At 59.1% G+C, this 56,827-nt stretch carries 53 protein-coding genes and 1 tRNA gene; 33 read left to right on the top strand and 21 right to left on the bottom strand.

All coding sequences use genetic code 11. The features are described 5' to 3' along the window. Positions 1–268 precede the first annotated feature (268 nt). The 4 genes from G5137_RS17095 to G5137_RS17080 all read left to right on the top strand — a co-directional run bounded on the left by G5137_RS17095 (position 269) and on the right by G5137_RS17080 (position 8,149). Positions 269–472, top strand: a complete 204-nt coding sequence (locus G5137_RS17095) for a hypothetical protein (protein ID WP_245133436.1) — start codon at positions 269–271, stop codon at positions 470–472. 221 nt (positions 473–693) lie between these two features. Beyond that, positions 694–4,944 (top strand): ATP-binding protein, encoded by a 4,251-nt coding sequence (locus G5137_RS17090; RefSeq protein ID WP_421255703.1) that lies wholly within the window; start codon positions 694–696, stop codon positions 4,942–4,944. Then, positions 4,925–6,136, top strand: coding sequence for an EAL domain-containing response regulator (locus G5137_RS17085; RefSeq protein ID WP_216952920.1), 1,212 nt, complete (start codon positions 4,925–4,927; stop codon positions 6,134–6,136). The genes G5137_RS17090 and G5137_RS17085 overlap by 20 nt, the downstream gene beginning before the upstream one ends. Before the next feature lie 39 nt (positions 6,137–6,175). Next, positions 6,176–8,149, top strand: a complete 1,974-nt coding sequence (locus G5137_RS17080) for a HAMP domain-containing methyl-accepting chemotaxis protein (RefSeq protein ID WP_421255702.1) — start codon at positions 6,176–6,178, stop codon at positions 8,147–8,149. A 59-nt stretch (positions 8,150–8,208) separates the two neighbouring features. Here G5137_RS17080 and rfaH read toward each other — a convergent pair whose 3' ends face one another. The 4 genes from rfaH to metN all read right to left on the bottom strand — a co-directional run bounded on the left by rfaH (position 8,209) and on the right by metN (position 11,309). After that, on the bottom strand, positions 8,209–8,709 hold the full coding sequence (rfaH, locus tag G5137_RS17075; protein WP_005341090.1) for a transcription/translation regulatory transformer protein RfaH: 501 nt from the start codon (positions 8,707–8,709) through the stop codon (positions 8,209–8,211). Positions 8,710–8,805: 96 nt separating this feature from the next. Next, a complete protein-coding gene (gene metQ / locus G5137_RS17070) occupies positions 8,806–9,606 on the bottom strand; it encodes a methionine ABC transporter substrate-binding lipoprotein MetQ (RefSeq protein WP_421255701.1) in 801 nt (266 codons plus the stop codon). A 25-nt stretch (positions 9,607–9,631) separates the two neighbouring features. Further along, positions 9,632–10,285 (bottom strand): methionine ABC transporter permease, encoded by a 654-nt coding sequence (locus tag G5137_RS17065; protein WP_005339070.1) that lies wholly within the window; start codon positions 10,283–10,285, stop codon positions 9,632–9,634. Continuing rightward, complete coding sequence (gene metN, locus G5137_RS17060) at positions 10,266–11,309, bottom strand: methionine ABC transporter ATP-binding protein MetN (RefSeq protein WP_421255700.1); 1,044 nt, start codon at positions 11,307–11,309, stop codon at positions 10,266–10,268. Before metN ends, G5137_RS17065 begins: the two co-directional genes overlap by 20 nt. A 505-nt stretch (positions 11,310–11,814) precedes the next feature. On the opposite strand from metN, the gene G5137_RS17055 reads away from it, so the two are divergent. Further along, positions 11,815–12,270 (top strand): hypothetical protein, encoded by a 456-nt coding sequence (locus G5137_RS17055; protein ID WP_043822996.1) that lies wholly within the window; start codon positions 11,815–11,817, stop codon positions 12,268–12,270. Positions 12,271–12,374: 104 nt separating this feature from the next. Here the strand turns inward: G5137_RS17055 and ppgK are convergent, their stop codons facing one another. After that, positions 12,375–13,115 carry a polyphosphate--glucose phosphotransferase gene (gene ppgK / locus G5137_RS17050; RefSeq protein WP_421255699.1) on the bottom strand — a complete coding sequence of 247 codons (741 nt, stop codon included), beginning with the start codon at positions 13,113–13,115 and terminating at the stop codon, positions 12,375–12,377. Positions 13,116–13,224: 109 nt separating this feature from the next. Further along, positions 13,225–14,379 carry a tRNA epoxyqueuosine(34) reductase QueG gene (gene queG / locus G5137_RS17045; RefSeq protein WP_421212543.1) on the bottom strand — a complete coding sequence of 385 codons (1,155 nt, stop codon included), beginning with the start codon at positions 14,377–14,379 and terminating at the stop codon, positions 13,225–13,227. A gap of 60 nt (positions 14,380–14,439) precedes the next feature. On the opposite strand from queG, the gene G5137_RS17040 reads away from it, so the two are divergent. The 11 genes from G5137_RS17040 to G5137_RS16990 all read left to right on the top strand — a co-directional run bounded on the left by G5137_RS17040 (position 14,440) and on the right by G5137_RS16990 (position 25,286). Further along, positions 14,440–15,951 (top strand): NAD(P)H-hydrate dehydratase, encoded by a 1,512-nt coding sequence (locus tag G5137_RS17040; protein WP_421255698.1) that lies wholly within the window; start codon positions 14,440–14,442, stop codon positions 15,949–15,951. 10 nt (positions 15,952–15,961) lie between these two features. Next, on the top strand, positions 15,962–16,435 hold the full coding sequence (gene tsaE, locus G5137_RS17035) for a tRNA (adenosine(37)-N6)-threonylcarbamoyltransferase complex ATPase subunit type 1 TsaE (RefSeq protein WP_005339056.1): 474 nt from the start codon (positions 15,962–15,964) through the stop codon (positions 16,433–16,435). A 23-nt stretch (positions 16,436–16,458) separates the two neighbouring features. After that, entirely contained in the window at positions 16,459–18,150 is a 1,692-nt protein-coding gene (locus tag G5137_RS17030) for an N-acetylmuramoyl-L-alanine amidase (RefSeq protein ID WP_421255720.1), read from the top strand. 13 nt (positions 18,151–18,163) lie between these two features. Continuing rightward, complete coding sequence (locus G5137_RS17025; protein WP_323913175.1) at positions 18,164–18,325, top strand: hypothetical protein; 162 nt, start codon at positions 18,164–18,166, stop codon at positions 18,323–18,325. 108 nt (positions 18,326–18,433) lie between these two features. Further along, entirely contained in the window at positions 18,434–20,302 is a 1,869-nt protein-coding gene (gene mutL / locus G5137_RS17020) for a DNA mismatch repair endonuclease MutL (RefSeq protein ID WP_421255697.1), read from the top strand. After that, positions 20,292–21,221 carry a tRNA (adenosine(37)-N6)-dimethylallyltransferase MiaA gene (gene miaA / locus G5137_RS17015; RefSeq protein ID WP_421206022.1) on the top strand — a complete coding sequence of 310 codons (930 nt, stop codon included), beginning with the start codon at positions 20,292–20,294 and terminating at the stop codon, positions 21,219–21,221. Before mutL ends, miaA begins: the two co-directional genes overlap by 11 nt. 72 nt (positions 21,222–21,293) lie before the next feature. Further along, positions 21,294–21,557, top strand: coding sequence for an RNA chaperone Hfq (hfq, locus tag G5137_RS17010; RefSeq protein ID WP_005339045.1), 264 nt, complete (start codon positions 21,294–21,296; stop codon positions 21,555–21,557). 63 nt (positions 21,558–21,620) lie between these two features. Next, positions 21,621–22,907, top strand: coding sequence for a ribosome rescue GTPase HflX (gene hflX, locus G5137_RS17005; protein WP_421172861.1), 1,287 nt, complete (start codon positions 21,621–21,623; stop codon positions 22,905–22,907). Between the two features lie 48 nt (positions 22,908–22,955). Then, complete coding sequence (hflK, locus tag G5137_RS17000) at positions 22,956–24,104, top strand: FtsH protease activity modulator HflK (RefSeq protein WP_319919773.1); 1,149 nt, start codon at positions 22,956–22,958, stop codon at positions 24,102–24,104. A 3-nt stretch (positions 24,105–24,107) separates the two neighbouring features. Beyond that, entirely contained in the window at positions 24,108–24,992 is an 885-nt protein-coding gene (hflC, locus tag G5137_RS16995) for a protease modulator HflC (RefSeq protein ID WP_319919774.1), read from the top strand. A gap of 105 nt (positions 24,993–25,097) precedes the next feature. Further along, positions 25,098–25,286: a DUF2065 domain-containing protein gene (locus tag G5137_RS16990; RefSeq protein ID WP_005339036.1), complete on the top strand. Its 189-nt coding sequence runs from the start codon at positions 25,098–25,100 to the stop codon at positions 25,284–25,286. 80 nt (positions 25,287–25,366) lie between these two features. Here the strand turns inward: G5137_RS16990 and ispB are convergent, their stop codons facing one another. Continuing rightward, positions 25,367–26,338: an octaprenyl diphosphate synthase gene (gene ispB, locus G5137_RS16985; protein WP_319919775.1), complete on the bottom strand. Its 972-nt coding sequence runs from the start codon at positions 26,336–26,338 to the stop codon at positions 25,367–25,369. 242 nt (positions 26,339–26,580) lie between these two features. Here ispB and rplU point away from each other — a divergent pair, with 242 nt between their 5' ends. The 4 genes from rplU to G5137_RS16965 all read left to right on the top strand — a co-directional run bounded on the left by rplU (position 26,581) and on the right by G5137_RS16965 (position 30,303). Next, complete coding sequence (gene rplU, locus G5137_RS16980) at positions 26,581–26,892, top strand: 50S ribosomal protein L21 (RefSeq protein ID WP_005304210.1); 312 nt, start codon at positions 26,581–26,583, stop codon at positions 26,890–26,892. A 17-nt stretch (positions 26,893–26,909) separates the two neighbouring features. Then, on the top strand, positions 26,910–27,167 hold the full coding sequence (gene rpmA / locus G5137_RS16975) for a 50S ribosomal protein L27 (protein WP_005304202.1): 258 nt from the start codon (positions 26,910–26,912) through the stop codon (positions 27,165–27,167). A gap of 190 nt (positions 27,168–27,357) precedes the next feature. Then, positions 27,358–28,560: an Obg family GTPase CgtA gene (gene cgtA / locus G5137_RS16970; protein WP_216952928.1), complete on the top strand. Its 1,203-nt coding sequence runs from the start codon at positions 27,358–27,360 to the stop codon at positions 28,558–28,560. Between the two features lie 372 nt (positions 28,561–28,932). Continuing rightward, positions 28,933–30,303, top strand: a complete 1,371-nt coding sequence (locus G5137_RS16965) for a YjiH family protein (protein WP_421251600.1) — start codon at positions 28,933–28,935, stop codon at positions 30,301–30,303. An 84-nt stretch (positions 30,304–30,387) separates the two neighbouring features. Here G5137_RS16965 and G5137_RS16960 read toward each other — a convergent pair whose 3' ends face one another. Both G5137_RS16960 and G5137_RS16955 read right to left on the bottom strand, forming a co-directional pair. After that, on the bottom strand, positions 30,388–30,726 hold the full coding sequence (locus tag G5137_RS16960) for a hypothetical protein (protein ID WP_206900447.1): 339 nt from the start codon (positions 30,724–30,726) through the stop codon (positions 30,388–30,390). A 131-nt stretch (positions 30,727–30,857) separates the two neighbouring features. After that, positions 30,858–33,749: an HD domain-containing phosphohydrolase gene (locus tag G5137_RS16955; protein WP_421251598.1), complete on the bottom strand. Its 2,892-nt coding sequence runs from the start codon at positions 33,747–33,749 to the stop codon at positions 30,858–30,860. 210 nt (positions 33,750–33,959) lie between these two features. Here G5137_RS16955 and G5137_RS16950 point away from each other — a divergent pair, with 210 nt between their 5' ends. The 3 genes from G5137_RS16950 to G5137_RS16940 all read left to right on the top strand — a co-directional run bounded on the left by G5137_RS16950 (position 33,960) and on the right by G5137_RS16940 (position 36,023). Further along, positions 33,960–34,949, top strand: coding sequence for a luciferase-like monooxygenase (locus tag G5137_RS16950; RefSeq protein WP_421206018.1), 990 nt, complete (start codon positions 33,960–33,962; stop codon positions 34,947–34,949). Between the two features lie 3 nt (positions 34,950–34,952). Further along, positions 34,953–35,399 carry a VOC family protein gene (locus G5137_RS16945; RefSeq protein ID WP_335844178.1) on the top strand — a complete coding sequence of 149 codons (447 nt, stop codon included), beginning with the start codon at positions 34,953–34,955 and terminating at the stop codon, positions 35,397–35,399. A 123-nt stretch (positions 35,400–35,522) separates the two neighbouring features. Continuing rightward, on the top strand, positions 35,523–36,023 hold the full coding sequence (locus tag G5137_RS16940; protein ID WP_421251597.1) for a 2TM domain-containing protein: 501 nt from the start codon (positions 35,523–35,525) through the stop codon (positions 36,021–36,023). A 119-nt stretch (positions 36,024–36,142) separates the two neighbouring features. Here G5137_RS16940 and G5137_RS16935 read toward each other — a convergent pair whose 3' ends face one another. The 6 genes from G5137_RS16935 to lptD are packed head-to-tail and all read right to left on the bottom strand — an operon-like array spanning position 36,143 to position 42,925. After that, positions 36,143–36,964, bottom strand: a complete 822-nt coding sequence (locus tag G5137_RS16935; RefSeq protein ID WP_201987516.1) for a symmetrical bis(5'-nucleosyl)-tetraphosphatase — start codon at positions 36,962–36,964, stop codon at positions 36,143–36,145. A gap of 6 nt (positions 36,965–36,970) precedes the next feature. Next, complete coding sequence (gene apaG / locus G5137_RS16930) at positions 36,971–37,333, bottom strand: Co2+/Mg2+ efflux protein ApaG (protein WP_201987518.1); 363 nt, start codon at positions 37,331–37,333, stop codon at positions 36,971–36,973. Between the two features lie 4 nt (positions 37,334–37,337). Then, positions 37,338–38,150, bottom strand: a complete 813-nt coding sequence (gene rsmA / locus G5137_RS16925) for a 16S rRNA (adenine(1518)-N(6)/adenine(1519)-N(6))-dimethyltransferase RsmA (protein ID WP_005339016.1) — start codon at positions 38,148–38,150, stop codon at positions 37,338–37,340. Next, positions 38,140–39,135 (bottom strand): 4-hydroxythreonine-4-phosphate dehydrogenase PdxA, encoded by a 996-nt coding sequence (pdxA, locus tag G5137_RS16920; RefSeq protein ID WP_227341997.1) that lies wholly within the window; start codon positions 39,133–39,135, stop codon positions 38,140–38,142. Before pdxA ends, rsmA begins: the two co-directional genes overlap by 11 nt. Beyond that, positions 39,135–40,433, bottom strand: coding sequence for a peptidylprolyl isomerase SurA (gene surA / locus G5137_RS16915; RefSeq protein ID WP_266135378.1), 1,299 nt, complete (start codon positions 40,431–40,433; stop codon positions 39,135–39,137). The genes pdxA and surA overlap by 1 nt, the downstream gene beginning before the upstream one ends. Positions 40,434–40,459: 26 nt before the next feature. Then, positions 40,460–42,925 (bottom strand): LPS assembly protein LptD, encoded by a 2,466-nt coding sequence (gene lptD, locus G5137_RS16910; protein ID WP_227341998.1) that lies wholly within the window; start codon positions 42,923–42,925, stop codon positions 40,460–40,462. 174 nt (positions 42,926–43,099) lie between these two features. Here lptD and G5137_RS16905 point away from each other — a divergent pair, with 174 nt between their 5' ends. From G5137_RS16905 to djlA, 3 genes are read left to right on the top strand one after another with little or no spacing between them, the layout of a single operon-like run. After that, positions 43,100–44,110 carry an aminoglycoside phosphotransferase family protein gene (locus G5137_RS16905; protein ID WP_421255696.1) on the top strand — a complete coding sequence of 337 codons (1,011 nt, stop codon included), beginning with the start codon at positions 43,100–43,102 and terminating at the stop codon, positions 44,108–44,110. Further along, positions 44,107–44,775, top strand: a complete 669-nt coding sequence (gene murU, locus G5137_RS16900) for an N-acetylmuramate alpha-1-phosphate uridylyltransferase MurU (protein WP_421206013.1) — start codon at positions 44,107–44,109, stop codon at positions 44,773–44,775. The genes G5137_RS16905 and murU overlap by 4 nt, the downstream gene beginning before the upstream one ends. 19 nt (positions 44,776–44,794) lie before the next feature. Next, positions 44,795–45,628 (top strand): co-chaperone DjlA, encoded by an 834-nt coding sequence (djlA, locus tag G5137_RS16895; protein ID WP_421206012.1) that lies wholly within the window; start codon positions 44,795–44,797, stop codon positions 45,626–45,628. An 81-nt stretch (positions 45,629–45,709) separates the two neighbouring features. Here the strand turns inward: djlA and G5137_RS16890 are convergent, their stop codons facing one another. After that, the gene (locus G5137_RS16890) at positions 45,710–47,161 is read right to left on the bottom strand and encodes an aminoacyl-histidine dipeptidase (protein WP_219594688.1); all 1,452 of its coding nucleotides are present in this window, start codon (positions 47,159–47,161) and stop codon (positions 45,710–45,712) included. A gap of 947 nt (positions 47,162–48,108) precedes the next feature. Between G5137_RS16890 and gpt the strand changes: the two genes are divergently transcribed. From gpt to G5137_RS16865, 5 genes are all read left to right on the top strand, one after another. Further along, complete coding sequence (gene gpt / locus G5137_RS16885; protein WP_005339007.1) at positions 48,109–48,576, top strand: xanthine phosphoribosyltransferase; 468 nt, start codon at positions 48,109–48,111, stop codon at positions 48,574–48,576. Between the two features lie 172 nt (positions 48,577–48,748). Beyond that, entirely contained in the window at positions 48,749–50,017 is a 1,269-nt protein-coding gene (gene frsA, locus G5137_RS16880) for an esterase FrsA (RefSeq protein WP_216952943.1), read from the top strand. A gap of 59 nt (positions 50,018–50,076) precedes the next feature. Beyond that, on the top strand, positions 50,077–50,469 hold the full coding sequence (gene crl, locus G5137_RS16875) for a sigma factor-binding protein Crl (RefSeq protein ID WP_421255695.1): 393 nt from the start codon (positions 50,077–50,079) through the stop codon (positions 50,467–50,469). A gap of 144 nt (positions 50,470–50,613) precedes the next feature. Beyond that, positions 50,614–51,717, top strand: coding sequence for a glutamate 5-kinase (proB, locus tag G5137_RS16870; RefSeq protein WP_279497509.1), 1,104 nt, complete (start codon positions 50,614–50,616; stop codon positions 51,715–51,717). Positions 51,718–51,751: 34 nt separating this feature from the next. Beyond that, positions 51,752–53,005 carry a glutamate-5-semialdehyde dehydrogenase gene (locus G5137_RS16865; protein WP_421205967.1) on the top strand — a complete coding sequence of 418 codons (1,254 nt, stop codon included), beginning with the start codon at positions 51,752–51,754 and terminating at the stop codon, positions 53,003–53,005. 86 nt (positions 53,006–53,091) lie between these two features. On the opposite strand, the gene G5137_RS16860 is transcribed toward G5137_RS16865, so the two are convergent. Genes G5137_RS16860 through rsgA form a run of 5 tightly spaced genes read right to left on the bottom strand, consistent with a single transcriptional unit; the run spans position 53,092 to position 55,938 of the window. Next, entirely contained in the window at positions 53,092–53,481 is a 390-nt protein-coding gene (locus G5137_RS16860) for a hypothetical protein (RefSeq protein ID WP_216980189.1), read from the bottom strand. Positions 53,482–53,483: 2 nt separating this feature from the next. Beyond that, positions 53,484–53,747, bottom strand: coding sequence for a DUF2960 domain-containing protein (locus G5137_RS16855; protein WP_216980190.1), 264 nt, complete (start codon positions 53,745–53,747; stop codon positions 53,484–53,486). Then, a complete protein-coding gene (locus G5137_RS16850; RefSeq protein ID WP_005349372.1) occupies positions 53,737–54,006 on the bottom strand; it encodes a VF530 family DNA-binding protein in 270 nt (89 codons plus the stop codon). Before G5137_RS16850 ends, G5137_RS16855 begins: the two co-directional genes overlap by 11 nt. Further along, positions 54,003–54,875, bottom strand: a complete 873-nt coding sequence (gene asd, locus G5137_RS16845; protein ID WP_064341070.1) for an archaetidylserine decarboxylase — start codon at positions 54,873–54,875, stop codon at positions 54,003–54,005. Before asd ends, G5137_RS16850 begins: the two co-directional genes overlap by 4 nt. A gap of 28 nt (positions 54,876–54,903) precedes the next feature. Continuing rightward, entirely contained in the window at positions 54,904–55,938 is a 1,035-nt protein-coding gene (rsgA, locus tag G5137_RS16840; RefSeq protein ID WP_204356927.1) for a small ribosomal subunit biogenesis GTPase RsgA, read from the bottom strand. A gap of 91 nt (positions 55,939–56,029) precedes the next feature. Here rsgA and orn point away from each other — a divergent pair, with 91 nt between their 5' ends. Both orn and G5137_RS16830 read left to right on the top strand, forming a co-directional pair. Beyond that, positions 56,030–56,575 carry an oligoribonuclease gene (gene orn, locus G5137_RS16835; RefSeq protein WP_216980192.1) on the top strand — a complete coding sequence of 182 codons (546 nt, stop codon included), beginning with the start codon at positions 56,030–56,032 and terminating at the stop codon, positions 56,573–56,575. 178 nt (positions 56,576–56,753) lie between these two features. After that, positions 56,754–56,826, top strand: a tRNA-Gly gene (locus tag G5137_RS16830). Position 56,827: the final 1 nt, after the last annotated feature.

Below are 56,827 nucleotides of genomic sequence, written 5' to 3'. Positions count from 1 at the left end.
AAAAAGGAGTCGCAAGAGGCTTGTTTTAAATTCGGATATTTTTTAGACTTCTGCAATCTGTTCAACTTTTACCCGGTAAGGAGACGAAAATGCAACATCTGATGCTCAATATTGCATTCTCTCGCGGCACTGCGTGCGGCGTGAAATCTCGTGCTCTTTTACCGCGTGGCGTAAACAGGTAACCCCTGTCTTTTTATCACCCGCGGTTCGTCCCGCAGGGTGATATCCACTTTCTCCGGGAGAACCGCATGTTCAACTGGAGAATGTCATGTCTATCGAACTGGTTTTACTGCGCAGTGTTGAATCCCTGGTCCAGAGAAGGATTGCCCGGGTCGAGCGTCGTCTCGCCGTGGTCAATCTGTCACCTGCCCTGCTGAAAGATATTGGTCTGGAAGGGTTTGAGGGACAGATCGCCCATATCCGCGAAAGCGAGTATCAAACCGGCTTTCGGCTCGGGAATCGAATAACCTGATCCATAGGGGAGGGTAAACGCTCTCCCCGTGGTGACGTGGCAGGCGTAATGCCTGCCATTTTTGTGTTTGCAGGTTGATTTTTTATTCACTTTTCTGTGCCCCGGCACTATCCTCTCTGCCCCGTTTGTGACAGATGCGTATGTTTTCTCGCCTTGTTCCGCCAGGATCGGCAAGATTAGATATGGTGGCCTATCTGTTTTACTCATCAGGACAAGACTTCATGTCACTCTTTCGTCAGCTTTTTCTCCCCCTGTTGCTGCTGTTTTCCGGCCTGCCTGCTGTTGCTGTTCCCCAGTTGGAAAAGGCAGTGGCGGACCACCAGAGTGCGGTTGATGAAGAGTTGGTGGTCGGGGTGCCCCGTGGTGGTTATCCTCCGTTCCTCTATGAACTGCCCAATCAGCGCTATGCCGGTCCGCTCAAGGAGCTGGCCTCGCGTATTGCGGCAGAAATGGGGGTCTCCCTGCGCTATGTCTCCTACAACTCCTATGTGGATGCCCGTGGTGCGCTGAACAGACGCCAAGTTGATGCCTTGATCGGGGTCGAGCTCGATGCGCTCGAGCTGGAGGGGATGAATCATATTGGCTATCTGGGCTCCTACGCCCGCGCCATCTTGATGCGCCATCCGGATCAACGTTTGACCCTGGAACAGGCGCGCAAGCTTCGCTGGGTCTGTATTCGCGGTTTTGGCAGTTGCAATGAGCTGGCGCGACTGGGGATGCCTCATGTGACCGAGCTGGAGAGCCGTGACGAGGCGACCTATATGGTCAAACTGGGGGCGGCCGATGCTTATCTGGCTCTGGGGCCGATCATTGCCATGGAGATGGAGCGGTTGCCTGAGTCGATGGGGATTGTGATCCCGGACTGGATCCCCGGTAGTGCATTGACCATTGCAACCAGTACCCATGACCCGGCGCTGACGGATCGCATCTGGCAGGCCTACCAGCGGATCCCGGTGGCTGATGCCCGGTTGCGGCTGAATCAGGAAGACAGCCGTTTCAAGGCGGGTTTGTTGCTGGAACCAGACGAGGTAGCCTGGTTAAAGAAGAAGAGCAAGGTGGTCAGGTTTGCCGTTGCGCCGTCGTTTGCCGGTATCAGCGAGATTGATGACGAAGGGGTGTTGCACGGCTATGCGGCAGATTTGATGAAGTTGTTGAGTCTGCGCTCGGGGATCCGCTTTGAACTTGAGCCGACCAGCACCTGGCAAGAGTCTCTGGCTCTGCTGAAACAGCACAAGGTGGATCTGATCCCCCTGATGACACCGCTCAGGGATCGCGAGGCATTTGCCTCCTTCAGCTCCTCCTACCTTAAATTCGACAGCTATGTGGTATCCCGGCGCGGCGCGCGCCCGTTGAAGTCGCTGGCGGAGCTGAAAGGGCGCCTGATTGGTGGCGTGACCGGTTCTTATGAAGCTTCTCTTATCAGCGCCCATGGTGGCAACGTCATTGAAGTGGGCAAGGATACCGAGCTGCTTACCCTGCTTGATACGGGGAAAGCCGAGTATGTGCTGTTGACCATGACCAATCTGGGGCAGCAGGCCATGAAGGGCTTCAACGAAAAGTATCAGGTGGTGCTGAGCTCCCCCGAGTTTTCCGTGCCCATCAGCATGGCCGTTGATATCAGGCAGCCCGAGCTGCTGCGGATCATGGACAAGCTGTTGCTGACCATCACGGATGAGGAGTGGCAACTGCTGGAGCGGCGCTGGCTCAATGTTTCGGTAAATGTCGAATCCGATTACAGCCAGTTCTACAAGTGGCTGGCGCTGGGCGGAGTGGCCTTGTTGACCTGCGGTCTGCTGGTGATGTTCTGGGCCCGCAGCCTGCGTCGCCAGATTGCGCAGCGGAAAATCGCAGAGAGCAAACTCAACGAACAGTTGCTGTTTGTACAGACCCTGCTCAACTCATTGCCGACCATGGTGGCATTGCGCGACAGCGAGCAGCGTATAACCCTCTGCAACCGGGCTTATCGCGATGCCTTTCTCGTTGATGTCAATGGCGAGGCGCTTGACGACCTGCAAAGCATCCCCGAGCCCCTGCGTGCGAGCGTGCTGGAAGAGGAGCGCCGGATATGGCAAAGCGGCCAGGAGCTGGAGGGGGCCGGCAATAGCTTGCGTGCCGATGGCACCCCTTTTCATGTTATCTATGCCAAGCGCCCTTACCGGGACCCCGATGGCAACATGCGGGGTGTGCTGACAGTGCTGACCGATGTCAGCCGTATCAAGGAAGCCGAGGAGCGTGCTCGTCAGGCTGAAACTCGCCTGACCCAGATCACCGACAGCATGCCCGGCGTAGTCTACCAGTATCTGTGGCTGGGGCCGGGCAAGGGACGCTTTCTTTATGCCTCTCAGGGGGCCAACGAGATCCTGGGGGTATCTCATCAGGATTTATTTAACGCTGAATCGGGTGGTGAGGTATTTGGCTTTACCGAACAGGCCCTGCAGGAGTTTGTCAGCAAGGTGGCCAACCATGCCGAGACCCTGGCCCCCCTCGATCTGGAGGTCAAGGTGGAGCGCCCTGACGGGGATCGCTATCTGCAGGTACGCGGCAATTTTGTCCGTCAGGAGCAGCAGGCGCTGATACTCAACGGGGTGATTCAGGACATCACGGCCCTCAAGCAGCAGGAGCATGAGCTGCGCGAGGCACGTGCTTATGCCGAGCAGGCGATGCAGGCGCGCAGCCGCTTTCTGGCCACCATGAGCCACGAGTTACGCACCCCCATCTCCGGCATGCACGGCATGCTCGAGTTGTTGCAAATGAGCGAGCTCAACGACGATCAACGTTACATGGTGCGTAATGTTGTCACCTCGACCAACAACCTGCTCTATCTGGTCAACGACATACTCGATTTCTCCAAGATCGAGGCGGGTCAGTTGCAACTGCATTGTCAGGTCAGCCGGTTGCAGACGGTGATCTGCGATGCGATCCGTGGCCACGCTACCCTGGCCCATAGCAAGGGGCTCAACGTGACGCTGGAGTGGGGCCAGCATGTACCTGATTGGGCCGATATCGACGGGGTACGGGTCGGTCAGGTGATCTCCAATCTGCTCAACAATGCGGTAAAGTTCACCGAACAGGGGAAGGTCTCCATCCGGGTCAGCTACCTGCGCGATCAGCTTGCTATCAGTATCCGCGATACCGGTATCGGGATTGCCGAGGAGAAACAGGCATTGTTGTTCACTCCGTTTGAGCAGGTGGAGTCCGACATCAATCGCCGCTTTGGTGGTACCGGGCTGGGGCTGGCAATCTGTGATCAGCTGGTGCGCAAAATGGGGGGCGAACTCACCCTGACCAGCAAGGCGGGAGAGGGATCCCGTTTCCGCTTTACCGTGCCGCTGACCAACCCTCAATGGGATGCGCCCCCGCTGGCTGGCACCGAATGGTGGTTTTTCAGCGCCGATGCCAGCCTCGAGGCGGCCATGCGGCGGTTGGGCGCCAAGCTAAGGCATCTGGATGCCAGCCAGCTCAACCGCTCACTGGAAGGGTTGCTGCTGGCTGATCAGCTGTGGTTGGAGCAGGCCCTCGGCGGTGAGTGGCAGGGATGGTTGCAGCATGTCTCATTGAGAGGGATCATAGCGTCACCGAACGAGGCCCTTCGCGGCCGGATCGGCGGTCAGTTGTGGTGGCGATTGGGGCTCTCTCCTCTCTACCCGGACCTGCTGCTGGAGAGTTGTCTCGAACTGCTGCAGGAACGGGTCGCCCCGGTTTTGCCTGCGCTGGCCGACAAGCTGGGAGGACGGGTGCTGGTGGCTGATGATCATCCGGTCAATCGCGCCCTGCTGGCACGACAACTGGCTATCCTCGGAATTGAATCCCAGGTAGTGGAAGATGGCGAAAAGGCGTTGCGGGCCTGGCAGGGGCAGCCATTCTCCCTGTTGCTGACCGATTGCCACATGCCGGTGATGGATGGCTATGCCCTGACCAAGGCGCTGCGGGCTGCGGGCGTGACGGCGCCCATTATCGGGGTGACGGCGGATACCTCGGAAGAGGCTCATGCCCGTATGGTGGAAGCGGGAATGAGTGACATGCTGTTCAAGCCCTACCCGCTGGATACCCTGCGCCAGCTGCTGGCACACTGGCTCGCTGAGTCGGTACCGGCGGGCGATACAGCGGTGATGGCGGTCGATGATGTGCTGGCCGTTCAGGCTGAACGCTGGTTGACCCTGTTTGGCGATGAGCCGACGGCGCGGGCGATGGCGGCGGAATATCTCGACTCCAATCGTCAGGATGGGGCTCATATGATGGCTGCGCTGGCTTGCCATGATTTCAGCGTACTGGTAGAAACTGCCCACCGGATCAAGGGGGCAGCCCGCATGGTCGGGCTGCAGGAGCTGGCCACACAGGCTGCCAGGCTGGAGTCGGCTGCCAGATTGAAGCAGCTTGAGGAACTGGATGAGCTGACCAGCAAGGTGCAGCTATTGATGACGGCGATCGCCCACGACATTGGATTATGGCTCGATGAAAAAAGCACAACATGAGTTGGTCATTATGGTCGTGGAAGACCATGGATTTCAGCGCAAGGCGCTGCTGCACCAGGTCCGCAGCCTGGGTTACCAGAATCTGCTGGAGGCGGCCGATGGTGCCGAGGCGCTGGTACTGAGCCAGCAACACGCCGTCGATATCCTGTTTTGCGACCTGCGGATGCCGGGCATGGATGGCATGGCACTGCTGCGCCGCCTGTCACTGGGCGGTTTTCGCGGGGGGATTATCCTCTCCAGCGCCCTTGAAGACGATGTGGTGGAGGCCGTGTTGCGGATGAGTGCCGCCTATGGCTTGCAGGTGCTCGGCCGCATAGAGAAACCCTCTACCCAGCAGCAGCTCAAGCTGCTGATCGATGCCTGGTCACCCCGGGAGGAGCCTGCCAGGGAGGAGGAGGGGCACAGGATCGGCCTGGATGAGTTGTGCCGTGCACTCGAGCAGGATCAGTTGCTGCCCTGGTATCAGCCCAAGGTGAGCTTTGCCTCCGGCGAGTGGGTCGGGATGGAGGCGCTGGCCCGCTGGCAGCACCCGGAGTACGGCCTGATCTCTCCGGGGCGTTTTATTCCACTGGCGGAGCGCAACGGACTGATCGATCAGTTGACTGAAGTGATCATCGGCAAATCCCTTAGTGATGGTCACTTGTGGGAAGAGACCGGACTCTCGCTCAATCTGTCGATGAACCTCTCCACTACCTCGCTGATCGAGGGCGATCTGTGCAATTCCCTGATCAATCAGTGTCAACGCTGGAGCATCAACCCCGAGCTTATCACCCTGGAGGTGACCGAGAGCGCCTTTGTACAGGATCTGGGCAAGTCGCTGGAGGTGCTGACCCGGCTGCGGATGCACGGCTTTGGCCTCGCCATTGATGACTTCGGTACCGGCTACTCCTCCATGCAGCAACTGGCGCTGCTGCCCTTTACCGAACTGAAGCTGGATCGCTCCTTTGTCGACCGCTGTTTTGAAGACCCATCCCGTCTGGCCATTATCGAGTCCAGTATCGAGCTGGCGCGCAAGTTGGGCCTCAAGTCGGTGGCTGAAGGGGTAGAGGATGAGCAGACCTGGCGGTTGCTGGCAAAGTTGGGCTGCGATGTTTGTCAGGGGTTCTTTTCTGCCAGACCGATGCCACGCAGCGAGTTGCAAGAGTGGCACCGGGCTTGGCAAGATAGATTGCCTACACTGATATCTATCTGATTCTGTTGGCTGGATCCCTCCGTTTGAACAAGGATGTTCATGAAAATCTCAAGCAAGTTGCTGCTCAGCTTCGGTTTTATCAACCTGCTGATCCTGCTCTCCTCCGCGCTGGTCTATTACCGGCTGACCCAGATCAATCAGGCCCAACACACCCTGTTGGAGCAGGCGCTGCCCGCTCTGCAGCGGGATGAGGCGAGCCAGAAGGCTCTGGTTGCCACCGTTTCTGCCCTGCGTGGCTATCTGATCCTCGGCAAGGATCCGGCTCAGGCTTCCCGCCTCAAGCAGGAGTGGGAGTCGGCCTGGCAGGCCATCGCCCATCAGGCCTTCAGCCCGGCGCTCGCCAAGTCTCTCGAGACCTTCAAAAGCCATCAGGAGAAGGTGTGGACCATAGCCCAGAGTGAAGAGAATCTGCCCGCTCACACCCTGATGCTGCAGGAGGCGGGGCCGCTGGCGGAGGCTGCGCTCGATCAGCTGCAATCCTTTGCCAATGAGGAGGTGGCGACCTCGCAGGATCAGCTCGCGGGCGATCGCCGCATGCTGCTCAAGCAGGTGGGAGATGCCTACAACAGCCTCGCCAATTCCCTCTCTGCCCTGAGGGATTTTCTCATCTCAGGCGATCCCGAATACCGCAGCAAGTATCAGGATTACTACCAGTTTCACCAGCAGCGGGTGGCTGAGGTGAAGCAGCAAGCCGCGCTCTTTACCGATACCCAGCAGAGCCTCTGGCAGCTGTTTGAAGAGATGGCGACCCCCTTCTCCGAGCTGGTGGGGCAGGTGATCGAGAAGCGCCAGGCGCCGGATTGGGATCAGGCCAACTACCTGATGGCCACCGACATCGAGCCGATGCAGTCCAGCCTCAGCGAGCAGTTGGTCCAGCAGGTGAATAAAACCCGCGCCGAGGTGGATCAGATTTCGGCGCAGATGACCGGAGCCGGAAGGGCCATCAACCAGACACTGATGTTGGCCACCGGCAGTGCCATCGTGCTTGGCATGCTGGTCGCCTGGCTCTTTAGCCGTCGTCTGACCCGTGACATTGCCAGTCTGGTGATCCGGGCGGGGCTGGTTGCGGATGGTCGGTTGGCTGCCGAGCCCTTGCCGATAACGGGTCAGGATGAGCTGGGTGGATTGACCGGCTCCATCAACCGGATGTCTGCCCAGTTACGTGATCTGGTCGGCGAGTTGCAGGGCGCAGTGGGACAGGTCGAAGAGGCCTGTCTTGATGTGGGCAACACCACCAGAGCCATAGTGGCGGATCTGACGGAGCAGGATCAGCGGGTCGATGCGGTGGCGGCAGCTATCGATCAGATGTCAGTGAGTGCCCGTGATGTGGCTGGCAACATTGCCGGTGTGGCGGATAGTGCCCAGCAGGTGCAGCAGACCCGTCAGGGAGAGGCTGCGCTGGCGCGAATGAGCGATACCATGCAGCAGATTGCCGCCATGATTGGGCAGGCCAACGAGGCCATGGGGCTGCTGGAGCATCAGAGTGAACAGGTGGGGCAGATCACCGAGGTGATCGCCACCATTGCGGAGCAGACCAATCTGCTGGCCCTCAATGCGGCGATAGAAGCGGCACGGGCAGGCGAGCAGGGGCGCGGTTTTGCGGTGGTGGCCGACGAGGTGCGCCAGCTGGCGACCCGCACCCATCAATCAACCGCCGAGAGCAGCCAGACTATTGCAGCCATCTCCCGGCAGACTCGCCAGACGGTGAGTACCGTCAGCAGCGGCACCCGGCTGGTGGAGCAGGGGCGGGATGCCGTTGGATTGGTGACCGATACCCTGAGTGCCATGAACGAGCTGGTGCACTCGCTGTCTGGCCAGCTGCAGGCCATTTCGGTGGCAACCGAGCAGCAGTCGCGGGTGGCCGCCGAGGTAGCCGGAACGGTCGATGACATTGCTGCGCTCAGTCGGCAATCCTGTCTGCGCAGTCAGCAGGGGGAGGAGATCGTAGCCAGACTGGCTGGCAATACCGGCAAGCTGAAGGCGGTCATCGCCCGCTTTGATCTTGATGCGTGAGATGGCGGGACCATCCCGCCATTGCTATTGCCATTCACCGGGCCGTCTGGCCCGTGAGTTTAATCCAGGCGTCTGAATGCCTGGTTGTCGAAGCTGCTGGTGGTTTCGCGATTGAGCAGGCTAACTAGCAAAATCGCCCGTTTCTCCCCATCCGGTTCCATATAGATGGCTTCGAAGCCAGCCAATGGCCCCTCTTCAATCAGCACCTTGTCACCCGAGCAGGGCAGATTGGCGTAGCTGGCTCTTGCCTCGTCGCTGTCATCACGGCTCATCAGCTGATAGACCAGCTTGCTGCTGATGGGGGTCCATTCACTGCCAAAGTGGATGATCCGGCTGATGCCGCGGGTCGATTTCAGAGTGACTGGTGTCACCTCTTCCAGATCGACAAAGATAAACAGATAGTTGGGGAACATGGGCTCCCGTACCGGAACTCGCTTGCCCCGGCGCAGCTTTTCGATCTCCACCATGGGGTAGTAGGATTCGATACCCTGGGCATCGAGGTGGGCGCGGGCGCGGGCCTCTTCTTTTGGCTTGCAGTAGGCCAGATACCATTTTTTCATGTTATGAGTATGTTCGTGTTGCCGTGCTCGCCGATATGATAGCGGCGCCAATAAAAAAGGCCACGCATTGCGTGGCCTTTTTTGTCGAGTGAGCAATTACCAACCTTTTACCAGGCCGCCTTTGAACAGCTCCAGCCCTTTCTTGTAGACATCATCGGTCTGGAAAGCCTGTACGAACTGTTTGACCTTCTCGTCATCCTTGTTGTTGTCGCGGGCGACGATCAGGTTGACGTAGGGGGACTCTTTGTCTTCAACAAACAGACCATTTTCGGTCGGGGTCAGACCAATCTGGCCGGCAAAGGTGTTGTTGATGATGGCCAGATCCACGTCTTCCAGCGAGCGGGGCAGCTGGGCAGCTTCCAGTTCAACGATCTTGAAGTTGCGCGGGTTGCTGGCGATATCGAGTACGGTCGCCTCCAGACCAGCACCATCTTTCAGGGTGATCAGGCCCTGCTTGGCCAGCAGGATCAGGGAGCGGCCAAGGTTGGTTGGATCGTTCGGTACCGCGATCTGGGCGCCATCTTGCAGCTCGCTCAGCGACTTCAGCTTCTTGGAGTAACCGGCGATCGGGTAGACGAAGGTGTTGCCGACCGGCACCAGCTTGAAGCCGCGATCACGTACCTGTGCATCCAGATAGGGTTTGTGCTGGAAGGCGTTGATGTCGATGCTGCCATCGTTCAGCGCCACGTTCGGGGTGACATAGTCGGAGAAGTTGACGATCTCGACGTTCAGACCATATTTCTCTTTTGCCACCTTGGCGGCTACTTCGACCAGCTCGGTCTCAGGGCCGGCAATGGCGCCTACTTTCAGGGTCTTGTTCTCTTCCTTTTGACCGCAACCGGCCAGTACCAGACCAGCCAGCAGGGCTGCCGCAACGGATTTGATGCCAAATTTCATAAAACCTCCTGTCAGAAATCGACGATTAACGATGATCACATTTGTTGACCAGGCGCTCACCCGCGCTCTGGATAAGTTGAACCAGCACGACCAGTATCACGACGGTGACCAGCATGACGGTCGGATCGAAGCGCTGATAGCCGTAACGGATGCCCACATCACCGAGACCACCACCACCGATGGCACCAGCCATGGCGGAGTAGTTCACCAGCGTGACGAGGGTAATGGTGACGCTGTTGAGGATGCCGGGCAGAGCCTCGGGCAGCAGCACCTTGGTGATGATTTGCAATGGCTTGGCGCCCATCGCCTTGGCCGCTTCCAGCAGGCCGTCGGGTACTTCCATCAGGGCACCTTCCACCAGACGGGCGATGAAAGGGATGCAACCGACGGTCAGCGGCACGATGGCGGCGATGGTGCCGATACTGGTGCCGACAATCAGCCGGGTCAGTGGAATAATCGCGACCAGCAGGATGATAAAGGGCACCGAGCGACCCACGTTGACCACCATGCCCAGAGTGCGGTTGAGCAGCGGGTTGGCCAGGATCTGGCCGGCTTTGGTCACATGCAGTGCCACGCCGAGCGGCAGGCCGAGCAGGCAGCCAAACAGGGCGGAGGCAAACACCATGATAAGGGTGTCGCCCAGGGCCGTGATGAGCAGATTAATCATGGCTTCGGACATAACCCATTACCTCCAGCTGAATGTGATTGTCGATAAGGAACTGCTGGGTTGCCTCGCACTGGGCTTCATCTCCGAACAGTTCTGCCAGCAGGAAACCGAATTTGACGCCACCTGCGTACTCGATGTCGGCACTCAGAATGCTGATATCGATATTGAAACGGCGGCTCGCCTCGGAGATGAGGGGCGTATCGACCGTGCTGCCGGTAAAGCCAAGTTTCAGCAGCGGGTAGCTGCTGGGCACTCGCTCATTGCTCATCCGATCCTGATACTCCTGCGGTACCTCCAGATGGATGGTGGAGCGAATGAAATCGCGGGCCAGCTGGGTCTTGGCATTGCTGAAGAACCAGGCCACTTCGCCCTGTTCGATCAGGCTGCCATCGCTGATGATGGCCACTTCGTCACAGATCCCCTTCACTACATCCATTTCGTGGGTGATGAGCAGGATGGTAAGCCCCAGCTTGACGTTGATCTCCTTGAGCAGGGTCAGGATCGAGCGGGTGGTCTGCGGATCGAGTGCCGAAGTGGCCTCGTCACAGAGCAGCACTTTGGGGGCAGGGGCCAGCGCCCGGGCGATGGCGACCCGCTGTTTCTGGCCGCCAGAAAGCTCGGACGGATAGGCGTGGGCACGGGCTTCCAGCCCGACCAGCGCCAGCAGCTCGGCAACCCGTTGCTGGATCTTCTCTTTGCTCCAGCCCGCCAGCTCCAGCGGAAAGGCGATGTTGGCAAACACGGTGCGGGAGGCAAGCAGGTTGAAGTGCTGGAAAATCATCCCGATCTGGCGGCGAGCCTGGGTCAGATCCCGTTCGCTCAGGGCGACCAGATCCTGGCCATCAACGATGACTTGACCCTCTGTCGGGCGCTCCAGCAGGTTGACACAACGAATGAGGGTACTCTTGCCGGCACCTGAGGCACCGATCACCCCGAAAATTTTGCCTTGGGGTACATGCAGACTCACATCACGCAGGGCGTGCACGGCGTCACTGCCTGTACCGTAGACTTTGTTGAGACCGATCAACTTAATCATGGATTCTTCCGTGCTAACAGCCTTAAAGCACAGGGCGCTACAGGCGGGGAAATTGGGCAGAGGTTCCACTGGGTTACTCTGTCATCATGGAGGATGATGCTAAGATGTCTGGATGGCCATGTCAACGCATGTTTTTACGTCTAGACGTCTAAAAAAGTGATAAGGATTTCTGTCAGGCGGATAACGATCAGGATGGTATTGTTGCTCTTCCAGATCCTGTTTCGTCCCTACGGGATATGACCGAATTAAAGATGGTTTATATCGGGTATATGCTGGTTTTATTAGTGTGCCAGCCCGTTTCTGTTTACATCTGCTGTCGAGCTTAATGTTCCTCCATCGTTGCACAAATTGCTGCACAAATCGTTCCCTATTCGTGACCGGATCACCTGATCGCCACTTTGTCGGCGTCAACCTTGATGCAGCGCAAGGGGGGCTCGGATAGGGATTGGGTCGGTTGCGCTTGTTTTTTATACTGATGATGCCGACAAGCATGGAGGGCTGTGCGATGAGATTCCAACAGATCAAAGAGTTGCTGCACTATCTTGAGCAGGTTCACCACCAACTCGGGCTCTGTTACGGGCGTTTGACCAGTCAGGTGGACAGCGAACGCAGCCGGATGTTGCTGGTCTATCTACAAGGGCGTGAGGATGCGGCCAGTGCCCATTTGCACGAATATGCTGCTCAGCTGGGAGAGGCGGTCAGGGAGACCTGGCTGAACCAGAGTTTCAGCGAGGATATGCTGCCTGCCATTACCCGCTTCGAGCTGCCGGCATCAGTTCAGACCCAGGATATCGTCACTCAGGTATGCCGCTGGGAAGAGCAGCTGGTGGGCGAGCTGAGTCATCTGGCCCGGGAGTGCCCGACACCGGCCACCACCGCTTTGCTCGAGAATCTAGCCGGGCTGGAGCAGACCCGCCTGACCCGACTGGTGCACGGGGTGCATCGACTCGACGACATGTAACGGGTGATAAGCGCCAAACACGCAAGATAATGGCCAAACAAAAGGGCCCGGCAGCAGTGCCGGGCCCTTTCAATTGGTATCTGCTGACTTGCAGTGAGCGTCGGTCAGCCCTGCTGCTCGGCCGCGTAGAGTGCGGCCCCGATAATGCCCGCCTGATTGAGGCTGGCCGCTGGAATCAGCGGTGCCCGGGTCTCGATGCGATCGACAAATTTATCCAGCTTGGCGGCGCTGCCGCCCCCCAGAATGAAGAGGTCGGGGGAGAAGAGAAACTCGAGGCGGGCCAGATACTTGTTGAAGCGCTTGCCCCAGCGGTTCCAGGAGAGATCTTCCCGTTTGCGCACCGCATCGGAGCAGTAGTGCTCGGCGACCATTCCTTCCAGCATCAGGTGACCCAGCTCGGTGTTGGGCAGCAGATGGCCGTTGACGAAGATGGCGGTGCCGATACCGGTGCCGACCGTGATGAGGATGATGACCCCCTTGCGATCTTTACCTGCGCCAAAGCGCATCTCGGCCAGACCCGCTGCATCGGCATCGTTCAGCACATAGCAGGGTTTGCCGGTGACATCGGCAAACAGATGTTCGGCATCGGTCTCAATCCAGCTCTTGTCGATGTTGGCGGCACTCTTGGCAACCCCGTTGTGGATGGTGGCTGGAAAACCGCAGCCCACCGGCCCTTTCCAGTCGAAGTGTTCGACCAGTGCCTTGAGGGTATGGGCGATGGCGGCCGGGGTGGCCGGTTGCGGTGTGGCAATGCGATGACGCTCGCCGATCAGTTCGCCTGTTTCGGTGTCGACCAGGCAACCCTTGATCCCCGAGCCTCCAATATCCACTCCCAACATTTGCATCTGTAATGTCCTTTTAGTGTGCCGACCATGTTGTCTTGATCGCAGTGTTGATCACGACGGGTCGGCAGAGCATGAAAAAAGTGCTGCAATCCGGCAAGGGGCAGATCACTTATGCGTGATCCGGCAAACCTTTTTCGATGCAGCGGATCAGCAAACGGGTTTTCTTGTTCTCCTCATCCTGACGCAGTGCCAGAGTGGCCAGCGCCCATTCGATATGTTCGGCCACCATAGGCTCGGCGGTGGTCAGTCCCAGTTGCAGGGCGGCGATTACCTCGGGGGTCGCCGGGCCGTTGCCAAGGGCTACCGCCAGATTGCGGCGCCAGCGTTGATAGCCGATGCGGCGGATCGGGCTCCCCTCGGTCTGTTTGAGGAACTCGGCCTCGCTCCAGCACCACAGGTCCAGCAGGGGCGGGCGATGCAGGCTGGGGCGGGGGCTGAAATCGGGTTCCGGGCTGGCATCGGCATAGCGATTCCAGGGGCAGATAAGCTGGCAGTCGTCACAGCCATAGATGCGGTTGCCCATCAAGGGCCTGAACTCTTCCGGAATAGGGCCATCGTTCTCGATGGTGAGATAGGAGATGCAGCGGCGGCCATCTACCACATAGGGGGCGACAATGGCGCCGGTCGGGCAGATGTTGATGCAGGCGACGCACTTGCCACACAGCTCCTTCTCCACTGGCTGGTCGAGCGGCAGCGGCAGGTTGATCAACAGCTCACCGAGAAAGAAGAAGGAGCCAGCCGATTCGTTGAGCAGCAGTGAGTGTTTGCCAACCCAGCCGAGGCCCGCCTTGGCCGCCAGTGGCCGCTCGAGGATGGGGGCGGAGTCGACGAAGGGGCGCCACTCACCCAAGGTCTCTTCAGTGCCTTGAAACAGCTCGGCGCAGCGCGCTTCGATGCGATCACCCAGCTGTTTGAGCCGGTTGCGCAGCACCTTGTGGTAGTCGCGACCGAGAGCATAGCGGCTGATATAGCCGAGAGTCGGATCGCGCAGGGTAGCGGCGAAGCCCGCCTCGAACGGTAGGTAGTTCATCCGCACCGACAACACCCGCATCGTGCCCGGCAACAGCTCGTGGGGGCGCGCGCGCATCATGCCGTGGCGCGCCATGTAATCCATGCTGCCGTGATAGCCCGCATCCAGCCAGGCCTGCAATCTCGGCTCTTCGATACGCAGATCGGTGTCGGTGATGCCCGCCTGGTCAAAACCTAGCTCCCGTGCCCAGAGCTTGATATCGTGGGCCAGCTGGTGGAAGTCAGGTGCGCTCATGCGGCTTGGCCTGGCCGGTGTTTGCTGGCGTGGGTCGATTGATAAGAGGCGGGAGCCGTCATGGTAGAGATCATCAGGGGCGCGTTGGGCACAAAAGAGGGGAGCAGTTTACCACAGGGGTTGTGGCAGACTGAACAGATCCGCGCACTGGAGCGCAACTGGGCCGCGCGTGAGGGGCAACCTCTCTATGCCCTGATGGAGCGAGCCGGTGCCGCGCTGCGCACCTATGCCACCCTGCATTGGCCCGACAGTCGCTGCTGGTGGATTTTCGTCGGCCCCGGTAATAACGGCGGTGATGGCTATGTGCTGGCCCGCCTTGCCCGCCAGATTGGCATCGAGGTGGTGGTGATTGCCGCCAGAGCACCCGACCAGCTGAAGGGGGATGCCAGACGGGCCGCCGATGAGTGGCTGGCGGCCGGTGGCCGGGTCTGGCTGGCCGAGCAGTTTGATAAGGACCAGCACACCACCCCGGATCTGGTGGTCGACGCCCTGCTTGGCACCGGCGTCAACACGTCCCTCTCGCCACTACTGACAAAGATCGTCGCAACAATCAATGGCTTGGCTGTGCCCGTGCTGGCGGTGGATCTCCCCTCCGGCCTCAACGGCGATACCGGCCGTGCCATGGGGGCCGTGGTGCAGGCCACTCGCACCCTCACCTTTATCGGTATCAAGCAGGGAATGCTCACCGGCGACGGGGTGGATTGTGTCGGCCAGCTCGACTGTGATCCCCTAGGCGTGACGCCTGATGAAGCTATGCTGCCCGCCGCCTGGCGTATCGATTATCCACTGCTCAGCGCGCAGCTGACCCCGCGCCCGCGCGCTTCCCACAAGGGTTCTTATGGCAAGGTACTGCTGGTGGGGGGCAATCGCGGCATGCAGGGGGCCATCGTGTTGGCGGCCCGCGCCTGCCTGCGGGCGGGGGCTGGGCTGGTGCGGGTGTGTCAGCATCCGGAGCATCCGCCGGTCAGTCTTTATCAACCCGAACTAATGAGTCTTATCACCGCTGATAACGAGGGATGGGCGTCGGTGCGGGTCATTGGCCCCGGGCTCGGTCAGGATGATTGGGGAAGGGGGCAAATTGCCCGTTATCTCACCGATCGGTTGCCATTGGTTTTGGACGCCGATGGATTGAATTGGCTGGCGCAATCTCCCCGCCATCAGGATAATTGGGTGCTCACGCCCCATCCCGGCGAAGCAGCGCGCCTGCTGGGATGCTCCATTGCCGAGATTGAAACCGACCGGTTTGCCGCCGTGCAGGCACTGCAGCGGCGTTATGGCGGTGTGGTTTTGTTAAAAGGGGCGGGAACACTTATTTATGACGGCGAGCGGGTCGCTCTCTGTTGTGAAGGCAATCCCGGCATGGCAAGTGGCGGCATGGGCGATCTGTTATCTGGTATAATCGCCGCCCTTTTGGCCCAGGGCTGGTCTGCCACCATGGCAAGCTGGCTGGGCGCCGTGATCCACGGCGAGGCTGCAGATCAGGCCGCCGCTGACGGCGAGCGGGGCATGCTGGCGTCAGACTTGCTGCCGCTGATCCGCAAACTGGTTAATCCCGACACCATTACAAGTTAAAAAGAAGAACATGGCAAAACAGTTGATGATGACACTGCCGGACGAGGCAGCAACCGTGGCACTTGGTGGCCGTCTGGCACAGGCCTGCCAGCAGGCGACTACAGTGTTTTTGCATGGCACGCTTGGCGCCGGTAAAACCACCCTTACCCGCGGCTGGGTGCAGGGCCTTGGCCATCAGGGCAAGGTAAAAAGCCCGACTTACACCCTGGTCGAGCCCTACGAACTCGATGGCTGGCAGGTCTACCATTTCGATCTCTATCGCCTGGCTGATCCGGAAGAGCTGGAATTCATGGGCATTCGGGACTATTTTGCCGCCAATACTCTCTGTCTGGTGGAGTGGTCCGAGAAGGGCGAGGGCTGGTTACCGGCCCCAGACCTGGAAATTACCCTCACCTATGTAGGCGAGCAGCGCGAGGTTCTGATAGAGGCTCGCACTGCTATTGGCGAAGCCATTCTGGAACGGTTGTCATCTACGTGCGCTTGATCCTTGTTATTGCTCTCTCCTTGATGGCGCTCCCCTCCTGGGCAAATCAGCTCAAGAGTGTGCGAATCTGGCCATCACCGGATAATACCCGGGTGGTGCTCGATATGAGCAGTGCCCCCAACTACAACTACTTCACCCTGGCTGGCCCCGATAGATTGGTGATCGATCTGAAAGGGGCGAGCAACGCTGCCAATCTGGCCCGGGTCGAGAACAACAGCGAGCTGGTGCGCAAGATACGTGAGAGCACTCCGCTGGAGAAGGGTGGCCTGCGGCTGGTACTGGATCTCAGCTCCGCCATCACGCCGGTGGTCTTTCCGCTGGCACCAGCCGGGCCTTATGGTCACCGTCTGGTGATCGATCTACCTTATGAAGAGAAGCGGTCGGCTGCTGCGGTACAAGCCACACCAGTGGGTGGCAAGGGCAAGGGGGTGGTGATTGCCATCGACCCAGGCCACGGTGGGGAAGACCCGGGCTCCATCGGTCCACGTCGTACCTATGAGAAGCGAGTGACGCTGGCGGTCTCCCAGAAGCTGGCCGCGCTGATCGACCGCGAGCCGGGGATGCGCGCCGTGCTGACCCGTCGTGGCGACTATTTCGTCGACCTCAACAAGCGTTCCGAGATTGCCCGCAAGGCCAAGGCGGATCTGCTGGTGTCGGTCCATGCGGACAGCTTCCATAACTCCACTCCGCGTGGCGCCTCTGTCTGGGTCCTCTCGACCAACCGTGCCAACCGCGAGATGGGAAGCTGGCTGGAGAAGCAGGAGAAGCAGGGTGAGCTGCTGGGCGGGGTTGGCAAGGTATTGGCGGAATCCGATCCCAACCCCTATCTGGCGCAGACCTTCCTCGACCTCTCAATGGACAAGTCCCGTGCCGAAGGCTACGACGTCAGCCGTCAGATCCTGCGCTCGTTGGGCAAGGTTGCCCGACTGCACAAGAAGGCGCCGGAGCATGCCAGTCTGGCTGTGCTGAAGGCGCCGGATATTCCCTCGGTGCTGGTCGAAACCGGCTTTATCTCCAACCATGCGGAAGAGAAGCTGCTGGCCACCTCAAGCTATCAGGATCAGCTGGCCCGCGCCATTTTCGAGGGGATCCGCAACTATTACCGCGCCCACCCGACCAAGGGGGCCATGCTGACCGGCAAGGGACAGGCGAGCAGGCCTGCTGCGACCACTCGCTCTGCACCGGTAGCTTCGCAGCCGGTGAGCCAGCCCAAGCCGGTGCAGTCGCAGCCGGTGGTGACCAACAAGATGCCGGCTACAGTGCGTGACGGCGCTACTGCGACCGGTTCAGGTGCCGGTGTGATCAAGCCCTATTCTGAGGCTGCGCAAGATTCTGGTGCGCCGGTTAGCAATGTGGGCGACTATGACAAATCTCGGATGCTCCGCCATGTGGTCAAACGTGGCGAGAGTCTCTCTCGCCTTGCCGAGAAGCATGGAGTGAGTCAATCCACTTTGGTTGAGATCAACCAGCTGCGCAGCCGGGATATTCAGATTGGTCAGACCATCTATATTCCCCAGCAGGGGCAGAGCCGCGCTGCCGCCCCCGTTCGCAGTGATGACAAGTCGCAGATGATCCGCCATGTGGTCAAGCGGGGGGAGAGTCTCTCCCGCCTTGCCGAGAAGCATGGGGTGAGTCAGGCGCGACTGGTAGAGATCAACAAGCTCAAATCGCGGAATATTCAGGTAGGGCAGGTACTCTACATTCCGCAAAACTGACGCGCGGGAGCGGGTGATACCGCTCTCGCTGTTAGCCAATACCATCAGCAAGATTGAAATTCAGGAGCAAGTGATGCCGATCCGTATATTACCCCCTATCCTGGCCAACCAGATTCCGGTTGGTGGAGAGGTGGTGGAACGGCTCTCTATCCGCAAGATTGAAATTCAGGAGTAAGTGATGCCGATCCGTATATTGCCCCCTATATTGGCCAACCAGATTCCGGTTGGTGGAGAGGTGGTGGAACGGCTCCCTATCCGCAAGATTGAAATTCAGGAGTAAATGATGCCGATCCGTATTTTGCCACCCATTCTGGCCAACCAGATTGCAGCCGGAGAGGTGGTGGAGCGGCCCTCTTCTGTGGTGAAAGAGCTGGTGGAGAACAGCCTGGATGCGGGGGCCGACCGGGTCGAGATCGACATCGACAAGGGGGGCGCCAAGCTGATCCGCATCCGTGACAACGGCTGCGGTGTCGCCAAAGATGAGCTGGTACTTGCGCTGTCGCGTCATGCAACCTCCAAGGTGGCCACGCTGGATGATCTGGAAGGGATCAACAGCCTCGGTTTTCGTGGCGAGGCGCTCGCCTCCATCAGCTCTGTCTCCCGTCTCACCTTCACCTCCCGCACCGCCGAGCAGTCCGAAGCCTGGCAAGCCCAGGCGGAAGGGCGCGAGATGAGCGTCACCATCAAGCCTGCGGCCCATCCGGTGGGCACCACGGTGGAGGTGGTGGATCTCTTCTTTAATACACCCGCGCGGCGCAAATTCATGCGCAGCGAAAAGACCGAGTTTGCCCATATTGACGAGCTGGTGCGCCGCATCGCGCTCTCCCGCTTCGATGCCACCCTGATCCTGCGCCACAATGGCAAGGTGGTGCGCCAGTACAAGGCCGCCAATACCGTGCCGGAGCAGGAGCGACGTCTCGCCGCCGTTTGCGGCACCCCCTTCATGCACCATGCGCTGGCGGTAGAGAGCGAGCATAGCGACGTGCGTCTGTGGGGCTGGCTGGCAACCCCGGAGGGGGCAAGACCGCAGAACGACCTGCAATACACCTACGTCAACGGTCGGATGATGCGTGACAAGCTCATCAATCATGCCATTCGTCAGGCCTATGACGAGCTGCTGCCCGCTGACCGTTTTGCAGCCTATGTGCTCTATATCGAGCTGGATCCCCGTCAGGTGGATGTCAACGTCCACCCGGCCAAGCATGAGGTACGGTTTCATCAGGCGCGGTTGATCCACGACTTTATTTTTCAGGCGCTGTTTACTGCGCTGCGTCGCGAAGGGGTCAGCGCCGCTCATCAGGACACTCCGCTGGCCGAAACCCTGGTCGAGCTGCCGGTCAGCCCGCAGATTGAATATCCCGGTCAGGCTCCGCGTACCGAGTGGTACGGTGCCGAGCACAGCTACCGGGCACCTGCACAGGTGCGGGAAGGGAACGGTGGTGGTGCAGGCCGAGCCAGCAACTATCAACCGCCCGAGCCGCCAAGCCGGGAGGCGATGCGCGGCATGGGCGCTCTGCTCACTACGCTTCCTATCGCAGCTGAGGCTGCTCCTGCGCAGCCCACTGATCCAGTGCCGTCACCCAAACAGGGGGGATGTCGTGCCCTGACACTGGTGGAGCAGGCCTACCTGTTGATCGAGCGGGATAATCAGCTGGCGCTGCTCTCGCTGGTACGCGCCGAGCGGGTACTGCTGCGCCACTGGCTGCTGGAGACCTGGGGCCAGGGACTGGCTGCCCAGCCGCTGTTGCTGCCGGTCTCCTTCAAATTGCCGAAGAATTTGATCGCGCTGGTGACCGAGCAGGAACGTTTGCTGAAACGGATGGGGCTGGAGTTGAAAAGCGGGGGGCGCGACACCATGATCCTGACTCGGGTGCCGGCTCTGCTGCGCCAGACCGATCTGGTGCGTCTGTTACCCGAATTGCTGCAAATTATCGAGGGCGGATCTGACAGTGATGCTGGTCAGCAGGCTGAAGTATTATGCCAATGGCTGGTGGAGCAGGGGATAAGCCGCGAGAAGATATACGATTTTTCAACTGCCAGTCGTCTGCTGACGGAACTTGTAGCCGCTCACGCTGACCAACTGACAGATATTCGCATGGTACGCCCGCTTTCATTGGCGACCGTGCTGGAGGAGTTTGAACATGGCGAGTGACTTGCCGACCGCAATTTTTCTGATGGGGCCGACGGCCTCCGGCAAGACGGATCTCGCCATTGAATTGTGCCAGGTATTGCCTTGCGACATCATCAGCGTCGATTCGGCGCTGATCTATCGCGGCATGGATATCGGTACGGCCAAGCCGACCGCCGATGAACTGGCACAGGCCCCGCACCGGCTGATCGACATTCTCGATCCCGCAGTGAGCTATTCGGCTGCCGATTTTTGCAAGGATGCCCTGCGGGAGATGAAAGAGATCGCCGACCGTGGCCGCATTCCGCTGCTGGTGGGCGGCACCATGCTCTATTTCAAGGCGTTGCTGGAGGGATTGTCCCCATTACCCTCCGCCGATCCCGCCGTTCGTGCCGGGATTGAGGAAGAGGCTGCCCGCCTCGGTTGGCAGGCGCTGCACGATGAGCTGGTGCGCATCGACCCGGTGGCCGGGGCGCGGATCCACCCCAATGACCCGCAGCGACTCTCTCGGGCACTGGAGGTCTACCGTATCAGCGGCAAGACCCTTACCGAGCTGACGCAGGTGCAGGGGGAGGGCTTGCCCTATCGGGTGCTGCAGTTTGCCATCGCCCCGAGCGAACGCGCCGTGCTGCATCAGCGGATCGAACTGCGCTTTGACAAGATGCTGCAAGGCGGCTTTGAACAGGAGGTTCGTGCGCTGATGGCGCGCGGCGATCTGCACCCGGATCTTCCCTCCATTCGCTGTGTGGGTTATCGCCAAATGTGGGACTACCTGTGCGGTGAAGTGGGGTATGATGAGATGCGTTATCGTGGCATTGTTGCCACACGCCAATTGGCAAAACGACAGATGACCTGGTTGCGCGGCTGGCCCGATGTGACCTGGTTGGAATCTGGTGAGTCTGGCAATCTCGACCGCGTGCTTGCTCGCGCTGGTGCGGCTTGACACTCCCTGTATAATCAGGTTGTTATATTGATATTCGGTGTTTAAAAACAACAAACTATAAGGAAAAGAAAAATGGCTAAGGGGCAATCTCTCCAAGACCCGTTTTTGAATGCGCTGCGCCGTGAGCGGATTCCTGTTTCTATCTATTTGGTGAACGGCATCAAACTGCAAGGTCAGATCGAGTCTTTTGACCAGTTTGTTATCCTGCTGAAAAACACCGTGAGCCAGATGGTTTACAAGCATGCCATCTCGACTGTCGTACCGGCCCGTGCCGTCAATCATCATCAGCCCACTCCGGGTGGCGCGGCTGATGAACAGGGTGATGCCGAGGCGTGATATCCCTGGGCGAGTCGACTCGCCAACTCAGATTCATCATGATTCCTGTTAAGGAGCAAGCGCTTGTTTGACCGTTATGAAGCTGGCGAACAGGCCGTTCTGGTGCATGTCAACTTCAGTGATGAGGGTGAGCGGGAGGATCTGGAAGAGCTCAAGATGTTGGTGAGCTCGGCCGGAGTCAATGCGCTGGCGGTCATCACCACCAGTCGCAGTGCGCCCAGTGCCAAATTTTTTGTCGGCAGCGGCAAGGCTGAAGAGATCGCGTCCCAGGTCCAGATGCTGGATGCGGATGTGGTGATCTTCAACCATGCCCTGACTCCTGCCCAGGAACGAAATCTGGAACGTCTGTTCCAGTGCCGGGTGGTGGACAGAACCGGTCTGATCCTCGACATCTTCGCCCAGCGCGCCCGAACCCATGAAGGTAAACTGCAGGTCGAACTGGCCCAGTTACGCCACCTTTCCACTCGCCTGGTGCGAGGCTGGACCCACCTTGAGCGTCAAAAGGGCGGGATCGGTCTGCGTGGTCCGGGTGAAACCCAGCTTGAAACTGACCGACGTCTGCTGCGGGAACGCATCAAGGCGATTTTGCGCCGGCTCGACAAGGTAGCCAAGCAGCGGGAGCAGGGACGTCGTGCCCGCAACCGCAACGAAGTACCGACAGTTTCTCTGGTTGGTTACACAAACGCCGGAAAATCCACTTTGTTCAACCAACTTACAGCTGCCAGCGTGTATGCTGCCGACCAGTTGTTCGCAACACTGGACCCGACCCTGCGAAAACTGGTGATCCGGGATGTGGGTGATGTGATTTTGGCTGACACGGTTGGATTTATTCGGCACTTGCCTCATGATCTGGTCGCGGCTTTCAAAGCGACCCTGCAGGAGACCCGCGAAGCGGATCTGCTGCTGCATGTGGTGGACTGTGCCGATGAGCAGATGCAGGAGAATATCGACTCCGTGCAGCAGGTGCTGGCCGAAATTGAAGCTGACGACAGGCCTCAGCTGATGATCTGCAACAAGATCGACAAGCTGGCGGATCGTCCTGCTGGTCTGGAGCGAGATGACGAGGGGCGCCCATTGCGCGTCTGGCTGTCGGCTCAGACTGGTGAAGGTTGTGAGCATCTGTTTACGGCGCTGACTGAACTGCTGGCCGGCTCCATGGTGCACCACACCCTGCAGTTGCCACCCTCGGCAGCAAGATTGCGCAGTGCGCTTTATCAGTTGAAGGGCATTGAGCAGGAAGGCTTTAGCGAGGAGGGAGATTTCGTGCTGGAAGTCCGCTTGCAAGTGGCCGACTGGAACCGCCTCGTAAAGCAGGAAGGTGAGAGTTTACAACGCTTTATCAGACATTGATGTTCTGATAGAGGTGATATCCATCCGCAAGTATTAATGGAGACGCTGATGGCTTGGAATGAGCCTGGTAACAACGGCAAAGACCGTGACCCTTGGGGGAACAACGGCAAGAATCAGGGGCCCCCTGATCTGGACGAAATGCTGCGCAAGATGAGCCGTCGCTTCGGGGGCCTGTTTGGTGGTGGCACATCCGGTGGTGATGTCGGTCGCTTTGGTATCTCCATCGCACTGGTGATCGCTGTGGTGGTGTGGGTTGTCAGCGGCTTCTACACCATTCGTGAAGCTGAACGTGGTGCAGTGCTGCGGTTTGGCAAGTTTTCCCATATTGTCGAGCCGGGTCTGCGCTGGAATCCCACCTTTATCGACAAGGTGATCCCTGTGGATGTCGAGTCCGTGCGCTCGCTGCCTGCCTCCGGTTTCATGCTGACTCAGGATGAAAACGTGGTGCGGGTCGAGATGGACGTGCAGTACCGTGTCGTCAACCCCGAGCAGTATCTGTTTAGCGTAACCAATGCTGACGAGAGCCTGAGTCAGGCCACCGACAGTGCCCTGCGTTATGTTGTGGGCCACACCAAGATGGACGACGTGCTGACCACCGGTCGTGAGAAGGTGCGTCAGGAGACCTGGCAGGTGATCGATGGCATCATCGAGCCTTACCAGATGGGTCTGCAGATCGTCGACGTCAACTTCTTGCCGGCTCGTCCGCCGGAAGAGGTGAAGGATGCGTTTGATGACGCCATTGCCGCTCAGGAAGATGAGCAACGCTTCATCCGCGAGGCCGAAGCCTATGCCCGTGAAGTCGAGCCGAAGGCCCGTGGTCAGGTCAAGCGTCTGGAGCAGGAGGCGGAAGCCTACAAGTCCCAGATTGTGCTGAAAGCCCAGGGTGAAGTGGCCCGCTTCAACGAGCTGCTGCCCCAGTATCAAGCTGCGCCCGATCTGACACGCAATCGTATCTACCTGGAGACCATGGAAGAGCTCTATCAGCAGGCCAATAAAGTGGTGGTCGACATGCCGGCTGGCAACAACAGCATGATCTATCTGCCGCTCGACAAGTTGGCTGGCAAGCAGGCGAGCGTCCAGCAGGGGCGTCCAGCTGCTGCGCCGACCATCGAGTCCACGCCAGCTTCCAACGAGGGCGCCAACTCCACTCCGACGCCGCTGCGTAGCGGTGACCGCTTCAGCTCAGGGAGAAACTGATAGATGAAAAAGCTAGCTATTGGTGCAATCGCTGTCGCGGCCATGGTCTGCTTCTCCTCTGTCTTTATCGTTGATGAAGGCCAGAAGGGGATTGTGGTGCAGTTCGGCAAGGTGAAGCGGGTTGACTCCGGTGAACCCCGCCTCTATGAACCGGGCCTGCACTTCAAGGTGCCGCTCATCGACCAGGTTCGCAAAATGGATGCACGCATCCAGACCATCGACAGCCAGGCTGACCGTTTTGTCACCTCCGAGAAGAAAGACCTGATCATCGATTCCTATGTGAAATGGAAGATCGAGGACTTCTCCAAGTACTACTTGGCAACCGGTGGTGGCAACAAGTTGCAGGCCGAGGATCTGCTCAAGCGCAAAATCAACAACGGTCTGCGCTCCGAGATCGGTAATCGTACCATCAAGGATATCGTCTCCGGTGAACGCAGTACCGTGATGGAAGATGCTCTGATGAAGATGGCGCGCTCCTCCGAGCTCGGCATCAAGGTGGTGGATGTGCGGATCAAGCAGATCAACCTGCCGGTGGAAGTGTCCAACTCCATTTACCAGCGGATGCGGGCCGAGCGTACTGCCGTGGCCCGTGAGCATCGCTCCCAGGGGCGTGAGCAGGCCGAGATCCTGCGGGCCGATATCGATCGCAAAGTGACCGTGATGATCGCTGATGCAGAGAGTAACGCTCGTCAACTGCGCGGTGAAGGGGATGCGGAAGCCGCCAAAATCTATGCTGACAGCTACAAGAAAGACCCCGAGTTTTTCAGCTTCGTGCGCAGTATGGAGGCCTATCGCAAGAGCTTCGCCGGTGGCAATGACCTGATGGTGCTCAAGCCGGATAGCGAGTTTTTCCGTTACTTCAAGTCTCCTGAAGGCACCAAGCAGTAATCGCCACGAGGTCACATTCAAAGGGTCTGCATTGTCAGACCCTTTTGTTTTTGGTGCCAATGCCAGCCGTTGACCCGAGGGGCTGGTTGCATTGAAGGAGGTCGGATGCTGACATCCATGCTGATGGGGTTGGGATTGCTGTTGTTGTTCGAGGGGCTAGGCCCGTTGTTGATGCCCAGGGCATGGCAGCAGATGTTACGGCTGCTGAGCGATCAGCCACCGGAGCAGTTGCGCCGTATCGGCGGCTCGTTAGTGGTTGCGGGTAGCGTAATCCTCTGGATGCTGAGTCGCTGAGTCTGGCGCAACGCACTGTCCAGCAGATAGCGGACAATAAAAAAGAGGCCGAAGGCCTCTTTTTCATGCATGTCGTTTACTCAGGCACTGCGCTGTACGGCCATGTGGGCCAGTGTTTCCAGCGCCTGTTTGTGCGGGGAGTCCGGCAGGATGGCGAGGGCGGCAATGGCCTTGTCGGCCTCTTCCCGGGCCCGCATGCGGGAGTACTCCAGCGCGCCGGTACGGTCGAGAATCCCGAGGATCTGCTCAAGATGTTCCATACCGTTGCGGTGCTCGATGGCATCGCGCACCAGCTGGCGTTCTTCCGGCGTGCCCACATCCATGGCACGCAGCAGCGGCAGGGTTGGTTTGCCTTCGGCCAGATCGTCGCCGACGTTCTTGCCCATCTCTTCGCTCTGGGAGCAGTAGTCCATCACGTCATCAATGATCTGGAACGCGGTGCCCAGATACTTGCCGTAATCGGTCATGGCCTGTTCGACGGGCTCGGGCTGATGGGTCAGCACGGCGGCGAGTCGGGTAGCGGCCTCGAACAGCTTGGCGGTCTTGCAGTAGATGACCGTCATGTAGCTCTCTTCGGTGGTATCCGGGTCGTTGCAGTTCATCAGCTGCAACACTTCCCCTTCGGCGATGGTGTTGGTTGCATCCGAGAGGATCTCCATCACCCGCAGGTTGGAGAGTTCGGCCATCATCTGGAAGGAGCGGCTATAGAGGTAGTCACCGACCAGCACGCTGGCAGCATTGCCAAACATGGCGTTGGCGGTCTCCCGGCCGCGGCGCAGGTCGGATTCGTCGACCACGTCGTCGTGCAGCAGGGTAGAGGTGTGAATGAATTCGATGATGGCGGCCAGTTTCAGGTGATCCTCACCCTCATAGCCCAGCGCACGCGCAGCCATCACGGTCAGCATGGGGCGCATCCGTTTCCCGCCGGCGCTGACAATGTAGAAACCCAGCTGATTAATCAGACTAACGTCGGACTGGAGTCGGGCCAGGATCAGTTCATTGACCGCCGTCATGTCGGCGGCACAGAGCGCACGGATAGTCTGTTGGTCCATAAGTCTCGTAACGTGACAGCAGCAATAACTGCGATTTTAGTAATGGCAGGGATTCTACACGATTTCACAATGGGTTACAGTTAGGCGTTTATCCACGGCGGCAGATATGCGCACAAAATAAACTTTTTGCTAAATTGGCCTTGCCTGAGCAGATCGATTTGCGTAGAATGCCCGCCCATTGTTATAGGTTTTTGCGCATGTCTAGCCTTGAGCAAAAGACATGCCTTTACGGAGTTAATCAAATGTACGCGGTATTCCAAAGCGGCGGAAAACAACACCGTGTGGCCGAAGGTCAAATCGTTCGTCTGGAAAAGCTGAACGTTGAGACTGGCGCTACCATCGACTTCAACGAAGTGCTGATGGTTGCTGCAGGCGACACTTTTAAAGTAGGTGCTCCTTTCGTTGAAGGTGGCAAGGTTGTAGCTGAAGTTGTGGCTCACGGCCGTGGCGAGAAAGTGACTATCGTCAAGTTCCGTCGTCGTAAGCACCACCGTAAGCAAGCGGGCCACCGTCAGTGGTTCACTGAAGTCAAAATCACTGGCATCAGCGCTTAATTAGAGGAGTCCGATAGATGGCACACAAAAAAGCTGGCGGTTCATCCCGCAACGGTCGCGATTCTGAAGCTAAACGCCTGGGCGTGAAGCGTTTCGGCGGCGAAACAGTTCTGGCTGGCAGCATCATCGTTCGTCAGCGCGGTACCAAGTTCCACGCTGGTGAGAACGTTGGTCTGGGCAAGGACCACACCCTGTTCGCTACCGCGAACGGCAAGGTGCAGTTCGAAGTTAAAGGTCCGCTGAATCGTAAGTACGTTAGCATCGTTGCTGAGTAATTACGGACCGCAAGGATCCGAAGCCCCGCCAACAGGCGGGGCTTTTGTTTTTCCGAAATAATGACGAAAAAACGGAACGCAGATGACCCGGGTACCGAGATTGCCCGGAGAGGCAAGATGCGTATCGCCCGCAGGGGTCTGTACCACTATAATTGCGTATCGGTTTTTCGAATTAAGGTGACGGTTACCTATGAAGTTTGTTGATGAAGTCCAGATTCGAGTCGATGCCGGTGACGGTGGTAACGGTTGTGTAAGTTTTCGCCGTGAAAAATATATTCCCAACGGTGGTCCGGATGGTGGTGACGGTGGTGACGGTGGTGACGTCTATCTGGTTGCCGATGAGAACCTCAACACCCTGATCGACTACCGTTTTGAGCGTTTCCATGCTGCCGAGCGTGGCGAGAATGGCCAGAGTGCCAACTGTACCGGTCGTCGTGGCAAGGACAAGATCCTGCGCGTGCCGGTCGGTACCCGTGCAACCGATGACGATACCGGCGAGTTGCTGGGCGACTTGACTCACCACGAGCAGAAGTTGCTGGTTGCCAAGGGCGGTTTCCACGGTTTGGGCAATACCCGCTTCAAGAGTTCGGTCAACCGGGCTCCACGCCAGAAGAGCAACGGCACACCGGGCGAAGTGCGTACCCTGAAGCTGGAGCTGCTGTTGCTGGCTGACGTCGGTATGCTGGGTCTGCCCAACGCCGGTAAATCTACCTTTATTCGCGCTGTTTCTGCCGCCCGCCCGAAAGTCGCTGATTATCCCTTTACCACCCTGGTGCCGAACCTCGGTGTGGTGCGTGGTGAGAACTCCCGCTCCTTCGTGATCGCCGATATTCCGGGCCTGATTGAGGGGGCAGCCGAAGGCGCAGGTCTTGGTATCCGTTTCCTCAAGCACCTCGAACGCTGCCGCGTGTTGATCCATCTGGTGGATATTTGCCCCATTGATGGCTCCGATCCGGCTGAAAATGCCGTGACCATCGTGCGTGAGCTGGAGAAGTACAGCCCGGAACTGGCTGGCAAGCCGCGCTGGCTGGTGTTCAACAAGATGGATCTGATCCTGGAAGAAGAGGCTCAGGAAGTGATGGATCGCGTGAAAGCCGCCCTCAACCACGAAGGGCCGGTCTACGCCATCACTGCCATCAGCAAGGAAGGGACCAAGAAGGTCTGCTACGACATCCTGGATCTGCTGGATACCATGCCCCGTCAGCTGGAGCAGGATGCCAAAGAGGCGATCGAGAAAGTGGAGTTCAAGTGGGACGACTACCACAAGAACCAGCTGGCTAAAGCCGAAGCGGAAGCGCTTGCCGCCTCCATGGCCTTTGACGAAAGTCTCGACGATGATGATTGGGATGACGAAGATGATGATGGTGTGGAAGTGATCTACGTCCGTGACTGATACCCTTGTCTGTCCATTTCATTGATAACCGGAGCCTGAACAGGCTCCGGTTTTTTTATGCCTGTCGAGTAGTGGCTCATTAGGTATGTTTGTGATGCCACTTATTGCCTGCCGTTGATAACTGTTTATACTGCCCATCAAAATTAACAGTAATGAAACAATCATCTGGCGATGTCGATTGAATCGATATGCGTTTCTGTATCTGATTGTTTTGATGGAAGGTTTACCTGTAAAAATTTTTATGCGCAGATTTATGCATTATGGGCTTGTTTGTGCATTTTTTTGGAGTATTCTTGCGCCCGTTTTGCCGGTTAATGCATGAATACGCAGGTAGGCCGGGCTATGGAAAAGTAACATTAGGGCAGTCTTATCATGCTGGAAAAGAGTCTTGAAGCATCTGCGGTTAATACCCGCCGTAACTTGTTGATGTTTCTAATACCGTCACTGATCGGTATCTTGCTGTTCATGACGCCGGTCGTCTATGACGGTAACGTCACCATCCCGGTGGCCGTGCTGGCCAAGCTGGTACAGCGCGTTTTTGCCGATTATCTGGTCGCCATGGTCAGTGCGGTGATCACCACCACCATGCTGATGACGGTGATTGCCTGGCTGTTCAAGCCAGCGATTCTGGTGCGTCGTCCTTTCCTCAACAGTTTGTTCAATGTCTCCCCTTTCTGGGCCTGCGTGCGGGTATTGGGCGGTATCTTCGTGCTGCTGACCTTCTTCCAGGTGGGGCCAGAGGTGCTTTACTCCGGCGCAACCGGTGGACTGGTGCTCAACGATCTGCTGCCGGTGCTGTTTTCGGTCTTCATTTTTGCTGGCCTGTTGCTGCCGTTGCTGCTCGATTTCGGGCTGCTGGAATTTGTCGGCACCATGATGACCCGCATCATGCGTCCGGTGTTCCGGTTGCCGGGTCGCTCCGCAGTGGACTGCTTTGCCTCCTGGCTGGGGGATGGCAGCGTCGGTATCCTGCTGACCAGCAAGCAGTACGAAGGGAAGTTCTATACCCAGCGTGAAGCCGCGGTGATTGGCACCACCTTCTCTGCCGTCTCCATCACCTTCTGTCTGGTGGTGATCTCCCAGGTGAAGCTGGAGCACATGTTCGTCCCCTTCTACCTGACCGTCTGTCTGGCGGGGGTGGTTGCCGCCATCGTGGTGCCGCGTCTGCCACCGCTCTGCTGGAAGAAGGACATCTATGCCGATGGCACTCCCCTGTGCCGCAAGCAGGAAGCAGTGCCGCACCAGCACAGCGTGATGAGCTATGGTTTCGAGCGTGCCCTCACCAAGGCTGACAGCATGACTGATCTCGGCGCCGTCGCACGGGAAGGGGTGAAGAATGCACTGGATATGGTGTTTGGCGTGCTGCCGGTGGTGATGGCGATCGGTACCTGTGCCCTGATGCTGGCCGAGCACACCCCTATCTTCAACTGGCTTGGCGCCCCGTTTGTCCCCTTGCTGGAGCTGCTGCAACTGCCGGAGGCGGAAGCCGCTTCCAAGACCATCATGGTCGGTTTTGCCGACATGTTCATTCCGGCGGTGCTGGCCTCGACCATCGAGAGTGACATGACCCGCTTCGTGATTGCCGCCATGTCGGTAACCCAGCTGATCTATATGTCGGAAGTGGGCGCCCTGCTGCTGGGCAGCAAGATCCCGGTCAAGCTGTGGGAGCTGTTCGTTATCTTCCTGCTGCGCACTCTGGTTACCTTGCCGGTGATTGCCGGGGTGGCACACCTGCTGTTCTAAGGGCGCAGCGCAGTGAAAAACGGTCAACCTCGGTTGACCGTTTTCTTTTTCGTAGTGACGGAAGAGAGTCCCCCTTCGGTTGGCTCAGCCTGTAGTGACGGGACACTGGATGGTCAGCGAGTGGATTGTGTTGGCGATGCGATAGGGCTTGGCTGCTTTGTAGACCTTCTTCTCGTCGTCATAGCTTCCCCCCAGATACTGGGTGCTGTATAGCGTCTGCTGGCGGCGATCTGTCTCCTTGTAGCCCTGCGGGCAGGTCTGGTTGGCCTGCTGAAAGCAGGCCGTCATGCTGCTGCATTCGATGTAGAAGCCGCGCTGGCTGGGATCGGCAAGGTGCACAGGGGTGACGGTAGGGGCGGGGGGAGACAACAGGGCGCAACCGGAGAGCGTCAGTGCGCCCAGCAGAACGAGATGTTTTGACATAGATAACCTGAACAGTGTGGTGTGACAACGTGTGAGGGGGAGTCTATTGCTCCCCCTTCGCTATAGGGGCACCGTTATAACCAGCCCGGGGCGTTCAGGCCAGCCCGCAAATGTAAGAAGATATGACCCAGCTAGGCCTGTGCGGCTAGCAGTGCGGTTTCATCCACCTGATCCAGTTGGGCGGTCTCGAGGAAGCGTCTGGCGTAATCGCGCCAGATACCGCTGCTGACAAACAGAACGAACAGATCCGGGTCGATATGCTGTTCACGTACCATGCTCTGCATGATGGCAAGAGCCTGGGAGACCGTCTTGCCAGATTTGTAGGGGCGATCACTGGCGGTCAGAGCCTCGAAAATATCGGCGATAGCCATGATGCGGGCCGGTACGCTCATCTGTGATCCGGTCAGCTGGCGTGGGTAACCCTTGCCATCCATCCGCTCGTGATGGCCGCCGGCAATCTCCGGCACGCAGCGCAGATGACGGGGGAAGGGGAGGTGCTCCAGCATGCGTATGGTCTGGATGATGTGCTCGTTGATCTTGTAGCGCTCCTCCTCGGTGAGGGTTCCCCTGCTGATGGCAAGGTTGTATCTCTCCCCCCGGTTGTAGAGATGGTGCGGTACCTTGACCTTGAAGCCCCAGGGATTGTGCTCGTCGAACCGATCTCCATCCGGACGAGGCACAAGGTGCCAGCACTTGTCGGCCAGCAGTGGCTCGAGGCAGGGCAACTCGGGAGATGGTTCTTTCTGACGCAGCTTGATCTCCTCCCGGCTGATGCCGAGCCGATCGTCCAGGGTGCGCAGCCAGGTGCGGCTGGCGATGGCGTCGAGCCGTTCAATCTTCTCGGGGGCCATCCACTCGCCACCCAGATTGCACTCGGCGATGAAGGCAAACTCCTGATCCAGCTCGGCCCAGCGCGGGGCTGCCTCTTCCCGGCAGGCACTTCTGATCTCTGATGACAAGCGGGCAGCGAGGCTCTCGATATAGACATCCCGCTTGAGTACTTCAAAACGAGTGCGGATCTCGTGGATCCGGTCGTAGAGGGTCTCCAGTTTGGTGGCCTTGTCGACCACGAACTCCGGGGTGGTCACCTTACCACAGTCATGTAGCCAGCTGGCGATATGGATGGCTTCCCACTCCTCCTCGTTGAGAGTGAAATCGGCAAAGGGGCCCTGTCGCTGGGCGCAGGCCGCCTCGGTCAGCATCCGGGTCAGCTCCGGCACCCGCTGGCAGTGACCGCCGGTGTAGGGGCTCTTGGCGTCGATGGCGCCGGCCATCAGCTCGATAAAGGATTCGAGCAGCTGTTTCTGCTCTTCCAGCAAGCGCTGGTTCTCGATGGCGGAGGCGGAAGTGCCCGCCAGCGCTTCGATGAGGCTGATGCGCGATGCCAGCTCCTGTTCGCTGCAGCGTGGCAGGATCAGCAGGAGGTATCCGATCAGCTCCTGACGATGGCCGCAGAGCGGCTCAGCCACCAGCTGGCATGGGTCGGGAAAGGAACCCCAACTGTCCAGGTGTTGCCTCCATGTCGCCTCATCCAGGCTGAGGGAGATGCGCTGGGAAGTGGCCATGCCGGATAGCAATGGTTGTGGCCAGGGAACCTGCCCAAGGGGCAGCTCGGTTTGCTGCCAGCGGGCCTGGACCGGCTGCATCTTTTGCTGTTGGGCCAGGTAGAGGCTCCCCCCTTTTGCCTGTACCGCGGCGATGGTTTCATGCAGGATGCGGCTTAGCAGGGAGTCGAAGCGGTGCTCTGCAGCCAGTGCTCTACCCATGTTCATGAAGTTGCCGAGGGTTTGGCGCATGCCGGACATGGTGCGGGCAAGGTCATCTATCTCCCGGATGGCCGATTCTGGAACCTGCCCCTCGCCAAAGTCGAAACGCTGGATCCGCTCGGCCTCGCGGGTCAGGGCCAGCAGCGGGGTAGCGGTACGGCGGGAGACCATCCAGATCACTGGCAGCAGCAACAACAGGCTGGTCAGCGCCCATGCCATATTGATCAGTGCTTCATTGCGTGCCTGCTGATAGAGCAGATCTGCCGAGACCAGCAGGGCGATGTAAAAAGGGGTGTCCTTGCCGAGGGGGGAGATATTGACCAGCCACTCTTGTTTTTCCCCTGTGGTCAGGGTCAGCTCCCGGGGAGAACCATCCAGCAGCACAGGCGTCCTCTCTAGCCTAGTTTTCAGCTCGGCCATGACTGGGCTGCCCAGAGCCGTGATCGCTGGCAGCTGGGTTAGCTGATCATAGGCTGGCAGATGTACAGGATCGGCCGCCAGTAGGGTCGCGGAGCGATCGAACAACACTACCTGGCTTTGGAGCGGCAACTGCAGCTCGCCAATCAAGGCCGAGAGCCCTTCGACACTGGCATCCAGCCCGATCACGGCGCGTTGGCTATGGCTGGTGACAGCCAGCGTCATGCCCGGCTCCCTGGTGGTAAAAAAGAGATAGGGGGTGGTGGCGACAATCTTTGATGAACCGCGAGCCAGCCGGTACCAGTCGCGGCTGCGGGGATCGAATCGATAATCCGCCATGGCTCGCCGCCCCAAAAGTTGCAGCTGCTCATCAAAATAGAGGAACTCTCCCCGCCCGCTACTCAGGCTCTGAACCAGCAACTGGCTGCCTTCAGGCACAGCCTGCAACTGGGCCCGGGCCCGTTCCGTGAGTTTTCGTACCAGAAAGAAATCGCCACTCTCATAGCCGATGTAGACGGCACCATAGCTGTCGCGATTGGCCAAGATCTCTGCCAACTGCGGCAGATACTCCAGTCGGCTTGCCAGATCGCTCATGTCGGCCAGTCGGCTGCTGGCTAGCAGGCTGAGGGACATGCGGGCTGGCTGCTCGTTCAATTGCAGAGCGAGGGCCAGCTGTTCCCGGTACTGTTTGAAGTTGTGGCGCTCATGTTCCAGCATCTGGCGAGAGCCCTGCTGGAACTGCAGCAGAATCAGCAGCATGCCCAGCACACTGAACAGCAGGGTAAATAGGGTGGCAATGTGAACATAGAAGGGCTTGCGCCCGGATCTGGCAGTGATCATGGACATTTCCTTGTCACAGTGATGCTTGCGGAGACGATCTGTCAGCAGTGTGTCAATACGATAACAGAAATGACAATACTGGCCTGATATCTGTGCTTTTCCATGGTTGCCCACTGCCAGGCAGAGCTTGGCAGGAGATAGTGATTCATTCAGGTATCCCGTGCTACATTGCCTCACTTGTTACTGGTCTGTAAATCCATGGAGTGACTCATGCCTGCCATCCCCTATTCCGTGCTCGATCTGGTGCCTGTTGCCGAAGGTTCCGTACCTGCCGAGTCATTTCGCCGTTCGCGGGATCTAGCCCGCCATGCCGAGGGCTGGGGTTACCAGCGCTACTGGCTGGCCGAACACCACAACATGCCGGGCATTGCCAGTGCCGCCACCTCGGTGCTGATCGGCCATCTGGCCGAAGCCACCACAACTCTGCGGATCGGGGCGGGTGGCATCATGCTGCCGAACCACTCGCCACTGGTGATTGCCGAGCAGTTTGGCACTTTGGCTTCTCTCTATCCCGACCGCATCGATTTGGGCCTTGGTCGCGCCCCCGGGACCGACCAGCGCACCATGCGGGCGCTGCGGCGAATGCGCAGCAGCGAGGTGGATGATTTTCCGGCCGATGTGCGCGAGCTGATGAGCTACTTTGGCGACGAGATCGGCGCGGTGCAGGCGGTGCCCGGCCAGGGGCTGCATCTACCCATCTGGCTGCTGGGCTCCAGCCTCTACAGCGCGCAACTTGCAGCTGCGATGGGCTTGCCGTTCGGGTTTGCCTCCCATTTCGCGCCCGCCATGTTGCTGCAGGCGCTGGAAATCTACCGCAGCCAGTATCGTCCCTCTGCGCGCTGGCCCAAGCCCCATGCGGTGGTCTGCATCAACATGATCGCCGCCGACAGCGAGCGGGAGGCCCGTTTCCAGTTCACTACCGTGCAGCAGCAGTTCTTGCGCCTTCATCGCGGTGATGCGGGCAAGCTGCCCGCGCCGGTCGTCCAGCTTGGCGACGAGTGGGCACCCCGGGAGCTGATGGCGATGGAGCAGACCCTGGCTCGCTCGCTAGTGGGCGATCCGGAGCAGATCCGCCATGGCCTCAAGGCGCTGCTGGCGGAAACCCGTGCCGATGAGCTGATGTTCAATGGCCCCATCGTCGATCATCAGGCCCGGCTGCGCTCCTTTGAAATTGCCGCCGAGCTGATGCAGAGCCTGTAAGCCATGACGAACCCTACTGTCGCGGTGGATGGGCCGTATTGGAATCCCATGGTACCGGAGCTGTCGGTTACCGATCTGGCTCGATCTCTGGTTTTCTATACCGGTTTGTTGGGCTTCTCGGTCCGCTATCGGCGCGATGACCCTCCTTTTGCTTATCTTGAGCAGCAACAGATACAGCTGATGCTGGAGCAGGTACATCCGGCGGGTTGGCAGGTCGGGGCGCTGGAGCCACCGTTCGGTCGGGGGATCAATCTGCAGATGGAGCTGACCGAGATCCAGCCGCTACTCGACCGCTTGCAGGCCGCCGGGATTGCACTTTTCCGGCAGCCCACTGAAGTCTGGTATCCAGTGGGCGAGATGCTGGCCGGGCAGCGCGAATTTTTGCTGCAGGATCCCGATGGTTATCTGTTACGGTTTGTGCAATATCTGGGGGAACGAGCGGCTGACTGACAAGATCAAAATCTTAACCATCTGATTTTAAAGGACTGTCAGATGTATGTCGGCTATCTGTCGTGTCACCTTTCGCGGCGCAAGCCCTATGCTGGCCCTGTCAATTACCACAAGGAGTTCGAGATGATCGTCAGGAAGTTGAGATTGCAACGGGGTTGGTCTCAGGATCAGTTGGCAACGTTGACTGGTTTGAGTGTCCGCACTATCCAGCGGATCGAGCAGGGGCAGCAACCCGGACTGGAATCTCTCAAGGCCCTGGCCGCCGTCTTTGAACTCGATGTGGCTCAACTGGATGGATCAGAGCAACAGGAGCGCGAGATGAGAGGAAGTGACACTATGGGTCAGGATGCGGTCCAGGTATCGGCAGAGGAGCGGGCGGCAATGCGCTATGTGGAGGGGCTCAAGGGCTTCTATCACCATGTCGCCAGCTATCTGCTGGTGATTGGCGGGTTGTTTGTCATCAACTATCTGAGCAACCCGGGGTATATCTGGGCCTGGTGGCCGGCACTGGGGTGGGGATTGGGACTGGCGTCCCATGCCATTCGGATATTCGAGCCTTTCAAACTGTTTGGCCCGGAGTGGGAGCGGCGCCAGATCGAGAAGCGGCTGGGGCGCAAGTTGTAACTTCATTCGCCGGAAAACAGGGCACACAAAATAGTAAGCCCGGCAGATTGCCGGGCTTTGTTATTGGAGCGGGTTGTGGCAATCGGTGCAACTGCGACCGCCTGATTGCTGCGTACTCCCTAGCTGGCGTGAACCGGGCAGGGGGTGGCGATCAGAGCATCATCCTCGTAGCGCCACAGGGTGAGGCTGTTGCCCCAGACGCAGCCGGTATCCAGACCCTTGATATCGCTTTTTCCGGTGTTGCCCATCAGGGCTGCCCAGTGGCCGAACACCAGAATGGGGTCATCCACATGGTGTTCACGCTGCTCGAACCAGGGGCGCAGCCCCGGGGTCGACTCCTTGGGCCCCTTCTTGCATTTGAAGTCGAGCCGGCCATCAAAGTAGCAGAAGCGCATCCGGGTGAAGGTGTTGATGATGTAGCGGTAGCGGTCAATCCCGACCAGATCATCTTTCCAGCCATCGGGTTGGTCGCCATACATGTTGTGCAGCAGCCACTGGTACTGATCGCCGCGCAACAGGCTCTCTACCTCGCGGGCACAGTTGCGGGCGGTGCGGGCATCCCACGCCGGGGAGATACCGGCATGCACCATCATGATGGGCAGATCCGGATGCTCCGCCAGCAGCGGGCGGTGGCGCAGCCACTCCAGCAGTTCATCCCGATCCGGCGCATCCATCAGGCTCTGCAGCTTGTCCTTCTTCTTGAGTGGGGCAACGCCATTGGCGACCGCCAGCAGGTGCAGGTCGTGGTTGCCGAGCACGGTGACGGCGCGGTTGCCCAGCCCTTTGACAAAACGCAGGGTATTGAGGGAGTCCGGGCCGCGGGCGACCAGATCGCCGCAGAGCCAGAGCACGTCTTGGTCGGGATCGAACGCGGCAAGATCCAGCAGACGGCGCAAGTCGTCGTAACAGCCCTGGATGTCACCGACAAAACAGTTCGCCATGAAACCTCAGTTGATAATATTGGGGATGGCCAGCGTGAAGGGGGCGATAGGCGCCTCGAACTGCTGACCAGAGCCATCTTGCAGGGTATAGCTCCCTTCCATCACCCCGAGCGGGGTCGCCAGCGGCACGCCGCTCTGGTAGCGGTAGGTTTCCCCTTCGGCAATGACGGGTTGCTCCCCGACCACGCCTGGGCCTGCCACTTCCAGCATCTTGCCATTGGCATCGGTGATGAGCCAGCGCCGGTGCAGCAGTTGCACTGGGCCGGGCCCCAGATTCTCAATCTCGATCAGATAGTGAAACTGGTAAGGGTCTTTGGATCCCGCCACATACAGGGGGTATGGGCGGATCTCGATGTGCGGGAGTGCCACAGGATCAGGCCTGTTGCTGATCCGCCAGCCAGTTGGCGATCATGACAAACTGCTCGAGGGAGAGATTCTCCGGGCGCAGGTTGCCATCGATACCAAGCTCGGTCAGCTGGGCGTCGGTGATGAAGTTGGAGAAGCTGTTGCGGATGGTCTTGCGACGCTGGCCAAAGCCCTCGGTACAGACGCGATTCAGACAGCGAATGTCTTTCGCGACTATGGTCGGATTCTTGTGCGGGATCAGGCGAACTACGGCCGAGTCCACCTTTGGCGCCGGTTTGAAGGCGCCCGGGCCCACTTCCAGTACCGGCACCACCTGGCAGTAGTACTGGGTCATCACGCTCAGGCGGCCATAAGCCTTGCTGCCCGGGCCTGCGGCCAGACGCAACACCACTTCCTTTTGCAGCATGAAGTGCATGTCCTCTACCCGATCAGCGAACTCGCACAGGTGGAAGATGAGCGGGGTGGAGATGTTGTAGGGCAGGTTGCCGAAGATGCGCAGCGGCCCCTTGCCTTCACCCATCAGGGTGCCGAAGTCGAAACGCATGGCATCCGCTTCGATGACGGTCAACTTGTCTTTGAGGGTCGGGTGCTCGCGCAGGCGAGCTGCCAGGTCCCGGTCAAGCTCGACCACGGTCATTTTGTCCATCTGGGCGGCGACTGGCTCGGTCAGCGCGGCCAGACCCGGACCGATCTCCACCAGATTCTGACCCGGCTGCGGGTTGATGGCGGCGACGATCTGATCGATCACATACCGGTCGTGCAAGAAGTTCTGACCGAAACGCTTACGGGCCGTGTGGCCCATGTGCACCTTACTGCTCATATCTTTTTTTCTCTACCATCTTGATGGCGTGGTTAATCGCGGTGACAAGGCTGCCCGGATCGGCCAGGCCCTTGCCTGCCAGATCCAGCGCGGTGCCGTGATCCACCGAAGTGCGGATGAAGGGAAGCCCCAGGGTGATATTGACCGAACTGCCGAAGCCCTTGTATTTGAGCACAGGCAGCCCCTGGTCGTGGTACATGGCGAGTACCGCATCCGCATCCTTGAGGTATTTCTCCTGGAACAGGGTGTCGGCCGGCAATGGGCCGACCAGATCGATCCCTTCCTGGCGCAGGGTGACCAGGGCGGGTTCGATCACGTCAATCTCTTCACGTCCGAGATGGCCACCTTCCCCGGCGTGGGGGTTGAGGCCGCAGACGTAAATACGGGGTTTGGCGATACCAAACTTGGTGGCGAGATCCTCGTTGAGGATCCGGATCACCTTGCCGAGGCGATCTTCGGTGATGGCCATCGCTACATAGGCCAGCGGAATATGGGTAGTCGCCAGTGCGACCCGCAGCCCCTCGGTTGCCAGCATCATTACCACATCGGCAGTGTTGGATTGTTGGGCAAAGAACTCGGTGTGGCCGCTGAACGAGACCCCGGCCTGGTTGATGATCCCCTTGTGCACCGGCCCGGTCACCACGGCGGCAAATTCGCCGCTCATGTTGCCATCGCAGGCACGCTGCAGGGTCGCTAGCACATAGGCGCCATTGCCTTCGTTCAGCTCGCCCGGCACCACGGGGGCGCCGAGGGTGACCGGACAGACGGTCAGGGTGCCCGCCCGCTGCGGATGAGCAGGGGCGGTTGCGTCATAGGGCTCAAGCTCGATGCTGAGCCCCTGCAGGGTTGCCCGCTCGCGCAGCAGCGCCGGATCGGCGATCACCACCAACTGGTGGGGCCAATCCTGCTGGGCAATCTGCAGCACCAGATCCGGGCCGATCCCGGCCGGTTCGCCCGGGGTAACGGCAAGGCGACGGCAGCTCATCAGCTCGCAGATCCTTCGACACGGATGTAAGCCTCATCACGCAGCTCGTCCAACCAGGCCTGGGACTCTTCCACGAAGCGGCGATTGTAGATCAGCTGATAGGCACGCTGTTCCAGAGCCTTGTCAGTGGCATCCTGGCTGCGACGATCTTCCACTTGGACGATGTGCCAGCCGTGGCTGGTGCGGAAGGGGGCGCTGATCTGGCCTGGTTGCAGTCGGTTAACCATGTCGCGAAACTCTGGTACATAGACGTTGGGATCAGACCAGCCCAGTTCGCCACCCTGCACCGCAGAGCCCGGATCTTCGGAATACTTCTCCGCCATGCTGGCGAAGCTTGCCTTGCCGCTCTTGATGTCGTGCAGAATGCCGTCCAGCATCCCCTTGGCTTTCTCTTCGCTCAGGATGATGGAGGGCTTGATCAGGATGTGACGGGCCTTCACCTCGGTCTGCATCACTTGCTGCTGACCCTTGGTGTCGAACACCTTGACGATGTGCAGACCGGCGCCGGAGCGCAGCGGGCCCACGATATCGCCCTTCTTGGTACCCTGTACCGCTTCGGCCATCAGGGTCGGCATCTCTTGCGGGCTCATCCAGCCCCAGTCACCCCCTTCCAGCGCCTTGGGGCCGTTACTCTCGGCAATGGCCAGTTTGCGGAAGTCGGCACCCTGCTTGAGGGCGGCCAGAATGTGCTCGATCTTGCTCTTGGCGGCATCCAGCTGGGCGGCGGTGGGGTTGTCCGGCAGGGCAATCTGGATATGGCCGACGTGGTATTCGTTCTGCTGTTGACCCTGTTTCTTCAGGATCTCCACCACCTGCTTCACCTCCTGCTCGGAGATGTTGATACGGCGGCGCACCTGATTGCGGCGCACCTCGTTCATCAGGATCTCGCGGCGAACCTCTTCCCGATACTGGGCATAGGTCATCCCTTCACGGGCGAGCTGGGCGCGCAGCTGATCCAGGGTCATCTTGTTGTCGGCGGCGATGCCCTGAATAGCCTGTTCCAGCTGGGTATCACTGATCTTCAGCCCCTGGCGATCCGCCAGTTGCAACTGCAGGCTCTCCTGGATCAGACGGTCGAGTGCCTGTTTGCGCAGAGTGGCATCGTCAGGCAGAGACTGGCCGCTCTCCTGGGCGGAGAGTTTTACCTTGTTGACCAGTGCGTCCTGTTGACTGGACAGCACTACGTCCTTGTTGACCACGGCCAGCACTTTGTCCATCAGCTCGGGCGCAGCCAGTGCGGCCTGGCTCATGGCGCCGAACATTCCCGCGGTCAGCAGGGCAATCAGGGTCTTTTTCATATCCATCTCTCAAGGCTGGACCAGCATCATTGCTGGTCTTTCAGATTAAACGGGCGAACATAGGGCAACAGCTCGGTATCCAGTGTGACACTGCGGCCACCGGTACCCACGCTGCCAAGTCCCTTCATTTCAAACTGCAGACCAATGACTTTTTCCGAAGTGGGCTTCAGAGTGATGTTGTCCGGCTGGTTGTGCCACTCCAGGCTCATGTTGATGCTCCAGCAGCAGGAGTCGTATTTGACACCGATCTTGCGGTCAATGTTCACATCCTGCTTGATATCGCGATAGTAACCGCCATACATCTGCCACTGATCGGCGATCGGCGCCATCATCACCAGACCAGCCTGGCTGAGGTCTTCGGCCAGAGCAGGATTGCTCGGGTAGCGATAATCCCGGTTGCCGTCCTGGATATAGCGGTAGTTGACCTGGGTGGTCAGCTTGCCGGTCCGGTATTCGACTGCACCGTTGCCGGCAGTAAATTCCCCCTCGGAGGTATCGTACTGGGTGCCGGCATGGGCGAACCACTCATCGGTGATCCGGGCATCCCCCTCGAACGAGAGCAGGGAGCGGGCGTTGGTGTTTTCCTGATCGGACGGGTAGAGGCGCACCTTGGGTGGTGTCATCTCGAAGGCCTGGGCTACCGCCAGACGTAACCGCTCGTCCCCCACATTGTCATAGACCCGGCTGGTCAGGCCAACGGTGACCCGGTTGGCATCGCTGATGCGGTCGAGACCGGCGTAGCGGCGATCGCTGAACAGGCTGTAGTAGTCCTGACGGGTGGTGGTGGAGTCGTAAATCCCTATTTCGTCCTGATTCTTGTAAGGGATATAGAGGTACTGGAACTCAGGCTCCAGGGTCTGAGTGCCCTTGCCATCATACCAGTCTACCGGACGATCGAAGTTGACGCCCCCCTTGAGGCGGAAGGACGGCAAGGTGCGGGTAATGGTGCCGTCTTTCAGGGTCAGCTGCTGGCTATCTGCGTCTGTAAATTTACTGCGATCCTGGCTAATCAGGTCTTTGGGGATCTCCTGGTTGTAGGAGGTAAACATCAGTTTGTACTGGCTTATAAGGTAGTAACCCGGCGCATCGACCAGGGGGATGGTCAGGGTGGGAGCCAGATGCAGACGGGTAGCGGTATAACGCTCACCGGCCTGCTGGGCAGTGGCGCTGCCGCTGTCATAGCCAAACTTGGTCAGCTCGCTGTTCCAGGCCAGATCGAACCATTTCCCCTGCTGGAAGTAGTTGTAGTTGATGCGTGGCAGCATCTCGTGGGGCAGCAGCGCGTAGGGACTCAGGATCTGATAGCGACGCACCTCGGAGGTGAGGTTCCAGTTCTGCTGGTAGTAACCGGCGGTAAAGGATTGCTGCAACTGGCTGTCGACCTGGGTGCCCACTTGCGGGCTGAAGTCGTTAAAGTAGTTGTAATCCTTGTCCCGTACCTGGGTGTAGTCGATGCCTAAACGCAGGGAGCCATCCATCAGGGTGGATCCGTGACGAATATTCATCAGGTAACGATGACCATCTGAGAGGTACGGAGTCCCTGTCGACGGGTTGGTAAAGCTCGGGTTGCCAGCATCATACTGCTTGTCATCCCTGAGGCTTTCAAAATAGAGGGTACCGGTATGGGCTGGGTCCGGCATGTAGCGAAACTCTACCTGTTCCATCAGGCCGCGTTTGTCCATAAAGCGGGAGGTGATGGTGGCATCGTAGTTGGGGGCAATGTTCCAGTAGAAGGGCTGGGTGATCTCCATGCCGTTGCCGGAACTCTGTTTGTAACCCGGGTAGAGCAGACCTGTCTTCCGTTCATCCTTGATGGGGAAGTTGATATAGGGGAAGTAGAACACCGGGTAGTCATAGAGCCAGAGGCTGGCGTTCCAGGCTTCGCCGAACACCTCTTTCTGGTCGATGTCGATGCTGCCCGCCTTGAGGGTCCACACTTCCTGACCGGGGGGGCAGGTAGTGTACTGGGCTCCCTCCATGGTGATGTTCTGGTTGTTGTTGGTCATCACCACGCGTTTGGCAAAGCCGCGCACCGGTGAGCCATGCACCTGATACTTGCCCTCCTCCAGCTCGGAGTTTTTGGTATCCAGGTTGGATTTGAGGGTCTTGTCGCTGGTGACGGTCACCTGACCGTCGTTGTAATAGATGTTGCCGATGGCGATGACATCCCGGCTCTTCTGATCGAGCTGTGCATAATCGGAGTCAAACTTGCGAACACCCTGACGAACCTTGACGTCCCCTTCATAGACGGCGGTGCCGCCCTGTTTGGCCTCGAGACGGTCAGCATCAACCTCGACCGGCTGCGCATTGGCATCCTGATCCGATGAAGGCTTTTCTATCTTGGGAACATAGTCATAGCAGAGACTATCAAGAATGCCGGTGGCTGGCGGCGCTTCGAACGGGGCCGCCTGCACCATCATAGGGGTGAGTGCGGGGGCCAGGCTGATAGTCAGGGCGATGGGATAGCGGTACCCCAGTGTCCATTTGGTCATGTGAAAGACTCGTGCAATCCGTGATAGATACGGTTGATCCAAGGCATGCATTTTACGACAGGTTTCATCGAGTTGACATTGCATGTCATTGCTTTATGTTAGCCGGCAATGATAAAGCATTATTGCGGCCAGGGCTAACAGCCAAGTGCTGCTTTCCACCTTGGTCCTCTACTTATGCACGATCGCGATTCCCTGCTATTGCAGTGGGCACGCCGTATTTCCGGTGATGCCAATCTTCAGTTGACCCTCATTTCCGGTGATGCCAGCTTCCGTCGCTACTATCGCGGTGGTGGTCTGGTTTGGGTGGATGCCAATCCGAAAACCGAAAAAAATCATGAGTTTGTTCGTAACGCGGCGGCCATGCAGGCGCGTCAGCTGTTGGCGCCAGAGGTCAAGGCGGTGGACTACGAACAGGGTCTGCTGGCGGTGAGTGACCTGGGCGATACTCAGCTGATCAGCTGCCTGAACGAACACAACGTACTGGCCTGGTATGGCAAGGCGATTGATTTGCTGCCCCGCCTAGGGGCGGTTGAACTGGCGCTTGAACCCTTCGATGCGGCATTTATGGCGCGGGAGAACAGCATTTTCCCCGAGTGGCTGCTTGGCCATCATCTGCAACTGAGCCTGAGCCATGAAGAGCAGCAACTGCTGGACGAGACCTTCGCTTGCCTCACTGCCTGCAATCTGGCCCAGCCGCAGGGGGTGATGCATAGAGATTTCCACAGTCGCAACCTGATGGTATGTGGCGGAGATACCCCCGAGAGCAGCCGGCTGGCCATCATCGATTTTCAGGACATGGTGATCGGGCCCCTGAGCTATGACCTGGTCTCCCTGCTCAAAGATTGCTACGTGCGCTGGCCGGATGAGGTGATCGATGAAGGGATGCGCCACGGTTTTGCCACCCTGCAACAGGCGGGGCTGCTTGGTGAACTCGATTATGCCAGTTTCCGCCGTGGTGCCGACCTGACCGGCATGCAGCGCCACCTGAAAGCGGCGGGGATCTTCACCCGGCTCTATCATCGCGACGGCAAGTCCGGTTATCTCAAGGATATTCCCCGCACCCTCGGCTATGTGGTGGATGTCTGTCGCACTCACGGTGGCGCCTATCCGGTACTGGCCCGTTTTGGTCAGTGGCTGGAGCAGGTGGTGTTGCCAGGGATCGCCAACGCTGGAGTTAAACCATGAAAGCGATGATCCTGGCCGCTGGCCGTGGCGAGCGGATGCGCCCGCTGACCGACCTGTTGCCCAAGCCGCTGCTGGCGGTGGGGGGCAAACCGCTCATCGTCCACCATATCGAAAAGTTGAAGTCAGCTGGCGTGACCGAGCTGGTGATCAACCACGCCTGGCTCGGCCACAAGCTGGTCGAGAGCCTTGGTGATGGCAGTGCGCTTGGTGTGACCATCCACTGGTCGGCCGAGGAGAGCGCGCTGGAGACCGCGGGCGGCATCGTGCAGGCGCTGCCACTGCTGGGCTCTGAACCCTTTTTGGTGATCAACGGCGATACCTGGCTCGATCTCGATTATCGCACTCTGGTCAGCCAGCCCCTTGGCGATGACTTGGCCCACCTCTGGCTGGTGCCCAACCCGCCCCAACACCCGAGCGGGGACTTTGCCCTGCAAGGGGGGCGAGTCGTGGATACGCCAGCGTTTACCTTCAGCGGGGTCGGACTATATGATCCGGCGGCCTTTGCCGGTCTCGCGGGCGGTGCCCGCAAGCTGGCGCCCCTGCTCCGTGACTGGATGGCGCAAGGGCGGGTGGGCGGCAGCCTGCTCGCTGGCGAGTGGCGCGATATCGGCACGGTCGACCGTCTGCGCGAGCTGGATGACCAGCTCCAGGCCCGCACTCATTAACTTCAAGAGGTCTTGAACCATGCGTATTTGGGGTAAGGTGCTGGGCGCCTTCTTCGGTTTTCTGCTCGGCAATATCATCGGCGCCCTGATTGGCCTCTGGATCGGCCACCGTTTCGACCGTGGCATGGGGCTGCAGGGGGCGTTTCGTCGCGGCCCGAGTCAGGAACAGCAAGCCGTCTTCTTCCACGCCACCTTCTCGGTGATGGGTCATATCGCCAAGTCCAGCGGCCAGGTGACCGAACAGGAGATCCGGGTTGCCTCCAACCTGATGGATCGGATGCGATTGGTGGGGGAGCAGCGTGCCCGGGCACAGGAGTCGTTTCGTCTCGGTAAGGAGGCCGACTTCCCGCTACGCGAGACCCTGGCCGAGTTCCGCCGTGCCAGTCTGGGGCAGCGCGATATTCTGCGCTTCTTCCTCGAAGTGCAGTTGCAGGCGGCCTTTGCCGACGGGCGGGTGGAGGAGGGCGAGCGCGCCATTCTGCATACCATTGCCGACGAGCTGGGTTTCAGCCGCATCGAGTTGGCCCGTATTCTGGCGATGGCCGAAGCGCAGATGAACTTCTTCAATCAGGCTCATGGCCAGTATCAGGGGAGCCATTCCGGTGGCCAGCAGTATCGGCAGGCGGCACCCTCTGCGGATCGCCTCAAGAATGCCTACCAGTTGCTGGGGGTGAGCGAGAGCGACAGCGATCAGGATATCAAGCGCGCCTACCGCAAGGAGATGAGCAAGCATCACCCGGACAAGCTGGCCGCCAAAGGGTTGCCGCCGGAGATGATGGAGATGGCCAAGGAGAAGACCCAGGAGATCCAGCAAGCCTGGGAGTGGATCCGCGAGGCCCGCGGCATTCGGTAAGCGCCAACGTCGGGTTGGAATAGACAACAAAAAGCCCCGCAGCAGTGCGGGGCTTTGTTTTGCCGTGTGGCGCAGGCCGGGTTATTTGGCCGGAATCGCTTCCAGCACGTGCACCAGCAGTTGCCAGAAACGCTCGACTGCCGGGATATGTACCTTCTCGTCAGGGGAGTGGGCACCGCGGATGGTCGGGCCGAAGGAGACCATGTCCCACTCCGGATAGGCGCTCTTGAACAGACCGCACTCGAGGCCGGCGTGGATCACCATGACGTTGGGCATGGTGCCGAACAGGGTCTGGTAGCTGTTGCGAACCAGCGCCATGACAGGGGAGTCCACGTTCGGCGCCCAACCCGGGTAGGCACCGGTGAATTCGCAGCTGGCGCCTGCGAGGGTGAACAGGGAGCGGGTCATCTGCTCGATGCTCTCGCGGCCGGAGTCAATCAGGGAGCGGATCAGGCACTGGACGTACACTTCGCCATCCTGAGTCTTGATGACCCCCAGGTTGGTAGAGGTTTCGGTCACGCCGGGCATGGCATCGCTCATGCGCATCACGCCGTTCGGGCAGGCCATCAGGGCATCCAGCAGGCGCTGCTGCAGGGAGACGCTCATCAGCTTGGCCGGTTTGGCGGCGTTGTTGACCAGCACGGTCAGGTTCGGCTCGGTGGCGGCCAGTTCGGTCTGGTAGATCCCGGTGTAGCGGTCAACCAGCGCCTTGAACTCGTTTACGCTGACAGCAGGCACCAGCAGGGTGGCACGGGCTTCGCGCGGGATGGCGTTGCGCAGCGTGCCGCCGTGGATCTCGGCCAGACGAACACCCAGCGGCTCGGCTGCTTTGAGCAGACGCACCAGCAGCTTGTTGGCGTTGCCACGACCGCGATGGATATCGCAACCGGAGTGACCGCCACGCAGCCCTTTCACGGCCAGTTCGAACGCTTCGCCTTCGCTGGCATCAACCAGCTCGAGCGGGAAGCGGATATTGGCATCCACACCGCCAGCGCAGCCCATATAGACTTCGCCATCCTCTTCGGAGTCGGTGTTGAGCAGAATTTCGCCCTCCAGCCAGCCCGCTTCCAGACCGAAGGCGCCGGTCATACCGGTCTCTTCGTCTGTGGTCAGCAGCACTTCCAGCGGACCGTGCTTGATGGTCTTGTCAGCCAGTACGGCCAAGCAACCGGCCATGCCGATGCCGTTGTCGGCACCCAGAGTGGTGCCACGGGCCGTGACCCACTCGCCATCGACATAGGCATCGATGGGATCGGTCGCGAAGTCGTGTTTGGTGTCGGCGTTGGCCTGCGGCACCATGTCGATGTGGGCCTGCAGTACCACTGCTTTGCGATTTTCCATCCCCGGGGTGGCCGGTTTCTTGATGATGATGTTGCCGACCTTGTCCTGCTTGACCGCCAGACCTTCCCCTTGAGCCCATTGGATGATCCAGGCGCTCAGTTTGGCTTCATGTTTGGAAGGGTGGGGAATGGAGCAGATCTGTTCGAAGAAATGCCAAATCAGTTTGGGAGAGAGAGAGCTAAGCTGTGCCACGTCGGGACTCCTTACCAGCACGGAATTAACAGGGCCCCATCAGCGGGCCGGGGAAGAGGATAACGATAATACAGTCAATCACACAAAAATGTGAGCAATCAGCGCAAATCGCAGGCAGCTTGTGCTGGCTGATGGCAACCAGGCAGTACGATCGTCAGGTTCGGACGACGCTGATCGATAGAAAAGAAAATGTGTGACCTATCTCACAAAAATATTGAATTTTACGCACCGACTGGTAAATTAGCTCCCGTGGTTCGCCACCCGTCAGGATGACGATGAAAGCCTCCAGGGAACCGAAGCAAAGCAAGTGCGCCTCCATGGAACCGAGTGTTCGTTCAAGGATTTGAGCCCGCATTAAAGGTACGTAACTTGTTAAGCAATCAGGAGTTTCAATATGCCAGGCAGCAACTCAACCTATTGGTTTGCCCCCTCTTTGTATACCCAGGGTTTCAGCTACCCTAACCCCTTCGTCACACGTCGCTAAGACGAGCAGCCCAACCAGGCAGAGGCGAGAAAGCAGCAGGTGCGTGAGGTAAATCCTCCCCCTGCTATTTTTTTATCTGCGATTTGCCGCACAGTTCATTTGGACTCGGCAGCAGGGACGGCAGGTTAGTCGTTTGGCGCTCGAGATATGCCGAATGGAGAGGGTGATGCCGATTTTTCCTGTTTTTGGCATACGTTTGCCAGGCATTTTCTCTGCAAACGGTGCTATCATATCGGCCCAACAGCCTGTCCGCGGTTTGGACACATCATCTAACCGATCGCCGGATAAGCCCATCTTGCTTCCATTGTTATCAGATTTGCTGCCGAGGCTTAGCCCTGAGGCAGCCGAAGTGCAATCTGAATTCAGTCGGGCAAGGGCCGCCATTTACTGGCATCCGCAGGGAGAATTGCGGATGTTTTTATTTTAAGTGATTGTTTTTAAATAACTATTCGAGATCGATAACATGCCGAAAAAGTTCTATGTGTCGTGGGACAACCTGCAACGTGAAGCTCGCCGTCTGGCCCGTCGTCAGCTGCCTGTCAGCCAGTGGAAAGGTATCATCGCGGTCAGCCGTGGTGGTCTGGTGCCCGCAGCCCTGATGGCCCGTGAACTTGGCATTCGTAATGTGGAAACCCTCTGCATCTCCAGCTATGACCACGACAGCCAGCGCGAGTTGGTAGTCGTTAAAGCTGCCACCACCGCCGGTGACGGCGAAGGCTGGCTGGTGGTGGAAGATCTGGTAGACACCGGCACTACCGCCAAGGCGATCCGCGAGCTCTACCCGAAAGCCAAGTTCATCGCGATCTTCGCCAAGCCGATGGGCGAAGCGCTGCTGGACGATTTCGAAGTGGCAATCCCGCAGGATACCTGGATTGAACAGCCGTGGGATATGGCGCTGGAGTTCGCCACACCGATCTGCGACGAAAAGTAACGGGATCGGGATGTGACGTTCAGAGCGTCAATTGGCCGCACGCGGCAAGAATGGTTTCACAGGGCTCCTTGATGGAGCCCCTGTTTTTTGTGTATCAATCTGTTGCAGGGTGGCTGATGGGCAGTAAAAGTGGTTAAGATGAGCTATTGCCTGATATGAATGGGACACAATCTTGGACTTGAACGACGACCTCAATCTGACCGAAAAGCTGTTTACCCGGGTCAAGAAGGTGCTGGAAACTTCCGAGATCTCCAACTCCAGCCCGGCGGACATTGCCGAAGCAGAGTCAGACGAGATGTTTATCGACGGCTCCATGTCAAAGAGCTGGTATCGCCTGCTGCGCCGCCCCTCCTGGGCCTGGCAGGGGGCCGACCCGGTCGAGGTTGAGCAGACTCTGGCCCGCATCGCCATGGCGACCGGTGAACGCACCCATGACTGCTATCTCGATACCATCAAGGGCTATGTGCCTGGCAACTGGATCTATGAGTGGAGCCAGGTGGCTGGTAACTACTTCAAGCTTGGGCGCGAACTGCGTGAGCAGGGGGATGCAGCTGGCGCCTTGAAACAGCTGCTCAAGGCGGTGCGCTACTATTCCATCGCCAGCTACCCCCATCTCAAGGATGATGAACTGGCGGATCAGGCCCAGCTGCTTGGCAATATGGCCTATCGCGAGGCGGGCCGGTTGTTCAAGGTGCCGCTCAAAGAGATCCAGGTGCCCTTTCGCGGCAAGCATATTCAGGGTTATCTCCACCTGCCGACCACCGACAAACCGGTGCCTCTGGTGATCATCAGCGGGGGGATCGACTCTCTGCAGCTCGATTTCCTCAACTTCTATCTCAAGCGACTCGAGCCCAACGGCATCGGTATGCTCTCCCTCGACATGCCGGGCATCGGCTATGCCGAGCATTGGCCATTGGTACAGGATACCAGCCGCCTTCATCAGGCTGTGCTGCACTATCTCTCCGAAGTGGCCTGGGTCGATCATCAGCGTATCGCTATGGTCGGTATGCGATTGGCAGGCAATGTGGCGGCACGTCTGGCCTTTATCGAGCCATTCAAGCTCAAAACCGTGGTCTGTGTCGGGGCCGGGGTCAATCAGGTGTTTACCAATCAGGAGTTGTTTGCCAAGTGCCCGCGCATGATGCGGGACAGCCTGGCCAACCGGTTGGGCGCTGATGCGGCTCATTGGGATACCATGCGTACCAAGTGTCAGGTATTTTCACTGAAAACGCAGGGATTACTGGGGACTCGCACCTCTGTGCCGATATTGAGTATTGGACACAAACGAGATTTCATCTGTCCCGAGCAGGATGTACGGGCATTGGCGGCGGCCAGTCGTAACGGCAAGGCCATCGTCTTCGACAAGCAGCCCTTGCTTGAGGTGTATGACAAGGCGCTGGACGAAATCGTCGAGTGGCTGAAACAGCATCTATGTATCTGATGCGCTGAAGGACTGACGCCATCCCGAGGTGGCGCGGCTTGTTTAACAGGGAGGTTAACATGTCTGAAAGAGTGACCTACAAGCGACTGCTGAGACAGTTTGCTGCCATTGGCCCCTATTTGCGTGAGGATCTCTGTGAAGAGGGGCGTTACCGTTTCGACAGTTTTTCCGTTTGTGTCAGTGCCAAACCGGCGCCAGACAAGCGGGAGTTCTGGGGTTGGTGGCTGGTGCTGGAGCAGGAGGATCATCTGTTCCGCTACCATTACCAGTTCGGATTGTACAATGCCGATGGCGAGTGGCTCGACAAGCCGATCCCCAAGAAGCACCAGGTCGAGGTGGAACGGACCCTCAACCGTTTCTACAAATTGATCAGTGACAAACTGGCCTCGCTCGAGTGTCAGCTAGTGCCTGCCGAACAGGTGACCAACGAGTTGAGTGTAACGGCTGCCTGAGCCTCTGATGCCCTGCGAGAGGTTGTGACGAGCTCGCAGGGAGACTCTTGCCCCATCCTTTCATCACCCTTTATGGAATTGCCTTGCAGGGCCCCATGGCCGTGGGTATAAAGATATTCCTTATTTTTTAGCCTTTATGCTCCCATGGAAAACAGAACCATAGTCGTCAAGTTGGGCACCAGCGTGCTCACAGGGGGGTCTTCCCAGCTCAATCGTGCCCATATGGTCGAGCTGGTCAGACAGTGTGCGGCCTTGCACCGTCACGGCCATCGGGTCGTGGTTGTCACATCAGGAGCTATCGCCGCCGGGCGTGAACATCTGGGTCACCCGCCACTGGCGCCAACCCTTCCCAACAAGCAGATGCTGGCGGCGGTTGGTCAGACCCAGCTTATTCGGGTATGGCAGGATCTGTTCAACCTCTACGGTCTGCATATCGGCCAGATGCTGCTGACCCGCGCCGATCTGGAAGATCGGGAGCGCTACCTCAACGCCCGCGACACCATGCGCACCTTGCTCGATCACCGCATTATTCCGGTCATCAACGAAAACGATGCGGTGGCGACCGCCGAGATCAAGGTCGGCGACAACGACAACCTCTCCGCACGGGCCGCCATTCTAGCGGATGCGGATCTGCTGATCCTGCTGACAGACCAGAAGGGGCTCTTTACCGCCGATCCGCGCACCAATCCCGATGCCCAGCTTATTGAAGAGGTGCAGACCATCGACGATACCTTGCGATCGCTGGCGGGTGACAGTGTCAGCGGCCTTGGCACCGGCGGCATGGCTACCAAGCTGCAGGCCGCCGATGTGGCCCGTCGAGCTGGTGTCAACGTGGTGATCGCGACCGGCCAGATGCCGGAGGTGATTGGCCGTCTTGCCAAGGGTGAGCGGATTGGCACCCTGTTTCCCGCGCTGGCGTCCCCGCTGGAAGGACGCAAGAGCTGGATCCTGGCAGGCCCACCTCCTCACGGCGAAGTGCATGTGGATCCGGGCGCAGTGGCCGCCATGAAGGAGAAAGGCTCCAGCTTGCTGCCCAAGGGGATTGTGGCAGTCAAGGGCGATTTCATTCGGGGCGATGTGGTGCGTATTCTTGATCCCAAAGGCGCCGAGTTGGCGCGCGGTATCTGCCGTTACGACCATCTGGAGCTGGATAAACTGCGCGGCGTCCACTCGGATCAGATTGAGCAGGTACTGGGCTATGGATATGGTTCAGTAGCCATCCATCGAGACGATATGGTGCTGCTCTAATCAGGGCGGCACAGCATGAACAAAGGGAAATGAGATGAGTCTGGAGAAAATGGGGCAGGCGGCCCGAGAAGCCGCCTATCAGCTGGCTACCATCAGCACGGCGCAGAAGAATCGGGCACTGGCCGCCATCGCCGACGAGCTGGAAGCGCGCAGTGAGCAGGTCCTCGCCGCCAACGCGAAAGATATCGCCGCCGGCCGTGAAGCGGGCTTGTCAGAGGCGATGCTGGATCGCCTGCTGCTCAATCCGGCCCGGCTAGCCGGTATCGTGGCAGATGTGCGCAAGGTGATCACGCTGGACGATCCGGTCGGCGCCGAAATGGATAGCCGGGTGCTGGAAAATGGCCTGCGTCTCTCCCGTCGTCGGGTGCCCATCGGGGTTATCGGCGTCATCTACGAGGCGCGCCCCAACGTCACCATCGACATCGCCAGCCTCTGCCTCAAGACCGGTAACGCCAGCATACTGCGCGGCGGGCGCGAGACCTTCCACTCCAATCTGGAACTGGTGCGGGTGATCCAGCATGCCTTGGCGGCCTCCGGTCTGCCCGAGGCGGCGGTGCAGTACATCGACAACCCGGATCGGGCGCTGGTCGGCGAGCTGCTGCGCCTCGACCGCTATGTAGACATGATCATCCCCCGCGGTGGCGCCGGCCTGCACAAGATGTGCAAGGAGAACAGCTCCATCCCGGTCATCATCGGCGGGTTTGGCATCAGCCACATCTTCGTCGACGAGAGCGCCGATCTGGTGCGCTCTCTGGCGGTTATCGACAACGCCAAGGTGCAGCGCCCCTCCGCCTGCAACGCCCTCGATACCCTGCTGGTACACGAGAAGGTGGCAGCCACCTTCCTGCCGCAACTGGTGACGCTGATGAACGAGCGCAAGGTGACGCTGGTGGCCGCGGCCAACGCCATGACGCTGCTGGCGGGTGCCGACAACCTGTGCGAGGCGGGGCCGGAGGATTTCGATACCGAGTGGCTGGGGCTGACCCTGGGGGTCAAGCTGGTGGCGGATGTGAACGAGGCGCTGGCCCATATGCGCGAGCACAACGCCGGCCACTCCGATGCCATCCTGACCAACGATCTGGCCAACGCCGAGCGTTTCGTCAACGGGGCCGGTTCGGCGGCTGTCTACGTCAACGCCTCGACCCGTTTCACCGATGGTGGCCAGTTTGGGCTGGGGGCCGAGGTGGCGGTCTCGACCCAGATGCTGCACGCTCGTGGCCCCATGGGGCTGACCGAGCTCACCAGCTACAAGTGGGTGGGGCAGGCCGATTACCTTAGCCGCGCCTGATAACAGTCTGTTTCACATACAAAAATGCCGACCACTTGGGTCGGCATTTTATTTGGCGGATATCGGGAAGATATCAGGCGTTCGGGTTACTCCCCCTGATAGAGCACCTTGTCACCGGATTTGAGCACATAGCCCTTCCAGGGGAAGAGGGTGTAGCCGCTACCCTGCCACGACCAGTTGCCTTCCATGCCCTGACGGGCAAGCTGGTGCTGCTCGCCAGTGGGCAGGGTGAGCTCGGCCTTGCTCTGATCGGTGTTGAACAGCACGAACGCGCTGCTGGTCTGGCCGGCATCGGTCGGATTGAGCCGGATACCCTCTTCAAACAGGCGCACACATTTGCCAGTCAGCGCCGACCACTGATAGCCCGCACTGCCGATACAGCCGTGGCTGTCGCGATCGCTGCCCACCAGATGTTGTTCCGGTGTACTGCATGCCGCCAGCAGCAGAGAGGCGGCCATCAGAATCAAGGTTCGCATGGTTACTCCTGATCCTCTTCGAGATTGTCCCGTTCGATGACGATGTTGGAGAATCCCAACTCTTTGAAGTAGTTCTCCTGGTAATCCTTCACGCTTTTCTTGTCACGGCGACATACCTGAGCCAGCTGGGCCTCCATGGCGTGGAAACTGGAGAGATCCAGCCCTTCGGCTGCGGCGATGGCGTCGTAGATGCTGCGGAACTTGTCGTTGGCATAGCCGAGCTCTTTGGCCTGTTTTTTATAGGTGTACGTAATCTTAAAGGCCATCTTGCCCTTCCTTCTTCGATTTGGCTTGCTTGCGCTGGACGTAGAGGTAGAGGCTTTCGACCTTCTCCCGAGCCCAGGGGGTCTTGCGCAAGAACTTCAGGCTGGACTTGATGCTGGGATTATCGGTGAAGCAGCGGATATTGATCTGCTGCCCCAGCTCTTCCCAGCCATAGTGCTCGACCAGCGCGGTGACGATGGCCTCCAGCGTCAGCCCGTGCAGCGGGTTGTTCTTCTGCGAGGCGTTCGGTTGCTCGCTCATGCCTGCTCCGCCAGCTTGGCAAAGGGCTGACCCATGCGGGTGGTGACCCCGTTGGCCAGATGGGGCTCGAAACCGGCCAGCATGCCCGGGCCAAACAGGCAGACCACGGTGCTGCCCAGCTTGAACAGCCCCATCTCGGCGCCTTTTTGCAGGGTGATGGCCTCGTCGCCGGTGTAGTCCCAGCGCACCACCTTCTTCTCTTTGGTCGGCGCAATGTTGCCGGCCCAGATGGTTTCGATGCTGGCCACGATAGTGGCACCGACCAGCACCAGCGCCATGGGGCCGTGCGGAGTGCGGAAGGTGGCGACCACCCGCTCGTTGCGGGCAAACAGGTTGGGCACGTTCTCGGCGGTGAGCGGGTTGACGGAGAAGAGATCCCCCGGCACGAACACCATGCTCTCCAGTACGCCGTCCAGCGGCATGTGGATGCGGTGATAATCCTTGGGCGCCAGGTAGATGGTGGCGAAGTCGCCATCCTTGAACGGTGCCACCAGATCCTCATAACCGCCCAGCAGCTCGCGGGCGCTGTAGTCGTGGCCCTTGGCCTGAATGATGCGACCCTGCTGGATGGGGCCGAGCTGGCTGACGGTACCATCCACCGGCAGCGCCAGAGTCATGGCATCTTCTACCACGGGGCGGATTCCGGGCTTGAGCTCGCGGGTGAAGAACTCGTTGAAGCTCTTGTAGTGGGCCGGGCTCTCGTGCAGCGCCTCGCTCATGTCGACCTTGTACTGCTTGATAAAAGCCTCGATCACTTTGGTGGTGATGTTGCCCGCTTCGGCAGCGGCAAATTTGCCGATCAGACGGGAGAGGGCGTGCTTGGGCAGACAGTATTGACCGGCAATTTTCAGGTTGTCAGTAATGCTCATGTTCATCATCAACGTAGGTTTATTAGGGTCACAGGCGCGCCTGTTGGCGACCGTGACGGGCTTCCTGCATGGTTTCCAGGATGCGGTGATAGTTGTGGAAGCGATCAGCGCTGATGGCGCCCGCGTCGACCGCGGCGCGCAGGGCACAGCCGGGATCGTCCTTGTGGGTACAGTCGCGGAACTTGCAGCCACCCAGATAGTCGCGGAATTCGACGAAGCACCAGGTGATGCGGTCGGCCTCCAGATGCCAGAGGGCGAACTCGCGGATCCCGGGGGAGTCGATGAGATCGCCACCGCTCGGGAAGTGGTAGAGCCGCGCCGTGGTGGTGGTGTGCTGGCCGAGCCCCGAGTTCTCGGAGATCTCGCCGGTGAGCACATCCAGCCCCGGCATCAGGGCATTGGTGAGGGACGACTTGCCGACCCCGGACTGGCCGACGAAGATGCTGATCTTGTCGGTCAGTGCGGCTTTCAGCTCATCGAGCCCTTCGCCGCTCTCGCAGCTCACCAGCAGCACTTCGTAATTGAGTTTGCGATAGGTTTCGAGCTGGCTCTCGATGCGCGCTCTGGCGGCATCATCGAGCATGTCGACCTTGTTCAGCACGATGAGGGGGCGGATCTCCACATCCTCGGCGGCCACCAGATAGCGGTCGACGATGTTGGTGGAGAACTCGGGCATCACCGCCGAGACGATGATGATCTGGTCGATGTTGGCGGCGATGGGTTTGACCCCGTCGTAGAAGTCCGGCCGGGTCAGTACCGAGTGGCGCGGATGCACCGCCTCGATGACGCCCGCTGTCGCGGCATTGAGGCCGGGACGCCACACCACCTTGTCGCCACAGACCAGACTGCTGATGCTGCTGCGCCGCAGGTTGCTGCGGTGGATGGTGCCATCGCTCGCTTCCACGTCCGCGTGTTGACCGAAACGGCTGATCACCACCCCTTCGATGGCCGGGCCAAACAGGGTGTCATCCACCTCTGTGGTGTGCTCTTTTTGCAGCCGACGCTCGCGGTTGGCCTGGACGCGTCTTTGTTGACCCAGATTGAGTTTTGCTTTCTTTGCCACTCGATTCGCCAGTTTATGAACAGATCCAAAGCCAGTATGATACATGCAAATTGGCAAAATTCCGCCATTCCTCCCAACAGAGAGAGTAATCATGACAGTCAGCGCGCAGAACCTGGTATGGATCGACATGGAGATGACGGGCCTCGACCCCGAAGAGAACGTGGTACTGGAGATTGCCACCATCGTCACCGACAAGGACCTGAACGTGCTGGCCGAAGGGCCGGTCATCGCCATTCACCAGAGCGACGAAGAGCTGGCCAAGATGGACGAGTGGAACGTCAACACCCATACCAACAGTGGTCTGGTGGCCCGGGTCAAGGCGAGCCAGCATGACGAGGCGAAAGCCGTTGCCGAGACCCTCGCGTTCATTCGCCAGTGGGTGCCGGAGCGCACCAGCCCGCTGTGCGGCAACAGCATCGGTCAGGATCGCCGCTTCATGGTCAAGCACATGGCTGATCTGGAAGCCTTCTTCCACTACCGCAACGTCGACGTCAGCACCATCAAGGAGCTGGTACGCCGCTGGCAGCCGGAGTTGCTGGATCAGTTCAAGAAGAGCGGCACCCACCAGGCGCTGGACGACATCCGCGAATCCATCGCCGAGCTGCAGTTCTATCGCAGCCACGTCTTCAAGATCTGATTCCCCGGCAAGGGTTTGTCATGCGCTGGCTGCTAAAATCGACAGTTCGGCCAGCTTTTGAGCGAACGCGCGCAACCAGACAAAAAAGCCCTTGCAATTGGAATGACTGCTCTTATAATTCGGCTCCCGTACAGTAGCGCAAGCAACCAAATGCTGTACGGCCTGTTTTAAGGTAGTTGCGGGAATAGCTCAGTTGGTAGAGCACGACCTTGCCAAGGTCGGGGTCGCGAGTTCGAGTCTCGTTTCCCGCTC

Origin of the sequence: Aeromonas sp. 600282, from assembly GCF_049175755.1 — a bacterium.
GTDB classification, from domain to species: Bacteria; Pseudomonadota; Gammaproteobacteria; order Enterobacterales; family Aeromonadaceae; genus Aeromonas; species Aeromonas veronii_A.
Note: the sequence above shows the minus strand (reverse complement) of the source record. Positions and strands in the feature narration are given on the sequence as shown.

Bases quoted from the DNA above. Each gene is read 5' to 3' on its own strand.
- G5137_RS17095 (WP_245133436.1), top strand. From the start codon at position 269: ATGTCTATCGAACTGGTTTTACTGCGCAGTGTTGAATCCCTGGTCCAG.
- G5137_RS17090 (WP_421255703.1), top strand. From the start codon at position 694: ATGTCACTCTTTCGTCAGCTTTTTCTCCCCCTGTTGCTGCTGTTTTCC.
- G5137_RS17085 (WP_216952920.1), top strand. From the start codon at position 4,925: ATGAAAAAAGCACAACATGAGTTGGTCATTATGGTCGTGGAAGACCAT.
- G5137_RS17080 (WP_421255702.1), top strand. From the start codon at position 6,176: ATGAAAATCTCAAGCAAGTTGCTGCTCAGCTTCGGTTTTATCAACCTG.
- rfaH (WP_005341090.1), bottom strand. From the start codon at position 8,709: ATGAAAAAATGGTATCTGGCCTACTGCAAGCCAAAAGAAGAGGCCCGC.
- metQ (WP_421255701.1), bottom strand. From the start codon at position 9,606: ATGAAATTTGGCATCAAATCCGTTGCGGCAGCCCTGCTGGCTGGTCTG.
- G5137_RS17065 (WP_005339070.1), bottom strand. From the start codon at position 10,285: ATGTCCGAAGCCATGATTAATCTGCTCATCACGGCCCTGGGCGACACC.
- metN (WP_421255700.1), bottom strand. From the start codon at position 11,309: ATGATTAAGTTGATCGGTCTCAACAAAGTCTACGGTACAGGCAGTGAC.
- G5137_RS17055 (WP_043822996.1), top strand. From the start codon at position 11,815: ATGAGATTCCAACAGATCAAAGAGTTGCTGCACTATCTTGAGCAGGTT.
- ppgK (WP_421255699.1), bottom strand. From the start codon at position 13,115: ATGCAAATGTTGGGAGTGGATATTGGAGGCTCGGGGATCAAGGGTTGC.
- queG (WP_421212543.1), bottom strand. From the start codon at position 14,379: ATGAGCGCACCTGACTTCCACCAGCTGGCCCACGATATCAAGCTCTGG.
- G5137_RS17040 (WP_421255698.1), top strand. From the start codon at position 14,440: ATGGTAGAGATCATCAGGGGCGCGTTGGGCACAAAAGAGGGGAGCAGT.
- tsaE (WP_005339056.1), top strand. From the start codon at position 15,962: ATGGCAAAACAGTTGATGATGACACTGCCGGACGAGGCAGCAACCGTG.
- G5137_RS17030 (WP_421255720.1), top strand. From the start codon at position 16,459: ATGGCGCTCCCCTCCTGGGCAAATCAGCTCAAGAGTGTGCGAATCTGG.
- mutL (WP_421255697.1), top strand. From the start codon at position 18,434: ATGCCGATCCGTATTTTGCCACCCATTCTGGCCAACCAGATTGCAGCC.
- miaA (WP_421206022.1), top strand. From the start codon at position 20,292: ATGGCGAGTGACTTGCCGACCGCAATTTTTCTGATGGGGCCGACGGCC.
- hfq (WP_005339045.1), top strand. From the start codon at position 21,294: ATGGCTAAGGGGCAATCTCTCCAAGACCCGTTTTTGAATGCGCTGCGC.
- hflK (WP_319919773.1), top strand. From the start codon at position 22,956: ATGGCTTGGAATGAGCCTGGTAACAACGGCAAAGACCGTGACCCTTGG.
- hflC (WP_319919774.1), top strand. From the start codon at position 24,108: ATGAAAAAGCTAGCTATTGGTGCAATCGCTGTCGCGGCCATGGTCTGC.
- G5137_RS16990 (WP_005339036.1), top strand. From the start codon at position 25,098: ATGCTGACATCCATGCTGATGGGGTTGGGATTGCTGTTGTTGTTCGAG.
- ispB (WP_319919775.1), bottom strand. From the start codon at position 26,338: ATGGACCAACAGACTATCCGTGCGCTCTGTGCCGCCGACATGACGGCG.
- rplU (WP_005304210.1), top strand. From the start codon at position 26,581: ATGTACGCGGTATTCCAAAGCGGCGGAAAACAACACCGTGTGGCCGAA.
- rpmA (WP_005304202.1), top strand. From the start codon at position 26,910: ATGGCACACAAAAAAGCTGGCGGTTCATCCCGCAACGGTCGCGATTCT.
- cgtA (WP_216952928.1), top strand. From the start codon at position 27,358: ATGAAGTTTGTTGATGAAGTCCAGATTCGAGTCGATGCCGGTGACGGT.
- G5137_RS16965 (WP_421251600.1), top strand. From the start codon at position 28,933: ATGCTGGAAAAGAGTCTTGAAGCATCTGCGGTTAATACCCGCCGTAAC.
- G5137_RS16960 (WP_206900447.1), bottom strand. From the start codon at position 30,726: ATGTCAAAACATCTCGTTCTGCTGGGCGCACTGACGCTCTCCGGTTGC.
- G5137_RS16955 (WP_421251598.1), bottom strand. From the start codon at position 33,749: ATGATCACTGCCAGATCCGGGCGCAAGCCCTTCTATGTTCACATTGCC.
- G5137_RS16950 (WP_421206018.1), top strand. From the start codon at position 33,960: ATGCCTGCCATCCCCTATTCCGTGCTCGATCTGGTGCCTGTTGCCGAA.
- G5137_RS16945 (WP_335844178.1), top strand. From the start codon at position 34,953: ATGACGAACCCTACTGTCGCGGTGGATGGGCCGTATTGGAATCCCATG.
- G5137_RS16940 (WP_421251597.1), top strand. From the start codon at position 35,523: ATGATCGTCAGGAAGTTGAGATTGCAACGGGGTTGGTCTCAGGATCAG.
- G5137_RS16935 (WP_201987516.1), bottom strand. From the start codon at position 36,964: ATGGCGAACTGTTTTGTCGGTGACATCCAGGGCTGTTACGACGACTTG.
- rsmA (WP_005339016.1), bottom strand. From the start codon at position 38,150: ATGAGCAGTAAGGTGCACATGGGCCACACGGCCCGTAAGCGTTTCGGT.
- pdxA (WP_227341997.1), bottom strand. From the start codon at position 39,135: ATGAGCTGCCGTCGCCTTGCCGTTACCCCGGGCGAACCGGCCGGGATC.
- surA (WP_266135378.1), bottom strand. From the start codon at position 40,433: ATGAAAAAGACCCTGATTGCCCTGCTGACCGCGGGAATGTTCGGCGCC.
- lptD (WP_227341998.1), bottom strand. From the start codon at position 42,925: ATGACCAAATGGACACTGGGGTACCGCTATCCCATCGCCCTGACTATC.
- G5137_RS16905 (WP_421255696.1), top strand. From the start codon at position 43,100: ATGCACGATCGCGATTCCCTGCTATTGCAGTGGGCACGCCGTATTTCC.
- murU (WP_421206013.1), top strand. From the start codon at position 44,107: ATGAAAGCGATGATCCTGGCCGCTGGCCGTGGCGAGCGGATGCGCCCG.
- djlA (WP_421206012.1), top strand. From the start codon at position 44,795: ATGCGTATTTGGGGTAAGGTGCTGGGCGCCTTCTTCGGTTTTCTGCTC.
- gpt (WP_005339007.1), top strand. From the start codon at position 48,109: ATGCCGAAAAAGTTCTATGTGTCGTGGGACAACCTGCAACGTGAAGCT.
- crl (WP_421255695.1), top strand. From the start codon at position 50,077: ATGTCTGAAAGAGTGACCTACAAGCGACTGCTGAGACAGTTTGCTGCC.
- proB (WP_279497509.1), top strand. From the start codon at position 50,614: ATGGAAAACAGAACCATAGTCGTCAAGTTGGGCACCAGCGTGCTCACA.
- G5137_RS16865 (WP_421205967.1), top strand. From the start codon at position 51,752: ATGAGTCTGGAGAAAATGGGGCAGGCGGCCCGAGAAGCCGCCTATCAG.
- G5137_RS16860 (WP_216980189.1), bottom strand. From the start codon at position 53,481: ATGCGAACCTTGATTCTGATGGCCGCCTCTCTGCTGCTGGCGGCATGC.
- G5137_RS16855 (WP_216980190.1), bottom strand. From the start codon at position 53,747: ATGGCCTTTAAGATTACGTACACCTATAAAAAACAGGCCAAAGAGCTC.
- G5137_RS16850 (WP_005349372.1), bottom strand. From the start codon at position 54,006: ATGAGCGAGCAACCGAACGCCTCGCAGAAGAACAACCCGCTGCACGGG.
- asd (WP_064341070.1), bottom strand. From the start codon at position 54,875: ATGAGCATTACTGACAACCTGAAAATTGCCGGTCAATACTGTCTGCCC.
- orn (WP_216980192.1), top strand. From the start codon at position 56,030: ATGACAGTCAGCGCGCAGAACCTGGTATGGATCGACATGGAGATGACG.